Annotated in this window: 47 protein-coding genes and 1 tRNA gene (1 of these 48 cut by a window edge); 29 read left to right on the forward strand and 19 right to left on the reverse strand. The window is 64.3% G+C overall.

Annotated features, from left to right (window positions below):
* Window positions 1–16: 16 nt before the first annotated feature.
* Together M2334_RS13955 and M2334_RS13960 are read left to right on the forward strand one after the other, a co-directional pair.
* Window positions 17–1,021 carry a Rieske 2Fe-2S domain-containing protein gene (locus tag M2334_RS13955; protein WP_264595077.1) on the forward strand — a complete coding sequence of 335 codons (1,005 nt, stop codon included), beginning with the start codon at window positions 17–19 and terminating at the stop codon, window positions 1,019–1,021.
* Between the two features lie 28 nt (window positions 1,022–1,049).
* Complete coding sequence (locus M2334_RS13960) at window positions 1,050–1,778, forward strand: SDR family oxidoreductase (protein WP_264595078.1); 729 nt, start codon at window positions 1,050–1,052, stop codon at window positions 1,776–1,778.
* Window positions 1,779–1,871: 93 nt separating this feature from the next.
* Here the strand turns inward: M2334_RS13960 and M2334_RS13965 are convergent, their stop codons facing one another.
* The 3 genes from M2334_RS13965 to M2334_RS13975 all read right to left on the reverse strand — a co-directional run bounded on the left by M2334_RS13965 (window position 1,872) and on the right by M2334_RS13975 (window position 5,374).
* Window positions 1,872–2,732, reverse strand: a complete 861-nt coding sequence (locus M2334_RS13965) for an amidohydrolase family protein (RefSeq protein ID WP_264605728.1) — start codon at window positions 2,730–2,732, stop codon at window positions 1,872–1,874.
* A gap of 125 nt (window positions 2,733–2,857) precedes the next feature.
* Window positions 2,858–4,207, reverse strand: coding sequence for an MFS transporter (locus M2334_RS13970; protein ID WP_264605729.1), 1,350 nt, complete (start codon window positions 4,205–4,207; stop codon window positions 2,858–2,860).
* 90 nt (window positions 4,208–4,297) lie between these two features.
* Window positions 4,298–5,374, reverse strand: coding sequence for an alpha/beta hydrolase (locus M2334_RS13975; protein ID WP_264605730.1), 1,077 nt, complete (start codon window positions 5,372–5,374; stop codon window positions 4,298–4,300).
* Between the two features lie 243 nt (window positions 5,375–5,617).
* Here M2334_RS13975 and M2334_RS13980 point away from each other — a divergent pair, with 243 nt between their 5' ends.
* The 5 genes from M2334_RS13980 to M2334_RS14000 are packed head-to-tail and all read left to right on the forward strand — an operon-like array spanning window position 5,618 to window position 11,829.
* Window positions 5,618–7,945 (forward strand): FdhF/YdeP family oxidoreductase, encoded by a 2,328-nt coding sequence (locus M2334_RS13980; RefSeq protein ID WP_264605731.1) that lies wholly within the window; start codon window positions 5,618–5,620, stop codon window positions 7,943–7,945.
* On the forward strand, window positions 7,942–8,814 hold the full coding sequence (locus tag M2334_RS13985; protein WP_264605732.1) for a cytochrome ubiquinol oxidase subunit II: 873 nt from the start codon (window positions 7,942–7,944) through the stop codon (window positions 8,812–8,814). The genes M2334_RS13980 and M2334_RS13985 overlap by 4 nt, the downstream gene beginning before the upstream one ends.
* 11 nt (window positions 8,815–8,825) lie before the next feature.
* Window positions 8,826–10,895 carry a cbb3-type cytochrome c oxidase subunit I gene (locus M2334_RS13990; RefSeq protein WP_413716462.1) on the forward strand — a complete coding sequence of 690 codons (2,070 nt, stop codon included), beginning with the start codon at window positions 8,826–8,828 and terminating at the stop codon, window positions 10,893–10,895.
* Window positions 10,892–11,518 (forward strand): cytochrome c oxidase subunit 3, encoded by a 627-nt coding sequence (locus M2334_RS13995; RefSeq protein WP_264584319.1) that lies wholly within the window; start codon window positions 10,892–10,894, stop codon window positions 11,516–11,518. Before M2334_RS13990 ends, M2334_RS13995 begins: the two co-directional genes overlap by 4 nt.
* A complete protein-coding gene (locus M2334_RS14000; RefSeq protein ID WP_264584318.1) occupies window positions 11,515–11,829 on the forward strand; it encodes a cytochrome o ubiquinol/quinol oxidase subunit IV in 315 nt (104 codons plus the stop codon). The genes M2334_RS13995 and M2334_RS14000 overlap by 4 nt, the downstream gene beginning before the upstream one ends.
* 24 nt (window positions 11,830–11,853) lie before the next feature.
* On the opposite strand, the gene M2334_RS14005 is transcribed toward M2334_RS14000, so the two are convergent.
* The 7 genes from M2334_RS14005 to M2334_RS14035 form a co-directional block, all read right to left on the reverse strand.
* Window positions 11,854–12,795, reverse strand: coding sequence for an NAD(P)/FAD-dependent oxidoreductase (locus tag M2334_RS14005; protein ID WP_264584317.1), 942 nt, complete (start codon window positions 12,793–12,795; stop codon window positions 11,854–11,856).
* A gap of 2 nt (window positions 12,796–12,797) precedes the next feature.
* A complete protein-coding gene (locus M2334_RS14010) occupies window positions 12,798–13,427 on the reverse strand; it encodes a hemerythrin domain-containing protein (protein ID WP_264584316.1) in 630 nt (209 codons plus the stop codon).
* Between the two features lie 30 nt (window positions 13,428–13,457).
* A complete protein-coding gene (locus tag M2334_RS14015; RefSeq protein ID WP_264605734.1) occupies window positions 13,458–14,351 on the reverse strand; it encodes an NAD(P)H-hydrate dehydratase in 894 nt (297 codons plus the stop codon).
* Window positions 14,348–15,106: a histidine phosphatase family protein gene (locus M2334_RS14020; RefSeq protein WP_264605735.1), complete on the reverse strand. Its 759-nt coding sequence runs from the start codon at window positions 15,104–15,106 to the stop codon at window positions 14,348–14,350. Before M2334_RS14020 ends, M2334_RS14015 begins: the two co-directional genes overlap by 4 nt.
* A 291-nt stretch (window positions 15,107–15,397) precedes the next feature.
* The gene (locus tag M2334_RS14025; protein ID WP_264605736.1) at window positions 15,398–17,539 is read right to left on the reverse strand and encodes a putative bifunctional diguanylate cyclase/phosphodiesterase; all 2,142 of its coding nucleotides are present in this window, start codon (window positions 17,537–17,539) and stop codon (window positions 15,398–15,400) included.
* 327 nt (window positions 17,540–17,866) lie between these two features.
* The gene (locus tag M2334_RS14030) at window positions 17,867–19,855 is read right to left on the reverse strand and encodes a BCCT family transporter (protein ID WP_264595086.1); all 1,989 of its coding nucleotides are present in this window, start codon (window positions 19,853–19,855) and stop codon (window positions 17,867–17,869) included.
* Window positions 19,856–20,104: 249 nt separating this feature from the next.
* Window positions 20,105–20,178: transfer RNA gene (locus M2334_RS14035), tRNA-Gly, on the reverse strand.
* Window positions 20,179–20,357: 179 nt separating this feature from the next.
* On the opposite strand from M2334_RS14035, the gene trpD reads away from it, so the two are divergent.
* The 8 genes from trpD (at window position 20,358) to M2334_RS14075 (ending at window position 28,483) form a co-directional block, all read left to right on the forward strand.
* Window positions 20,358–21,350 (forward strand): anthranilate phosphoribosyltransferase, encoded by a 993-nt coding sequence (trpD, locus tag M2334_RS14040; RefSeq protein ID WP_264605737.1) that lies wholly within the window; start codon window positions 20,358–20,360, stop codon window positions 21,348–21,350.
* A complete protein-coding gene (gene trpC / locus M2334_RS14045; protein WP_264586607.1) occupies window positions 21,347–22,135 on the forward strand; it encodes an indole-3-glycerol phosphate synthase TrpC in 789 nt (262 codons plus the stop codon). Before trpD ends, trpC begins: the two co-directional genes overlap by 4 nt.
* Window positions 22,132–22,599 carry a cyclic pyranopterin monophosphate synthase MoaC gene (gene moaC, locus M2334_RS14050; RefSeq protein ID WP_264595088.1) on the forward strand — a complete coding sequence of 156 codons (468 nt, stop codon included), beginning with the start codon at window positions 22,132–22,134 and terminating at the stop codon, window positions 22,597–22,599. The genes trpC and moaC overlap by 4 nt, the downstream gene beginning before the upstream one ends.
* A gap of 21 nt (window positions 22,600–22,620) precedes the next feature.
* Entirely contained in the window at window positions 22,621–23,826 is a 1,206-nt protein-coding gene (gene glp, locus M2334_RS14055) for a gephyrin-like molybdotransferase Glp (RefSeq protein ID WP_264605738.1), read from the forward strand.
* 83 nt (window positions 23,827–23,909) lie between these two features.
* Window positions 23,910–25,175 carry an FAD-dependent oxidoreductase gene (locus M2334_RS14060; protein WP_264605739.1) on the forward strand — a complete coding sequence of 422 codons (1,266 nt, stop codon included), beginning with the start codon at window positions 23,910–23,912 and terminating at the stop codon, window positions 25,173–25,175.
* A gap of 3 nt (window positions 25,176–25,178) precedes the next feature.
* Window positions 25,179–25,634: a c-type cytochrome gene (locus M2334_RS14065; RefSeq protein ID WP_264605740.1), complete on the forward strand. Its 456-nt coding sequence runs from the start codon at window positions 25,179–25,181 to the stop codon at window positions 25,632–25,634.
* Window positions 25,635–25,857: 223 nt separating this feature from the next.
* Window positions 25,858–27,552 (forward strand): hybrid sensor histidine kinase/response regulator, encoded by a 1,695-nt coding sequence (locus M2334_RS14070; protein ID WP_264605741.1) that lies wholly within the window; start codon window positions 25,858–25,860, stop codon window positions 27,550–27,552.
* 1 nt (window position 27,553) lies between these two features.
* A complete protein-coding gene (locus M2334_RS14075) occupies window positions 27,554–28,483 on the forward strand; it encodes a DNA-binding response regulator (protein WP_181558759.1) in 930 nt (309 codons plus the stop codon).
* Here the strand turns inward: M2334_RS14075 and M2334_RS14080 are convergent.
* The gene (locus tag M2334_RS14080) at window positions 28,472–29,065 is read right to left on the reverse strand and encodes a RidA family protein (protein ID WP_264605742.1); all 594 of its coding nucleotides are present in this window, start codon (window positions 29,063–29,065) and stop codon (window positions 28,472–28,474) included. The two genes, M2334_RS14075 and M2334_RS14080, sit on opposite strands and share 12 nt — an antisense overlap.
* Window positions 29,066–29,307: 242 nt before the next feature.
* Between M2334_RS14080 and M2334_RS14085 the strand changes: the two genes are divergently transcribed.
* The 7 genes from M2334_RS14085 to M2334_RS14115 all read left to right on the forward strand — a co-directional run bounded on the left by M2334_RS14085 (window position 29,308) and on the right by M2334_RS14115 (window position 40,546).
* The gene (locus M2334_RS14085) at window positions 29,308–31,962 is read left to right on the forward strand and encodes a TonB-dependent receptor plug domain-containing protein (RefSeq protein ID WP_264584306.1); all 2,655 of its coding nucleotides are present in this window, start codon (window positions 29,308–29,310) and stop codon (window positions 31,960–31,962) included.
* A 47-nt stretch (window positions 31,963–32,009) separates the two neighbouring features.
* A complete protein-coding gene (locus M2334_RS14090; RefSeq protein ID WP_264578208.1) occupies window positions 32,010–32,510 on the forward strand; it encodes a Rid family hydrolase in 501 nt (166 codons plus the stop codon).
* 73 nt (window positions 32,511–32,583) lie between these two features.
* The gene (locus M2334_RS14095) at window positions 32,584–34,173 is read left to right on the forward strand and encodes a flavin monoamine oxidase family protein (protein WP_264595094.1); all 1,590 of its coding nucleotides are present in this window, start codon (window positions 32,584–32,586) and stop codon (window positions 34,171–34,173) included.
* Window positions 34,174–34,177: 4 nt separating this feature from the next.
* Window positions 34,178–34,615, forward strand: a complete 438-nt coding sequence (locus tag M2334_RS14100; protein WP_264576522.1) for a c-type cytochrome — start codon at window positions 34,178–34,180, stop codon at window positions 34,613–34,615.
* A 38-nt stretch (window positions 34,616–34,653) separates the two neighbouring features.
* Entirely contained in the window at window positions 34,654–36,243 is a 1,590-nt protein-coding gene (locus M2334_RS14105; protein ID WP_264586598.1) for a flavin monoamine oxidase family protein, read from the forward strand.
* A 38-nt stretch (window positions 36,244–36,281) separates the two neighbouring features.
* On the forward strand, window positions 36,282–37,427 hold the full coding sequence (locus tag M2334_RS14110; protein ID WP_264595096.1) for an efflux RND transporter periplasmic adaptor subunit: 1,146 nt from the start codon (window positions 36,282–36,284) through the stop codon (window positions 37,425–37,427).
* Window positions 37,424–40,546, forward strand: a complete 3,123-nt coding sequence (locus M2334_RS14115; RefSeq protein ID WP_264586597.1) for an efflux RND transporter permease subunit — start codon at window positions 37,424–37,426, stop codon at window positions 40,544–40,546. The genes M2334_RS14110 and M2334_RS14115 overlap by 4 nt, the downstream gene beginning before the upstream one ends.
* Before the next feature lie 112 nt (window positions 40,547–40,658).
* On the opposite strand, the gene M2334_RS14120 is transcribed toward M2334_RS14115, so the two are convergent.
* Window positions 40,659–40,967, reverse strand: coding sequence for a UrcA family protein (locus M2334_RS14120; RefSeq protein WP_264572066.1), 309 nt, complete (start codon window positions 40,965–40,967; stop codon window positions 40,659–40,661).
* Window positions 40,968–41,067: 100 nt separating this feature from the next.
* On the opposite strand from M2334_RS14120, the gene M2334_RS14125 reads away from it, so the two are divergent.
* The 5 genes from M2334_RS14125 to gltB all read left to right on the forward strand — a co-directional run bounded on the left by M2334_RS14125 (window position 41,068) and on the right by gltB (window position 49,770).
* A complete protein-coding gene (locus M2334_RS14125) occupies window positions 41,068–41,421 on the forward strand; it encodes a hypothetical protein (RefSeq protein ID WP_264605743.1) in 354 nt (117 codons plus the stop codon).
* Window positions 41,422–41,753: 332 nt separating this feature from the next.
* The gene (locus tag M2334_RS14130; protein ID WP_264605744.1) at window positions 41,754–42,713 is read left to right on the forward strand and encodes a complex I NDUFA9 subunit family protein; all 960 of its coding nucleotides are present in this window, start codon (window positions 41,754–41,756) and stop codon (window positions 42,711–42,713) included.
* A gap of 87 nt (window positions 42,714–42,800) precedes the next feature.
* Window positions 42,801–43,604, forward strand: coding sequence for an undecaprenyl-diphosphate phosphatase (locus M2334_RS14135; protein ID WP_264605745.1), 804 nt, complete (start codon window positions 42,801–42,803; stop codon window positions 43,602–43,604).
* Window positions 43,605–43,765: 161 nt separating this feature from the next.
* Entirely contained in the window at window positions 43,766–45,211 is a 1,446-nt protein-coding gene (locus M2334_RS14140) for an NAD(P)-dependent oxidoreductase (RefSeq protein ID WP_264605746.1), read from the forward strand.
* Window positions 45,212–45,252: 41 nt separating this feature from the next.
* Window positions 45,253–49,770: a glutamate synthase large subunit gene (gene gltB / locus M2334_RS14145; protein ID WP_264574478.1), complete on the forward strand. Its 4,518-nt coding sequence runs from the start codon at window positions 45,253–45,255 to the stop codon at window positions 49,768–49,770.
* Between the two features lie 93 nt (window positions 49,771–49,863).
* Here gltB and M2334_RS14150 read toward each other — a convergent pair whose 3' ends face one another.
* A complete protein-coding gene (locus M2334_RS14150; protein WP_264605747.1) occupies window positions 49,864–50,340 on the reverse strand; it encodes a hypothetical protein in 477 nt (158 codons plus the stop codon).
* Between the two features lie 143 nt (window positions 50,341–50,483).
* Between M2334_RS14150 and M2334_RS14155 the strand changes: the two genes are divergently transcribed.
* Window positions 50,484–51,155: a glutathione S-transferase family protein gene (locus M2334_RS14155; protein WP_181558743.1), complete on the forward strand. Its 672-nt coding sequence runs from the start codon at window positions 50,484–50,486 to the stop codon at window positions 51,153–51,155.
* Window positions 51,156–51,161: 6 nt separating this feature from the next.
* On the opposite strand, the gene M2334_RS14160 is transcribed toward M2334_RS14155, so the two are convergent.
* From M2334_RS14160 to M2334_RS14185, 6 genes are all read right to left on the reverse strand, one after another.
* Window positions 51,162–52,319 (reverse strand): sensor domain-containing diguanylate cyclase, encoded by a 1,158-nt coding sequence (locus M2334_RS14160; RefSeq protein ID WP_264605748.1) that lies wholly within the window; start codon window positions 52,317–52,319, stop codon window positions 51,162–51,164.
* Between the two features lie 102 nt (window positions 52,320–52,421).
* Window positions 52,422–53,627 carry an FAD-dependent monooxygenase gene (locus M2334_RS14165; RefSeq protein WP_264605749.1) on the reverse strand — a complete coding sequence of 402 codons (1,206 nt, stop codon included), beginning with the start codon at window positions 53,625–53,627 and terminating at the stop codon, window positions 52,422–52,424.
* 89 nt (window positions 53,628–53,716) lie between these two features.
* Window positions 53,717–54,358 carry a class I SAM-dependent methyltransferase gene (locus M2334_RS14170; RefSeq protein WP_181558740.1) on the reverse strand — a complete coding sequence of 214 codons (642 nt, stop codon included), beginning with the start codon at window positions 54,356–54,358 and terminating at the stop codon, window positions 53,717–53,719.
* 127 nt (window positions 54,359–54,485) lie between these two features.
* Complete coding sequence (locus M2334_RS14175; RefSeq protein WP_264605750.1) at window positions 54,486–54,851, reverse strand: response regulator; 366 nt, start codon at window positions 54,849–54,851, stop codon at window positions 54,486–54,488.
* Between the two features lie 100 nt (window positions 54,852–54,951).
* Window positions 54,952–55,830 (reverse strand): LysR substrate-binding domain-containing protein, encoded by an 879-nt coding sequence (locus M2334_RS14180; protein WP_181558738.1) that lies wholly within the window; start codon window positions 55,828–55,830, stop codon window positions 54,952–54,954.
* 97 nt (window positions 55,831–55,927) lie between these two features.
* Window positions 55,928–57,145, reverse strand: coding sequence for a DUF418 domain-containing protein (locus M2334_RS14185; RefSeq protein ID WP_264605751.1), 1,218 nt, complete (start codon window positions 57,143–57,145; stop codon window positions 55,928–55,930).
* A gap of 84 nt (window positions 57,146–57,229) precedes the next feature.
* Between M2334_RS14185 and M2334_RS14190 the strand changes: the two genes are divergently transcribed.
* On the forward strand, window positions 57,230–57,671 hold the 5' portion of the coding sequence (locus M2334_RS14190; protein ID WP_264605752.1) for a methyltransferase domain-containing protein. It continues 365 nt past the right edge of the window; the window shows 442 of its 807 coding nt (coding positions 1–442); the start codon lies at window positions 57,230–57,232; its stop codon lies beyond the right edge, outside the window.

Consider the following 57,671-nt stretch of genomic DNA (forward strand, 5'->3'; position numbering starts at 1 on the left):
AACCAGGAGGATTGTGATGTCTGTTACGACGGTCGATGAGCAAGCGAATGCCTCACGCCAGCGCCCTTTTGCCGGCCAGGAATATGGCCGGGTCCCTGACGGCACCTATCTCAAGAACTGGAATCCGATCATGCTGGCCTCGGAGCTGGTACAGGGAAAGATCGTCGGGAAGGATTTTCTCGGGACGCGCATCATCGTCTACCGCAACGAGCAGGGTGAGCCTGTCGTGCAGAGCGCCTACTGCCCCCATGTCGGCGCCGACCTGTCCGGCGGGGAAATCGTCGATGGCAAGGTGCGCTGCCCCTATCATCACTGGAAGTTCGCTGCCGATGGCCGATGCGCTGAAATTCCAGGCGAGACGATTATTCCCGGCGCCGCGAGGATCTACAATTATCCCGCTGCCGAGCGCTGGGGCATGATCTGGGCATTCAACGGAGAAGAGCCGCTCTATCCCCTTCCCGAGATGCCGAACCTTAGGGAAGACGAGCTGGTCTACCGTGCGTTTCACAGAGGGCAGCGAGAGATCGAAGGGTGGATTGGCTCTTCGAATCTGGTGGACTTCCAGCATCTGTCCACCGTGCACGGCATCCCCGACCCAAACCCGGTGAGCGTGGTGTTCGAGGACTATCTCATTACCGTCCGGCAGGAATCCGTGACGCGGATCGCCGATACGCAGCTGTGGGGCGCGACCTGGCTTACCGCGCATATGCAGTTTCCCAATGGCAGCGAGCGCTTGTTCATGGCCGGGAGTTCGCAGGTTGCGCCCGGCTGGTCCGACGCGTTCTTCGTCGTCGCCATGCGTCGGTCCGATGCGGAGAAGATGGGCCACCAGGCCGCGCAGGAAGAGTTGGATAACCGCATCGCCTATATGCACAAGCTATATGCGGAGGATGAGCCGATCCTCTTCAAGCTCCGTTTCCGGGGCTATGGCAAAAGCGCGCTCCTGAGGGCCGACAAATATTTCGGCCAGTTTCTCCAGTATCTCGAGAAATATCCCCGCTCCGCGCCCTTCGACGTCTGAGGGACCGATCCGTAAAAAGGGATGAGGAATGACTGAGGCTGGACGGGTTGCGCTTGTGACCGGGGCAACCCGGGGCATCGGGTTCGAGATTGCCAGAGGCCTGGCAGAGCACGGCATGCGGGTGGTGATCGGCGCCCGCGACCCTGCAAGCGGGCAGAAGGCTGCCGAGGCCCTGTGCGATCAGGGCCTGGATGCCCATTATGTGATCATCGACGTGACCGATCGCGCATCGGTTCAGGCTGCGGCTGCGGTGCTAGCAGACCGCTTCAGGCGGCTCGACGTCCTGGTCAACAATGCCGGCATTTCCCTGGACAAGCACAGCCTGCCAAGCACCGCCGACCTCGACGAAATGCGCAGGGTGTATGAAACCAATGTCTTCGGCGTGGTGGCGGTCATCCAGGCGATGCTGCCGCTCCTCCGCCAATCGGATCGTGGCCGCATCGTCAACATGTCGACGGGCCTTGGCTCCCTTGCGCTGACCCGCGGGCCGGATGGGCCGATGGCGTTCAGTCGCCTCCTCGCCTACAACAGCTCCAAGACGGCCCTCAATGCCGTGACCGTGCAATTCGCGAACGAACTTGCCGGGACGCCGATCAAGATCAACGCGGCCAATCCGGGCCTTTGCGCCACGGAACTTTCTGGCGGCAAAGGCCAATCGCCGGTGGCGGGGGCGAAAGTCGCCATCTCACTTGCTCTCCTGGACGCAGACGGGCCAACCGGCGGACTTTTTGGTGAGGGTGGTCCAGTGCCATGGTAATGGCGCGCTTCCCCTCCCCGCGAAGAGGCGAAGTGCCGCCCCGTTGACCTGGCACGCACCGGGTCGCATCGCGCATAAGAATGGCAGTGAGGCCTAAATCCGGAAGACGCGCCGCGCGGTTTCGCCAAGCACTGCTGCTCGCTCCGCCGCGCTGAGAAGGCGCGTCGCATCGATCCCATCGGCAACAATGCCGGCATAAGGCCTTGTGGTGTTACCGTAGTCAGACCCCCACATGAGGCGCGACGCCCCGAACACGTCTACTGCGGTACGAAGGAAATTCGCCGTGTCGATGCCTGCGCCCGCAAGCGCGTCGACATTCAGGCTGGTCCACTTGAAGGCGATCGTCTCGTGATCTTTCAGGGCCATGTGGTCAGGAAGCAGACCGTCCTGGCTGCCTGTGCCTCCAGTCCAACCCAAATGTTCGAGGACGACCTGACAGTCCGGGTAGCGGTCGGCCAGTTCGCACACCGTCCGGAGGGCCGCCGACCTTGGGTCCATCCGCAGGTAGGTGATGCAGAGCGGGAGCTTTTCAGCCTGTGCCATCTGCCACAATGCCTGCGCGCCCGGAGACTTCAGCCAGGGCAAATCCCCGTCCCCATCGACAAAGCCGGTCAGGCGAATAGCCGAAACGCGCTTCGTGGGCAGGAGCGCCTGAAGCACGCTGCGACTCTGCACCTGCGCAGGATTCAGGATGATCTCCGTGCGGATGCGGTCCCAATGGGCCTGCGCGACGTCGAGAAGATAGGTGTTATCGGTCTTGTAGGCGCCGCTATACTGCACCCCGATGCCGGCCCTGATGCCCATCTTTTCCCAGAGGGGGAGCATCTTCTCGGGCGTAACAGGCGCATTGAGGACGCGTGCGCGCATCACCGCTTCCGGCTCACGGGCGTTGCGCATGTCCACCGGATAGTGCGCAAAATCAGCAGAGAAGAAATGGATATGGGCATCGATCATGCCCGCCGTTGCATCGGGCTGCGACGGCTGCTGTCGCGTTCCCAGCGCCGGCCCTGCGACGAGGAGCGGCGGAACAGCTCCCAGCAGCGCCCTGCGCGAGAGGACGGCGGAGCGGCCGGGGGCGCTCATCGCACGCCCTTTGCCGTACGAGCCGACAACGCCGGCCCCGACACGATGACGTGGAACAGGATCATGGCAATGGTCGTGAGCAGAAGCGGCGAGGCGACGATCATATAGATCCACAAGCCTGGGACCTGTGCCGCGAGCATCACGCCGCCAACGGCGGGACCGATCATGGAGGTTACCCGCCCGATCCCCCCGGCCCACCCGATACCCGTCGACCGCATGGAGGTGGGATAGCTTGAGGCAACAAGGGAATTCAGGCCCGCCTGGACGGCGATGACGAAGAAGCCATAAGCGAAACCCAGGAACCAGCCCAGCGCATGAAAGCCGCTCACGAAGTAGAAGCAGGTCATTGCGGCAAATCCCAGCAGCGACATGAGCGCCAGTGACGGAGCAAGACCAACGCGCTGCATGAGCAGGGTCAGCAGAATCGGCCCAGCCATAGCGCCGAACGCAGACACTGACGACATCCGCGCGGCGGCCCCGGTCTCTACGCCCCCGAGAAGATGAAGGAAGCTCGGGAGCCAGGAGGTCAGTGTTGCCACCACGCACAGCGTGCTGCCCATGGCGACCCAGAGGAGCAACGTCATGGGTGCGCGACCGCTTCTGAACAGGCCGATCACCGGCGAGCCCTCATTACGCTCCTCGTTGGACACGAATATGGTGTCAGGCGCGAGTTGCAGGTCGGGCGCGATTTTTCCGAGGATCTGGGCGACGCGCGGATCCCGGGGATTGCGCGTCATCAGATACCGGCAGCTCTCCGGCAAACGAACATAAAGGTAGGGCACCAGCAAGAGAAGTGCGATGCCCCCGCCCCATAAGGCGGACTGCCATGAGTGAAAATGAACGAAACTTGGGCCGACAAGCCCGGCCACAGACGCGCCCAGGCCGTGCCCGATGTAAAGCCAGGTGAGCAACTTGCCGCGCCGGTTCTCCGGCATGAACTCGGTCGCCAGCGCGACAATATTCGGCATCGTTCCGCCCATGGCTGCGAAGGCGAGAAAGCGCACAAGGGTGAACATTTCGAGCGTCTGGACAGCGGTCGACAGGAGCGTCAGCAGCCCGAAGAAAGTGGCACCGACCAGGATGATATTCCGGCGGCCGATGCGATCGGCCAGGACAGGGATGGTGTAGAAGCCCAAGGCCATACCGGCTGCCTGCGCCGAGAACACATAGGCCATGGACGGAATGGGTATATCGAGGTCGCGGGCGATGACGGCCGCGAGGTTCGCAACGATATAGGCGTCATATCCTTCCAGGGCCATGAGGATGCCGCACAGGAGATAGATGGTCCAGCGGTAGCGACCCATCGTTGGGCGCTCGAGAATGCTATCAATCGACTGAACAGCCATGCAGATCCCCTCCGGCCCTCCACATATCGCAGAGCGCTCGCCAATCAGCTAACATCACAAATCGACACGGGCAATATATTCTATATAAATTTAATTATTTGGTCGTTTGCGCGACACTTCGCCCGCTGGCGTCGCGAGCTTGTGCTTCGCCAGGAAATTTTGAAGCAAATCTGCCACGGCGACATTATTGAGATCGGCAAAGGGGAGGTGCGTGTTGCCCTTGAGGCCCGCATTGGCAAGCTCGAGAATTTCCGCCTTGCCCCCATATTGATTGATGAGCTTTACGAACCGCCGGTTCAGCGGCAGCGCGAGTTGCGGACCGCGCGGTTGCGACAGATTGTCTCCCCAGACAAATTGCATGGGGATCTTTGCCAGTTTCTTGAATGTCTCGAGCGGCACGTAGACCGGGCCGTAGGGGCCTGGGGGCGAACCGTCATTCTCGCTCTCCGGTAGAACGAAGCCGACATTTTCATAGGCGACAATCGCCTTCACGCGGTCGCTCTCAATCGCCGTGAGGAGAGCCCGGAGGCCGCCCGCCGAATTCGTGATCATGACCACCGGACCGGTCCGCTCCAGTGCGGCGGCTGCGGCATGCGCCTGCAAGGCGACGTTCTCCATCGTGTCATATTCGGCATAACGGGCCCGGCTAGCCTGCTCCCACGCGCGGGCGTCCGCGGTCGGGAACTGCACGCCGGGGTGCCAATTCATATAGCTTGGGCCAAACCGCCAGGCCGTGAAGGTCTCCTGGTCAGATCCCAAGCGCGGGGCTGACTCCACCGTTTCACAGGGCAGATTCGCGCGGCCGACGCGGGGGCCATCCCAGAGATAGACCGGGAAATGCCGTCGCAGAAAGATGCTGTCGAAACCTTCCCCGCCGTCCCACCGGTTTTTCCAGGCGGCGACGCTGGAGCTATGCCAAAAGAAGAGGCCAGTAGAGCCCGCATTCGCCGGGATTTGGTACTCCACATAGCCGTGATCACAGACAGTGGACTTGACGGCTGGGTCCCCGACCCGTGTTCCTCCGGCTGCGAAGGAGCCTTGTCGCTCGATCATCAGCGGCGGCGGCCCCGCGTCCCTCGCGAGCGACGCGGATGGTCCCGTAATGACGAGTACCGTGACGAGGAGGCACCGCGCGACCTGACCGGGAAACATGTGATTGCGAGTCATCAACCTCTCCAAAGAATTGACACCTGGAAGGTGAGCTTCATGCTCCAGCACAGACGCCACTCTCTCAACCTTTATATTATAATACTCTATAAATAATGGCAAGCAAACCTGCTTGTGCGCTTTCAGCGCAGCAGCCGTGCCCCACCCATCGCTGAATACGCCGCCCTCCCGACTTTCCCCAATCAGGTCGGATCGCTCGCCGGTCCGAAGCGTTATGCTGCAAATGGCACGGGAGCGGGCACGATGGCGCATGAAGATGACCCCACGACGCAGGACGAGGACACCGTCCATTACGGCGGCCCCTCCGGCGGCTTTGGTTCGCTGAGCGGCGTCGCGCGCATCTTCGGCAAGGAGTGGGCAACGCCCATGGCGCTGGAGACATTGCGGCGCCAGAACAAGCCCGGCGGCTTCATGTGCGTCTCCTGCGCCTGGACCAAGCCGGAGCATCCCCACCCGGCCGAATTCTGCGAAAATGGCGCCAAGGCGACGCTGTGGGAGCTGACCACGCGCAGCTGCACACCGGACTTCTTCGCCAAGCACACGGTGACCGAATTACAGGCTTGGCAGGACTATGACCTTGAGCAGACCGGCCGGCTCACGCACCCTATGCGCTATGATCGGGCCAGCGATCGCTATGTGCCGGTCAGCTGGGACGAGGCCTTCGCGGGCATCGGCGCTGAACTCAAGGCGCTCGATCCCAAGTCCACCGTCTTCTACGCCTCAGGCCGCGCCAGCCTGGAAACCTCTTATCTCTATGCCCTGTTCGCGCGGCTCTATGGCCACAACAATCTGCCCGACAGCTCCAACATGTGCCACGAAACGACCTCGGTCGGCCTGAAGAAAGTGACGGGGTCGCCGGTCGGCACCTGTCAGCTGAAAGATTTCGACCATTGCGACGCGATCTTCTTCTTTGGCCAGAATACCGGCACCAACAGCCCGCGCTTTCTCCATACGCTCAAGTCTGCGGTGGAGCGCGGCTGCAAGATCGTGACCTTCAACCCCGTCCGCGAGAAGGGGTTGATCGAGTTCGTCGATCCGCAGAACCCCGTTCAGATGGTGACGCAGAAGCGGACCGAGATTTCCTGCCTCTATTATCAGGTGAAGCCGGGCGGAGACATCGCCGCGATCATGGGGATGATCAAGCATGTCATCGCGGAAGAAGACCGCCAATGGGCCGAGCAAAAGCAGCATTTGCTGGATACGGACTTCATCGCGCAGCACACGCATGGCTTCGAAGCCATGGTCGAGAAGGTGCGCGCGACCTCATGGGCTGAGATCGAACAGGAGTGCGGCCTCAGCCGCTCTCATCTCGAAACGGCCGGGCAAATCTATTGCGACGCCAAGAAAGTCATCGGCATTTATGGCATGGGCGTGACCCAGCATGTCCATGGTTCGCAGACCATCGGCATGCTGGTCAACCTGCTGCTGCTGCGCGGGCATATCGGCGTCGAAGGCGCAGGCATCTCGCCGGTTCGCGGCCATTCGAACGTCCAGGGCCAGCGGACCGTCGGCATTTCGGAGAAGCCCGAACTCGTGCCGCTGGACCGGCTGAAAGAGCTGTTCGACTTCGATCCGCCGACCGAGAAGGGCGTGAACACCGTCGAGGCCTGCGAGGGCATCATCGATGGCAGCATTCGCGCCTTCATCGGCCTGGGCGGCAATTTCGTCCGCGCCATCCCGGAGCGGGAGAAGATGGAGGCCGCGTGGACCAACATGCGGCTCACCGTCCAGATCGCCACCAAGCTCAATCGCAGCCATCTGATCAACGGCGAGGTCGCCTATCTCCTGCCCTGCCTCGGCCGCTCGGAGGAGGACATGCAGGCCGGCGGACCGCAGACCGTGACGATGGAGGATTCGCTCTCGATGATCCACGGCTCGGTCGGCAAGCGCAAGCCGGCGAGCGAGCATCTTCTCTCCGAGCTCGCCATCGTCGCCGGCATGGCCAAGGCGACGCTACCCGCCCGCCCGGCCGTCAAATGGGATGACTGGGTCGGCCATTACAGCCAGGTGCGCGACCTCATCGAGGCGACCTATCCGGACAAATTCGCCGACTTCAACCAGCGCCTGTTCACGCCGGGCGGCTTCTTCAAGGGCAATAAGGCCCGCGAGCGGATCTGGCAGACGGAGAGCGGCAAGGCCGAGTTCACGACGCCGACGAGCCTCACCGCCATGGGCGTGCCCGATAAGCCGGGCCGCTACCGGCTCATCACCATGCGCTCGAACGATCAGTTCAACACGACGATCTATGGCTTCTCGGATCGCCTGCGCGGAATCGAAGGTACGCGCGACGTGCTGCTGATGAGCCCGCGCGACATTGAGGCAGCGGGCCTTGAGGCCGGGCAGGTCGTGGGCCTCGCCAGCGATGCGGACGATGGCGTCGACCGGCAGGTGGGTGGGCTCACCGTAACCCCCTTCGACCTGCCGGAGGGCTGCGTCGGCGCTTATTATCCAGAGATGAACCCGCTCATCCCGCTCTGGTATCATGACAAAGCCTCCAAGACGCCGGCCGCCAAGGGTGTGCCGGTGCGAATCGTGGCGCAGTCGGCCACCGGAGGGGGACGGGCGAGATGAAGCGCAGTGGCGAAGGCGCGCGGGCGGTTCGCCCGGGCGCCGCGCTGCTCGGCCTGCCGCTGCTGCTCGGCGGATGCGAGGCGCTCAAGCTCGGCGTGGTCAACCATGCCGGCCCTGTGGCGGCGGACCAGTGGCATCTTTTTCTCCAGCTTGCCCTCGTGCTCATCTTCGTAGCGGGGCCGGTTTTCATCCTCGTCCCGCTGTTCGCGTGGCACTATCGGCTCTCCAACCGGGATGACGCCTATCGGCCCAATTGGGGATTTTCCTGGCCGCTCGAGCTGCTCATCTGGATCCCGCCGACCGCCATCGTGATCGGGCTCGGCGTCCTCCTGTGGAATGCGACCCACCGGCTCGATCCCTACCGCCCGCTCGCCTCCAACCAGCCGCCCCTGGAGGTGCAACTGGTGGCGCTCGACTGGAAATGGCTCTTCATCTACCCCAAGGAGGGCATTGCGACTGTCAATCGTCTGGCCATCCCTGTGGGCCGACCGATCCATCTCAGCCTGACCAGCGGGACGGTCATGCAATCGCTACTCATCCCGCAACTCGCCGGGCAGATCTACGCCATGGCCGGCATGCGCACGCAGCTGCACCTGGCCGCCAGTCGGGCCGGCGTCTTCCGTGGCCAGAACACGCAGTTTAATGGGAAGGGCTTTCAGAGCCAGAAGTTCGATGTCGTGGCGCTGCCGCCGGCCGACTATCGCCGCTGGCTGGAGCAGGTGCGCGCCGTCCGTAGGCCGCTCGACGACAAGGCGCTGGCGGCGATCACCGCCCGCTCCATCGCCCCGCAACCCGCCCTGTTCTCGTCCGTCCCGCCAGGCTTGTTCGAGCATATGATGATGGCGAGCACACAGGGGCAGGCCCGTTGAGCGCGCCGCTTATGCCGGCGCTGCTGGGGCGGTTCAGCTGGGATGCGCTGCCCTTCGTGCGTGCCTGGGAAAACCCCAACGCCAATGAACTGATCGCCGCCGGAGCCGGTGCCATGGTGGTGGCCGGCGCACTGTTCGTGGTCGTGCTGATCGCCCGCCTCGGCCGCTGGCGCTGGCTGTGGACTGAATGGCTCACCAGCCTCGATCACAAGAAGATCGGGATCATGTACATCGTGATCGCCCTGGTCATGCTGGCGCGCGCGCTGATCGAGGCCAATCTCATGCGGCTGCAACAGGCAGTCGCAATCGGCGATCCCGGGCCGGTTGCGCCCGAGCATTTTGCCGAGCTGTTCAGCACCCATGGCTCGATCATGATCTTCTTCATGGCGATGCCCTTCCTCACCGGGCTGATCAACTATCTGGTGCCGCTGCAGATCGGCGCGCGCGATGTCGCTTATCCGCTGCTCAACGCCATCGGCCTCTGGCTCACTGCGGCCGGCGCGGGGCTGATGATGGCCTCGCTGGTGATCGGCCGCTTCTCCACCGGCGGCTGGAGCGGCTATCCGCCGTTCACGGAGATCGGCTTCAATCCGGGCGTCGGGCCGGATTATTGGATCTGGGCTATTACTTTGGGCTCGATTGCCTCTACCCTGGCCGGCATCAACATCGCCGTCACCATCTATAAGATGCGCTGTCCGGGAATGACATTGATGCGGATGCCACTGTTCGCCTGGACCAGCTTGTGCACCGCCATATTGATGATCTTCGCAATGCCGCCGCTGACGGTCGCGACGGCGCTGCTGGCGCTCGACCGCTATCTCGACTTCCACTTCTTCACCAACGCCCTTGGCGGCAACATGATGCACTATGCCAACCTGTTCTGGATGTTCGGCCATCCCGAGGTGTACATCGTCATCCTGCCGGCCTTTGGCATCTATTCCGAAGTGGTCTCCACCTTCTCCTCAAAGGAGCTCTACGGCTACAACTCGCTGGTGATCGCCACGATGGCGATCGCGGTGCTTTCCTTCACCGTCTGGCTGCATCATTTCTTCACCATGGGGCAGAGCCCGAGCCTGAACGCCGTGTTCGGCATCGCGACGATGGCGATCGGCGTGCCGACGGGGGTCAAGATCTACAACTGGATCTGGACGATGTTCCGCGGCGAAGTGCGCTTCACCACGCCCATGTGCTATGCGCTCGCCTTCATGATGACCTTCGTGCTCGGAGGGCTCACCGGCATCATCCTCGCCTTCCCGCCGCTCGATTACATCGTGCACAACACGCTGTTCCTCGTGGCGCATTTCCACAATATGCTGATCCCCGGCACGCTTTACGGCCTGCTCGCCGCCTATACCTTCTGGTTCCCCAAGGCGTTCGGCTTTCGGCTCGATGAGCGGTGGGGCAAGATATCCTGCGCCTGCTGGGTGATCGGCTTCTATCTCGCCTTCATGCCGCTCTATGTTCTCGGCGCGGCAGGCATGGCGCGCCGCACCCCGGCGGTGATGGAGACCGCCTACCGGCCCTGGCTCTATGCGGCGGAAGTCGGCGCGCTGGTGCTGTTCTGCGGGTTCCTCGCGCTGCTCGTCCAGCTCTGGGTGAGCCTGCGCAAGCGCGCCGCCACCCGCGTCTTCGCTGGCGATCCCTGGGATGGGCGGGCGCTCGAATGGTCGATCGCGGCGCCGCCGCCCGCGTATAATTTTGCCCGGCTGCCGCAGGTCGACCAGCGCCACTGGTTCTTCGACGCCAAGCGCAAGGGTGCGCCTTATGCCCCGCCTGCCCGTTATGAAGACATTGAGACGCCGAAAAACAGCGCCGTCGCGCCAATCATCGGGATTGCCAGCGCGGCAGCCGGCTTTGCCCTTGTCTGGCATATGTGGTGGCTGGCGATCCTTGGCGTGCTTGCGGTCATAGCGACCGTGATCGCACGCAGCTTCGCCCGCGACACGCACCAGCTGATCCCGGCCAGCGCGGTCGAACGGACGGAGCGGGCTTGGCTCGACGCGGTGGCGCGGGCGCGGCCCATCCCCCGCGAGATGGAGACGACCCCGGCGAATGCGGGCCTGGCCGAGGTGCACCCATGACCGCCGGTGAGACGAAACATCCCGGCCTCAATCTGGGCAGCACCGACGCGCAAGCCCATGAGGCGGCGGGCTCTGCCCTTTTCGGCTTCTGGGTGTTCCTGATGAGCGACGCGGTGATCTTCGCGCTGCTCTTCGCCACTTATGGCGTCATGCTCCCTGCGACCGCCGGCGGCCCAACTCCGGCAAGCGAATATAAGATCGGCCCGACCTTCCTTGAAACGCTGGTGCTGCTCACCAGCAGCCTCACCTACGGCCTGGCCTCGATCGCGATGAAGCATGGGGCGGCGCAGGCGCGCATCCAGACCTGGCTGGGGCTGACGCTTGCCTTGGGGCTGCTCTTCCTGGGGCTGGAACTGCACGATTTTGCTGGCATGATTGCCCATGGCGCCACGCCCATGCGCAGCGGCTTCCTCTCGGCCTTTTTCGCGCTGGTGCCCCTGCACGGCCTGCATGTGCTCGCCGGTAGCCTGTGGATTGTCGTGATGATGGCGCAGTTGCGGATCATCGGCCTTGATGCGCGCGTGAAGATCAACCTCCTGAGGCTCGGCCTGTTCTGGCACTTCCTCGACATCATCTGGATCGCGATCTTCTCGACCGTCTATCTACCGGGGCTGATCCCATGAGTGAACGCCGAGACGATCCTCGCCGCGAGGCGCGCGGTTATGTGCTGGGCTACGCCGCCGCGCTCTTGCTGACCAGCGTCGCCTTTGCGCTCGTGCGCTGGCCGGTGCTTGCCAGCACCGCCACCTATGCGCTTGTGCTTGCCTTGGCACTCATCCAGATTGTCGTGCAGTTTCGCTGCTTCCTCCACATCGGCCTCAAGCGCTCGACGCGTGACGACCTCCAGCTCATCCTCTTCTCCAGCCTGATCATCGCGCTCATGGTCGGCGGCACGCTGGTGATCCTGTTCAATCTGCGGATGCGGATGATGTGAGCGGGCGGTCGTTGCGGCGCCAACCTAGCGACGGATGGGCGCCACCTTGGCCAGATCGTTCCGGATCGTGGTCGCGGCGACGCCGCCCTCCCCCATCGCGTGGCTGATCTGGTCGAGGCCGAGGACGACATCGCCAGCGGCATAAAGCCCGGGGATGTCTGTGCGCTGATGGGCGTCGACCATCAGACACCCCTCGGATGTGCGACTTGCGCCGAGCATCCCGGCAAGCTCCGAGCGGATGTCAGAACCCAGCGCCGGATACAGCGTGTCGAAGCGGCGCGTCTCGCTCTCGATGCCGAGCGCGATCTGGTCTTCCACCAAGCTGATGGACGTACATTGTCCGGCGATCCCAATGCCCGCTGCCTTCAGCCCCGCGCATTGCGCCGGTTCCAGACTATGTCCCCCTTCAGGCGCGACCAGCGTGATATCGGCGGAATAGCCGCGGAGAAACATGGCTTCATTATAGCCGCGCTCGCCCGTTCCGAGCACCGCGATCGCCTTGTCCGTGACTTCATAGCCATCGCAGATCGGACAATAGCGGAGCCGACCGGTCGCAAGCGCACGATCATGGCATAGATCGTCCATCATGGTTGGGCGGCGATTGACCACGCCGGTGGCGAGCAGGACGGTCCGCGCAGCGAGGCTTCGGCTACCCGTCTGCGCGATGAACTGGCTGCCATCGTGAGCCAAGCTGTCGACGATCCCGTCCTGCAGGCGCGCGCCGTAGAGGACTGCCTGTCGACGCATCCGTGCAAGCAAATCGACCCCGGAGACGCCCTCCGGAAACCCGGCATGATTGCGGGTGAGCGGGATCAAGGCGGCCCGACTCTGTCCGCCGTCTATGACGCAGACCGTCAGATGAAAGCGTGCGAGATAGATCGCGGCGGTCAGCCCCGCAGGGCCGCCGCCGACGATCAGGCAGTCCAGCCGTTCGGCCGAAAGGTCGGCCGGCTCCTGGACGGCCATGCTTATTTGCCGGCCTGCGCCATCAACTCGGCCTTGCGGGCCGCGAGCTCGGCGCCCAGGGCCTTGAGGTCGAGTTCGCTCTCGCGGCTTTCCGCAAACATCTCCTGCTCCTCTTCCTCGACATGGTGCTCAACATATTCGCCGAGCACCGTCACCTTGGCGTCGAACAGGCGGTCACCCGCCTTCATGGCCTGGATCTCGGCGATGAGTTGCTTGGCGCTGGCATGTTCCACTTCGGCTTCGTCGAGCAGGTCATCATCGTCGATGGCCTCGCGCGCGGCGGGATAGAAGATTTCTTCTTCAATCTGCGCATGAACCGTTAGAGCGAGGCAGATCTTGTCAGCCAGCGCCTGCTTCTCGGCATCGTCTTCGAGATCAGCATATTGGTCGAAAAAGCCCTTCACCTCCTTGTGGTCGTCCTTGAGCAATTTGATCGCGTCGGCGGGCTTTGCCGCCGCCCGCTGGGTCTTGCGCGCCGTCTTCGAGGCGGGCTTCTTCGATGCGGGTTTCGCTTTGGGCTTTGCGGCAGTCTTGGTCGTGGCCATGTCGTTTCTCCATCCTGGGGGCGCAGGCGCGCGCCCCTTCGCAGAACAACCACCGAACGACGCCGCGGACCCCGCCGCGCCGCCCATATTAACCTTTGGCAATACGATTACCGTCGTTCATCGCTCCGGTTCCAGGCTAGCGATCAGCCCGGGAATGACCGGCAGAAGATCGCGCGGGAGAAATCCGACTTCGGCAATCTGGTTGGAAACGCCGGCGCCCGCCGCGCCATGGACGAAGACACCCCAGGCCGCCGCTCGCAAAGGATCGGCGCCGCGCGCGGCAAGGCCGCCGATGAGACCGGCCAACACATCGCCCGACCCGCCCGTGGCAAGACCGATGCTGCCGCCCTCGAACAGCAAGGGCTCATCTTCCTTTGGCGATGCAATGAGGGTTTGGGCGCTCTTCAGGACGACGACCGCGTTGAAGGCGCGCGCCACATGCAGGGCTGCTGCGCGCGGGTCTTTGCGGATCACGTCGATATCCTGCCCGGTCAGAAAGCTCATTTCCCGATGGTGGGGCGTCAGGATGACCCGCCCCTCATGCGCCGCCACCAGCTTCTCGAGCTTCCGGGCACAAGTGAGGGCAGCGGCATCGAGGATGATCGTCTGGCCCGGCTTTGGCGTGCCGAGCAGCGCGGCGACAAACTGCTCGGTGCGATCCCCCGCGGACATTCCAGGGCCAAGGATGAGGGTGTCGCAGCGCGCGAGGCGTTCCTGCAGCAACCCGACCGCCTCGAGCGCGATCTCGCCATCCTCATCCGCAGGCAGGGCGATCATCGCCGCCTCGGGCACCAGGACGGCGAGCGCCATTGCGGCGGATCGCACGGTCGCCATCTGGAGCTTGCCGGCTCCCGCGCGCAGCGCCGCCTCGCCGGTGAGCCTGAGCGCGCCCGGCACGAACTCCGCGCCGCCGACCAGGAGAACCCGGCCCCGCGCGTCCTTATCGCCCAGTGCCGCGATCGGCGGCAGCGGATGGGCTTCGAGCCAGGCGCGGTCGAGGGTCGGCATCATCCGCGCCGCCCCGTGATCGCGTCAGGTTCGCTGGTGACCGGGGTCGCTTGGTTCTGCATCGGCGCTGTCACATTGTAGCGCTGGAGCTTGAGCCCGCCATCCCGGCCGGCCGACGGATCGAAGAGATAGTCGGTAATGGCGCAATTGGCCACGTCCCCTTCCCGGTCGATCGCCAAGATGCGTTGTTCATCGAGGCTCTCGATGATGTAGCGCATGCAGAGGACCACCACCTGATGCGTGAAGATCATCACCCGCTTTCCGGCATAATGAAGCGAGATGGTATCGAGGACGGAGCGCAACCGCAGGATGACATCGCACCAGCTCTCGCCCCCGGGCGGGCGGTGATAGAATTTCCCCAGCAGGCGCCGAAATTCGGCCTGATCAGGGAAGATATTCGCGACGCCGGGCGTGGTGAGGCCATCGAGAATGCCGAACTCCTTCTCGCGCAGGCGCTCGTCAAAGCAGATCGGCTCCTGCCGGTCGGTCCCGCCCGCCTCGCGGAAAAGCTCCGCGGTCTGAAAGGCGCGGAGATAGGGAGAAGATAAGAGAATCTGTGGCCGATGCTCGGCCGGCTGCTCGCAGAACCACAGACCCAGGGCGCGCGCCTGCGCCGTACCGAGGTCGCTCAGCGGCACGTCGGCATCCCGCGAGGTCAGAGCGATCCGGTCATGCGCTGCCTCGTGCGCAGCGTCGCGGGCGACATTCCCCGCGCTTTGCCCGTGGCGCACGATAATCAACTGTTCTGGCCAATGCATACTGCCTCCGCTGGTGATCGCGGAACGTTCCTGACGCTTAATTCGATCCCCATGAGCGTGAGGCGCGGACAGCGAGCACCCCGGCGGCGCCCGCGATTCAAAGCGCTCCAGTTGTTCGCTTGCGCCCCCTTGCTGTCTAAGCTGGGTGCTGCACTCAACACACCGGTCGGTTGTTGAAGCCGAACCAATGACGGCTCCGAAGGCCAAAAGATTGGGGTTTACACTATCGCTCGGTCGGCAGGAGCGGCCACGCCACCCACTTCATTCTCGTTCAGCGGCTGCAATCGAGAATCATCTTTTCTGAGTCCCGCGCCTTAGACTGCTTTCTTGGAGTAGCTGGGAGAGCGGCATCGGGCGGCCGAACAGCCAGCCTTGCAGCCAGTGGCATCCTGCGGCCCGGGCGAGGGCCGCTTGATCTTCTGTCTCTACGCCTTCTGCCGTGATCCTAAGACCCAGCGCTTGGGCCAGCGCTACAATGGCTACCAACAGATCGCGACCTGATGCACAGCCCATGGCTTCTTTCACGAAGAGCTTATCTATTTTCAACCGGTCGAATTTGAAGGATTGGAGGTAACCAATACTTGCGAAGCCAGTTCCAAAGTCGTCCAAAGCGAGCCGGATGCCCAAGGTCCGCAGATCGGCCATGATTGCCGCAGCGGCCTGTGGCCGACCCAGCAAATAGCTTTCAGTGATCTCGAGTTCGAGCCGGTCAGCTGGAAAGCCTGTGTCGGCAAGGATTGCGCTGATCTGGTCAGCAAGATGTGCATCCCAAAACTGCGCGGGCGAGAGGTTGACCGAGAGGTCGATGCCGAGAGGCTTGATGTCGATGCAGGCCCTGCGGAGCACCTGCCCTCCCAAGGAGCCGATTAGGCCAGTCATTTCGGCAAGCGGAATGAAGACATCTGGGGGAATTGGACCTTCGGTGGGATGGGTCCATCGCGCCAGGGCTTCAAGCCCAACAATGGCGCCGGATTCCGCTAGAACAATGGGCTGATAGGCCAGTTCAATTCGATTTTCCGCGATTGCAATGCGCAGGTCCTGTTCAAGACGCTTCCGCACGAGATGTTCTTCGTCCAGTTCAAGGGTGAAGTCGCTCCAGCGGTTCTTCCCCCTGGCTTTGGCATTGTACATTGCAACGTCTGCACGGCGCATCAGCTCGTCGATATCGACGAGAGCATCTGAAGAAGACGTCACGACGCCAACGGATATTCCGATGAGAATATTGGCGCCGGCAACCGGAACTGTCGTCTGAAAGGAAGCGATGATGCGTTCGGCGAGCGAACATCCCGGGCCATCGACATCAAGCTGGCACAATATTGCAAACTCGTCGCCGCCCGTGCGAGCAATCAGCGAATGCGCCGGCGCTGCCGCCGCGAGCCGGGATGCCACCTCCCGCAGCAGGGCGTCTCCTGCGCCATGGCCATAAAGATCGTTCACGCCTTTGAAGCCATCCAGGTCCATGTAAAGCAGAACGAAATGATTACCGGTCGCAATCGCCTCGTTGAGCCGACCGAGGAGGACGCGGCGATTAGGAAGCTCCGTTAAAGGATCGTGGTTCGCCAAATGCTGAGTTCTGGCTTGGCTGGCTGTCAATGCTGCAATGGACTGCCCCCCCTGCCGCAGGATAAAAAGCGCAGCGATAACCGCGACGACCATGATGCCGGCAAACCCAGGGATGACCTCGCGACGAAATTGTGTGCCAGGGGTCTCGAACGCGACCTCAACGGATGCGATCTGGTTACCATCCATATCTCGCAGGACTAGCGCGGCGCTCGACGGGGCTGGCCGTGCCAGGTTTAGCGCTAGGGCGGGGAGATGGTGCTTGGCACGGATACTGGCGAGATGGCTCGCATCAAAACGCTCGGCTATGACGAGCAGGTGCCTCTCACCCGCAGGCGCCGACACTTTGTTGGTCAAGGGAACAACGGCAGCAACCGAGTAGACGAAAACCTGACGTTTCTCGCGGGCAAAGCCGCTGACGATTGGCGTGCCACGATCATCCATAGCACGCACTTTTGCCATCGCCGTCTGAATTGACGGACCCAGTATCTCGGCAAGTTTAGATGAGGATCGGTTCCCGTTGCTGAAGGCGTAGCGGGTCCCCCCGTCAGGACCGATGACAAAGACATGGTCATAATTCTGGGTTTTACCGAGGTAAGCCGTGATGTTGTCGTCGATCCACGCCGCGCTGAAGTCGTACGAAATGTGGCGCACTGCGTCGTCCCATTTCGCGTAGTCCTGAAGATCATGCTCCACCATGGAGACGCTTGTCGCGAGGGCAGCTTCCAGCGTCCGCGTCTCGCGTACTGCCTCAAGCCGATCCTGCGCGGAGGTCGTGACTAAAATGAGCCCTAGAATGCTTCCAAAGCACAACCCGAGAAGCAATAGCACAGGCCAGAGATAGCGAGCAGGCACGCGTTGAATGAGTGACATAGGCCTTTGCTGATGTGACTGTTTTCAGCACCTTTGGGCCGCAGGTCGTACCAAGACGTTAATAAAGATTCTCCATTCACCGCATTTCGGATGGAGGGATAGCTGACGGCTTTTTCGCTCAGAATGAGCCCGTGTCTCAGCAGAACCTCGCTGACAAATTTCCGTCGGAGAAAGCGTGCGGACGAACGAACACGCTCCCTTGAAGTCTCCCTCACGCGAGCTTGCAATCGGATGAAATGTTCTCTGAGGCCAAATGCCGTTTGCGTCTTACGACTACATTTCAGACGAGCTCTACCCTTTACCTTCTGCTGACTGCCGCTGATCGCATCACGACATCCGCCGGCTGTGACGGAAGCGGGAATAGCGATTAAGCAGATCGTTGATCAGTTGCTCGTCGGTATAGCCGGTCACGTCATGAGGCTGCCCGCCGTCGGAAGAGTGCGCCACGGCGCGATAATGTAGGCGCTCTCGCTCCTGGGTCTTTCGCGGCTCGGCCCAAACAAAACTCGCCACACGAAATCCGCGCGCACGGACGGTGTAATCGAAATCGCCTCGCTCGCCATGCGGGATGGTGAGCCCCACATGATCGGCATCCTGCATGAGGCGCGCGGAAATGCCGCTGTCTCGCATCTGCGCCGCCACGGCCGCGAGGGCCGGCTGGGCTATGTCGGCTAGAAAAGTAAGGACTTCGTCTCGATCGTGAAACCGGGTGATGGTTGCGAGGCGCTGCTGCCATGTGAGGGCGTTTTCTGCGCCCGTGGCCGCGCCCGCAGCAGACAGGTCCATCGCTTCCTGGCTCTCGGTTTGAAGGGCTCGCAACAGGCCATAGCAAATGAACACCATGACCACAGCGAAGGGCAACGCGCTGGCGATCGCCGCGGTTTGAAGCGCCTGAAGCCCACCGGCGACCAGCAGCACCGCCGCGACACCGCCGGCGCAGACCGCCCAGAAAACACGCTGCCAGACGGGAGGGTCTTTCGCCGCGCCGGACGTGATCATATCCATGACCAACGCACCGGAATCCGCTGACGTTACGAAGAACGTGATGATGAGAAGCGTCGCGATGCCTGAAACAATGGTGGAAAGCGGGAGCTGCTCAAGCGTCTCGAACAAGGCGACCGGGAGGTTGTTGGCGACCGTATCGGCGATGTGGGCTGCGCCGCTCAGATCGAGCGCGATCGCTGTGTTCCCGAATACCGTCATCCAAAGGAAGGTGAACAGCGCCGGGACGAGCAGAACGCCGCCGACGAACTGGCGGATTGTCCGCCCGCGCGAGATGCGCGCGATGAACATGCCGACAAATGGCGACCATGCGATCCACCAGCCCCAGTAGAACAGCGTCCAGCTACCCAACCACGGATTGGGCTCATAGGCGTACAGACGGAAGGTGCGCTGCACGACCTCGCTAAGATAAGTCCCCACATTCTGGACGAAGGCCTGAAGCAGAAACACCGTCGACCCCGTCACGAGCACGAAGACCAGCAAAAGGGCGGCCAGGATGATGTTCAGTTCCGACAGGCGCTTCACGCCTCGGTCCAGTCCCATGACAACCGACAGCGTCGCCAACCCCGTGATGGCGGCAATCAAGACGAGCTGGATGACCGTGTTGCTCGGCAGACCGAACAGATAGCTAAAGCCGGCATTCACCTGCAGCACGCCCAGACCGAGCGAAGTCGCGACCCCGAACATGGTGCCCAGCACGGCGAAGATGTCGACAGCGTGGCCGATAGGACCATAGATCCGCTCCCCGATCAGCGGGTAGAGCGCCGAGCGGATGGTGAGCGGCAGACCGCGACGAAAGGCGAAATAGGCAAGCGCCAGGCCGACGACGATGTAGATCGCCCAGGCGTGGAGCCCCCAGTGGAAGAAGGTAAGGACCATCGCCTGACGGGCGGATTCGATCGTGCGACCTTCGCCGACCGGCGGCAAGGCGTAATGCTGGATAGGCTCGGCTACGCCGAAGAAAATCAGCCCAATCCCCATCCCGGCGCTGAACAGCATCGCGAACCATGAAGGATAGCTGTAGTCCGGTTCACTGTCGTCGGACCCAAGTTTGACGTCGCCATAGCGGCTGAACATCAAAAACAGGGCAAACACGAGAAAGCCGGCCACCGATGCGATGTAGAACCAGCCGAAGTCCGCCACGATGAGCGCCTGCGCAGCGGCGAATAGCCGGCCGGCAACGTTAGGAGCGATTGCTCCGAACAACACAAAGGCGAGAATGAGACCGGCCGAGACGAAGAACACGGTAGGATTGATCTCAACCCGGCGCTTTGTCGTGCCTTCCGGCGCATCATCAAACGATGGCTCGCTCACCTCTTCCCCCCATGCAGCCGGAACTCTGTTCAGGAAAGGGAACGAGGCGAAGCGCGGTCGGTTGCATATGGCTCATTCTAACGCCAGCAGTCCGTGCCAGCAGCGTGACCTTAGCGCGCGGTATCTTCTGCACCTGTCCGCTCACAAAGGGAATCAAGAGCGAAGAATGCCGCCCGATCATGAATGATCGCCCAGATCACCGCACGTGCGCAGCCGGCTTGCAACATCGCGATACGAATGAAAAAGGGCTGGAGCGGGTAGCGGGGATCGAACCCGCATCACAAGCTTGGAAGGCTAGTGCTCTACCATTGAGCTATACCCGCTCATCGACCGTTCGCCGACCCTCACCGGCACTCGGCCGGGACGACCGCTCAGTGGCGATGCGCTGGAGCCATTGCCACGACAGGCACGGCAGCGTCAACAGCTTCGCATCGCGATCCTTTGGCGGCAGAGCATTGATCGACCCTCGACTTTGCGCGCCGCAGATTGCAAAGGATCGGCAATGAACAGCTTGCCCGATCCTGCCAGCCCTCTCTCGCCGGAGGACGCCGCCCGCGCCTTCGCCGCCATTCTGGATGGCACGGTGGAGGACGAAGCAATCGCCGCCTTTCTGGTCACACTGGCCGAGCGCGGCGAGGCGGCCACCGAGATTGCCGCCGCCGCCCGGGAGATGCGGGCGCGCCTCAATCCCGTGCAGGCGCCGGCGGGGACCATCGACGTGTGCGGCACCGGTGGCGATGGCCATCATACGCTCAACATCTCGACTGCCGTCAGCCTTGTCGTCGCCGCCTGTGGCGCGCCGGTGGCCAAGCACGGCAATCGCGCTGCGTCTTCCAAGGCCGGCGCCGCCGACACGCTCGAGGCGTTGGGACTGGACCTCGACCGCGCAGCAGACACCGCCGAGCGCACGCTGGCGGACCTCGGCATCTGCTTCCTTTTTGCGCAAAAGCATCATCCCTCGCTCGCGCGGATTGCGCCGATCCGCAAGGCGCTGGGCCGGCGGACCATCTTCAACCTGATGGGCCCGCTCGCCAATCCGGCCGGCGTCACCCGCCAGCTCATCGGCATTGCGCGCCCGGCCTATGTGCCGATCTATGCACAGGCGCTGGCGGAGCTGGGCACCGAACGGGCGATGGTGATTTCCGGCGATGAGGGGCTGGACGAACTCTCCCTCGCCGGCGGCAATGACGTGGCCGATGTGACGAGCGACGGCATCATTGCGATGCGACGGATCAGCGCGGCCGATGCCGGGCTGCCGACACACCCTATCGACGCAATCAAGGGCGGCGACCCGGCCTACAATGCCGCGAAACTGCGGGCGCTGCTGCTGGGCGAGGCCGGCCCGTATCGCGATGCCGTGCTCTTCAATGCCGCTGCCGCGCTGATCGTCGCCGGCAAGGCCGAAACGCTGACCGAAGGGGTCGAGGAAGCCACCGAAGCCCTCGACCGCGGCCTTGCCAACACCCTGCTCGACTGCTGGATCGCCTACGCATGAACAAGCTCGATGAAATCTGCGCCACCAAGCGGGACGAGGTCGCCGCCCGCAAGCAGGCGACGTCACTCGCCGACCTGCAGGCGATGGCTGCCTCCCAGACCCCACCGCGGGGCTTCCGTCGCGCGCTCGACGCCAGGGTGGCCGCGGGCGGCTATGGCCTCATCGCCGAGGTCAAGAAGGCCTCGCCATCCAAGGGGCTGATCCGCGCCGACTTCGATCCGCCGGCCCATGCCCGCGCCTATCAGGCGGGCGGCGCGGCCTGCCTCTCGGTGCTGACCGACGCGCCCTATTTTCAGGGCCATGAGGATTATCTCATCGCGGCGCGCGCCGCCGTCTCGTTGCCGGTAATCCGCAAGGACTTCATGGTCGATCCCTGGCAGGTGCTGGAGAGCCGGGCGATCGGCGCCGATGCCGTGCTGATCATCGTCTCGGCCCTCTCCGATGCGCAGATGCAGGAGATCGAGGATGCCGCGCTCGGCCTCGGCATGGATGCGCTGGTGGAGGTGCATGATGCCGCCGAGCTGGAGCGGGCGCTGACCCTGCGCTCGCGGCTGATTGGCGTGAACAACCGCAACCTCAAGGATTTCTCGGTCGATTTCGCCCGCACCTATGAGCTGGTCGGCAGCGCGCCGGAGGGCTGCACCTTCGTCGCCGAGTCCGGTCTTGGCTCGAAGGCGGACCTCGATGCGATGGCGGAGCATGGCGTGCGCTGCTTCCTGGTCGGCGAATCGCTCATGCGGCAGGATGATGTCGAGGCAGCGACCCGCGCGCTGATCGGCGCATGAGCGGCCTCAGCCATACCGACGAGGCCGGCGCCGCGCGCATGGTGGATGTAACAGCCAAGGCCGACACCAGCCGCACCGCCAGCGCGACCGGTAAGATCGATATGAATGAAGCAGCTCGCGCCGCGATTGCGGACGGCACTGCCGCCAAGGGCGATGTGTTCGCCGCCGCGCGCATCGCCGGCATCATGGCCGCCAAGCGCACCAGCGACATCATTCCGCTCTGTCATCCCCTGCCGCTCACCGGCCTGACGCTCGACCTTGCGCTGGATGCGGGCGGCGCCATCGCCACGGCGACCGTGCGCACATCCGGCAAAACCGGCGTGGAGATGGAAGCGCTGACCGCCGTCTCCGCCGCCTTGCTGACACTCTACGACATGCTCAAGGCCGTGGATAAGCACATGGTCATTCGCGACATCCACGTCACGGCCAAGGCGGGCGGCAAGTCCGGCGACTGGACCGCCTGAGATCATGGCGGGGGCGCGCCCATGATCTCTGTCGATGACGCACAGCAGCGACTGCTCGCCCTCGCCACCCCGCTCGCGCCCGAGGCGGTTTCATTGGCTGAGGCGAACGGCCGATGGCTGGCCGCACCGCTGACCGCAGTCCGCGACCAGCCCTGGACGGCCCTCTCCGCCATGGATGGCTACGCGATCCGTCATGCCGATCTTCCCGGTCCCTGGCGCCTGGTGGGCGAAAGCGCGGCGGGCAGCGTTCCTCCGGCTCAGGCCATCGGCGCGGGCGAAGCAATGCGGATCTTCACCGGCGCACCGCTGCCCCCCGGCGCGGATACCGTGGTGGTGCAGGAAGATATCGCTGCCGATGGCCTGTCCATTCGCCTGACCGGCGACGGACCGGGCGGTGCGGGGCGGCATGTCCGCCCGCGTGCCAGCGATTTTGCGCAGGGCGATACGTTGCTGCCGGCCAGCCTGCGGATCGGCCCGGCGCAAATCGGCCTGGCGGCGCTCGCGGGCCACGAAACGCTGACGGTGCATCGCCAGCCGAGGGTCGCGATCCTCTCCACCGGCGACGAGCTCGTCCCGCCCGGCGCGCCCTGCCCGCCCGGCAAGCTCCCGGCCTCCAACGGCGCGATGTTGCGCGCCATGATTGGCGGCGCGGGCGGCGTGGTGACCATCGAGCGGATCGTGCGGGACGATCTGAATGCGCTGACCGCCGCGCTGCGCGATGCGGCTACCGCCGATGTCATCGTCACCTCCGGCGGAGCGTCCGTGGGCGATCACGATCTGGTGCGCCCGGCGCTGGAGGCGGCAGGCGGCAGCATCGATTTCTGGCGGATCGCCATGCAGCCCGGCAAGCCGCTGATCGTGGCACGCATCGGGCGGCAGATCATGCTCGGCCTGCCCGGCAATCCGGTCTCGGCAATGGTCACCGGCGCGCTGTTCCTGCTGCCGCTCATTCGGCGTCTTGCCGGCGGAACGGATGTGCTGCCCAAGAGCCGCACGGTTCGGCTCGGCGCTGACCTCCCCCCGGGCGGCAAGCGCAGGCTGTTCATGCGCGCGATGGTCGACGGCGTGGGCATGGCCACGCCGCTGGCTTTCCAGGATAGCGGCGCGATGCATGCCGCTGCCCAGGCCAATGCGCTGATCGTCCGGCCGGAAGGCGCGCCAGCCGCGCGCGCTGGGGAAGAAACAGAGCTGCTCGACTGGGCCGCGCTCGGCCTCGGCGGGGACTGAGCCTTTCCAGCACTCAATACGTATTCTGGGCAATTGCTGCCCTCCCCTCGCGCCCTACAGTCTGCGTCTCAAATGGGGGTCGCATGGCAGAATTTCCGCAAGAGGGGCAGCTGGGCGTCGAACGCCGGGCCATGCTCACAGGAACGATCGGCGCCGCAGCCATGCTGGGGCTGCAGGCCTGCGCCCCGGCCTCCGGTTCCCGTCCCGCGACCCTGCGAGCGCCGAGCCGCCGGACGGCGCTCGTCCCCATTCGCATCAGCCGCGACCAATTGATCGACGTGAAATGCTGCATCCGCCCGCTGCGCGCCGCCGGGCCGAATCTGGATGTGGAGACGGTGGGCGATGCCCTCGTCATCCATAATTATGGCCATGGCGGCAGCGGCTGGTCGCTCTCCTGGGGATCGGCCGACATCGCGGTCGGCAAGGCGCTCTCCGTGCTGCCGCGCGAGATTGCCGTGGTGGGATGCGGGATTATCGGCCTGACCACGGCCGTGATGGCGCAGCGCGCCGGCCTCAAGGTCACGCTCTATGCGCGCGAATCCATCCAGCAAACCCGCTCGTTCCGCGCCAGCGGATCGTTCACCCCGGATAGCCGCATCGCCTTGGCGGAGCCCGCCGGTCCCGCCTTTGGCGAGCTGTGGGAACGCATGGCCCGCTTCTCGTGGAAGGCCTTTCGCACCTATCTCGGTCTGCCGGGCCATCCGGTGGAGTTCGGCGATTCCTACCAGCTTTCGGATACACCGATCACCCGGCGGGAGTGGCCAGCCGACCCTGCAATCACGCAGAGCTTCGCGACGAGTGGGCGGCCACAGCAGAATTCCGAGTTCGGCCATTATAGCGAGCGCATTCGGGACATCGTGCCGCAGGCGCAGCCGCTGAGCGCAGAGGATAACCCCTTCCCGCAACCCCATGTGCGGCGCAGCTCGCAGATGATCTTCAACTTCGCCAGCTATGCCCATGTCATGCTCGGCGAGTTCTTCGAGCGCGGCGGGCAGTTCGTGATGCGCGACTTCGCTCGCCCGGCGGACTATGCGGCACTGCCCCAGAAGGTCGTGATCAACTGCACCGGCTATGCCGCCCGCGACCTGTGGCAGGACAAGACCATCATCCCGGTGCGCGGCCAGACCGGCTGGCTCGTGCCGCAGCCCGACGCCTTCTACAGCGTGCGCTATCGCAATGTTTCGCTCACCTCCAAGCGCGACGGGATCGTCGTGATGAACAATAACCCAGATATGGGCGAGATGCTGGGCGTGGGCGACAGCATGGAACTGCCCAATGTCGCCGATATCGAGAAAGGTCTGGAGATCATGGCGCCCGTCTTCGCGCCCGGCTTCCAGGCACAGGGCTGACCGATGCTGCTGCGCACTGCCCCGCTCCTGGCCGCTGCCCTGACCGCCCTCGCCGCGATCGCTGCGACACCCCCTTCGGCCAGCACGCGAGACGGCGTCTATACGGCCGCGCAGGCCGAAGCTGGCGCCCGCCTCTATGCCACGCGCTGCGCCATGTGCCACGGCCGGGCGCTGGAAGGCACGTTCGAGATTCCCGGCCTTGGCGATCGCTTCATGGCCCATTGGAGCAATGCCCCGCTCTCCAATCTGCATGAATATGTCGGCCGGGCCATGCCGCAATTCGCGCCCGGCTCGCTGACGCCGGACGACACGACCAACATCATCGCCTTTCTGCTGCAGGCCAATGGCCTGCCGGCCGGAAGCGCTGCGTTGCCCAGCGAGGCCGGCGCTCTCGCGCGGATCACCGTGCAGCCCGCAGATCTCAAGCTCACCGCCAGGGCTGTGCCCAGAACACAATAGGCACAGCCCTTTTTCCTTATGACGCACTGCAGCAAATTTGCCACAGATTCCGGGAAAATGCCTCGCGCGCGTGCGAGGCTTTGAGTTTGTCCTTTTTGCAATGCACCATTCATCAAATGAACCGTGCGCGCGTGAACCAAGGTCGATCGCCGTTGGAGTCGGATTGTCCCGGCTTCAGGACGCTGCGTCGCCACCGCCCGCATCACCGGCAGATCGGCTGACCATGACGCGGCAGGATCTTCATCGCAGGGACACCGCTCCCATCGAGAAGATCGATGCTGCCGGCGTTCTGGAGACGCCGCCGCCCCGGCTCGCCCACCTCGTCAAGCTCGGGCTTCTCGGGCTGGCCTTTGGGGGGATTTTCGTCGGCCTGCACATGGTGTCCGACAATGAAGATCGGTTGCTGCTGGAAACGCTCACCATCCTCGATCTTCTGGCGCTCAGCTTCCTTCTGCTGCTCGGCATTCGCCGCTGGCGGGAAGCGGCGGCCTACACGATCCGCGCCCAGCATCTGGTCAGCGAACTGGAGACGGCACGGCAGAGTGCGATCAGCGCGAACCTCGCCAAAAGCCGCTACCTTGCCAGCGTCAGCCACGAGATCCGCTCGCCGCTCAATGCCATCTATGGCTATGCCCAGCTGTTCGAGCGGGGCGATGGCGTCAACGCGCAGGAGGCAGCGCGGGTCATCCTGCGCTGCTCGGAGCATCTGACCAATCTGGTCGAGGGTTTGCTGGATATCTCCCAGCTCGAATTCGGGATGCTGCGCGTGCGCACCGAAGAGGTGCGCCTCAACAGCTTCCTCGACCATATCGTCTCGATGATGCGCCCCGCCGCTCATGCCAAGGGCCTCACCTTCACGCTGGAAAAGACCGGCCGCCTGCCGGAGATCGCCCGTTTCGACCAGAACCGGCTGCGCCAGGTGCTGATCAACCTGCTCTCCAACGCGATCAAGTTCACCCAACACGGCAGCGTGACGCTCAAAGTGGGTTATGCCGGGCAGATCGCCACCTTTGAGGTGAAGGACACCGGCCCCGGCATCGCGCCGGAAGACCGGCAGCGCATCTTCGAGCCATTCGAGCGCGGCGAGGGGCGGGAGTCCGGCGCCGGCCTCGGCCTCGCCATCTCGCGCACGCTGGTCGAGATTCTCGGCGGCCAGCTCGATCTGGTCAGCACGCCGGAAGGCGGCAGTTGTTTCCGCATCGTGATGATGCTGAGCGAGGTCGCCGGCAAGGCCCTCTCCTCGGCACCCATGCGCAAGCTCACCGGCTATGAGGGCAAGCCACGCCATGTCCTGCTGGTCGAGGACGATGCCGACCAACGCCAGTTCCTCGAGCAGTTGCTGCGCGGGCTCGGCTTTCAGGTCGAGGCGCGGCCAGATGGCGAACAGGCGCTGCTTGCCGCGCGCGAGACGCCGCCGGACCTCGCCATTCTGGACATCAGCCTGCCGGGGCTATCCGGCTGGGAGATCGGCTGCGAACTGCGCGCGATGTTCGGCGACCGGCTGCAAATCCTCATGCTCTCGGCCAATAGCGAGGAGCTGCACCGCCCGGAGCATGACAGTCCGCAGCACGATCGTTTTCTCGTCAAGCCTGTGGAATTTGAATCGCTTGTCGGCGCGATTGGCGATTTGCTGCAACTGACGTGGCGCTGGCAGGACGATGCGCCGGATGCCGGCAGTGCCGGGCCGGATACACCGTCCGCCCTGCAACCAGCGCCGGTTGCGCTCGACGACACCGCCCGCAAGCACATCGCCCGGATGCAGGAATGCCTGCGGATCGGGCACATTCGCGGGATCGAAACCGAGATCAAGCAGCTGGAGCGCGCCTCGCCCGCCGCCGAGCCGCTTGTTCGCCAGCTTTACCAGCACCTCGACCGATACGACCTGACCGCCATGGCGCGCCTCTTACAGGATTACTGACATGATTGGCATTCCCGGACATTCGGACACCGTCCTGATCGTCGATGACGAGCCGGACACGCTGCGGATGCTGACCGCCGCGCTGGAGACAGCCGAGATTTCCGTACTGGTCGCGACCTCAGGCCATGTGGCGCTGGCCCAGTTGGGCAACATCATGCCCGACCTCATCCTGATGGATGCGGTGATGCCCGGCATGGACGGGTTCGAGACCACGCAGAAGATCAAGGCCAATCCCCAGCTCGCCAGCATCCCGATCATCTTCATGACCGGCTTGACGGAAAGCGAGCATGTGGTCGAAGCTTTCGAGGTCGGCGGCGTGGATTATGTCCGCAAGCCGGTGGACCTGCAGGAGCTGCTGGCCCGCGTGCGCGTGCATATGGCCCAGGGGCGTGCCGTCCATGCCAGCGTCGCCAGTCTCGATGCGACCGACCGGCTGATCCTGGCCACCGATGCGCGCGGCAGCCTTTTGTGGTGCACCCCGCGTGCGGAACAGGCCATCTCGCGCGTCTCGCCCGGCTGGCTGCGCAGTGAATCCGCGCTGCCGGAAGAAATCCGCAATCAGATCGAGAAGCTGCTGACCAAGGACGAGGGCGTCGCCGGTAATGCCGTGCGCGTGCGACAGACCAAGGGCCAGGGCGAGCTGGAGATGCAGGTCATTGCCCATTATCGGGAGGATGAAGTGCTGATCCGCCTTAATGAGCTCAATCCCGAGCAGGATCTCGACCGCCTGCAGGAGCGCCTGCCGCTCACCCGGCGCGAGGCCGAGGTGCTGCTATGGGTGAGCTATGGCAAGCCCAACCGGGTGATCAGCGATGTGCTGGAGATCAGCCCGCGCACCGTCACCAAGCATCTGGAACGGATTTTCGACAAGCTGGGTGTGGAGACCCGCTCAGCCGCGGCGGCTGTCGCGATCCGCATGTTAGGCCAGTAGCGACTTCTTGCGCAGGGCGGGGGGAAGCCGCGGCGGCCGCATGTACGAGGCCTCCGGCGACGCGCCGCTGGACTTGCGCACCGCGATGGCCTCGATCTCGATCAGGTAGAGCGGGCCGACAAGCGCGGCGACCTGGAAAGTGGAGCGCGCAACGGTGTTGGGATTAGCCTGCGTGCCGAAGAACTGACGGAACCCCTCGTTAACGCCGGCGAAGTCCATCTTGCCGGTGCGCGGGTCCGCCGCGACGAACAGCGACAGCTTCACCAGATCGGACATCTTATAGCCCTGCGCCTCGAGCAGGCTCTTGATCTTGTTGAGGGTGCTGATCGTCTGGGCCTTGGTGTCGCCCATCTCCTCCAGCGTCTTGACCTCGCTCATCGGCTTGGCGGGATCGACCGGGGACGGCAGTTGGCCGGAGAGGTAGAAGGTCTCCATCCCCTCGCCGACGCGTACGCCATCCAGAATGATCGCGTTGGGATTACCCTTGATCCGCGTGACCTCTGCCTGAGCGGGCACCGCAGTCAGCAGTAGCGCGGCGGCACCTGCCAGAACGGTCTTGGCCAACATGGCCTTGAGAGACATGCGACCCAGGTCGCGGCGAGCCGAATAAGCGCGTCTAATCATAGTGATGTTAGCTACGAATACCCCCCCTCCGCCACCATACGACAAAATGCGTATGTCCGAATCCCGACCAGTCCGATCAGCTAGCCAGGCGCAAAAGAGCATATCACAGGGCGACGCGGGACGCTCGGCGCAACAACCATAACCCGCCGAAAAGACAGACAAAAAGGAGAGCGCACCACGAGAACAAGGGGGACGTCTTCATGATCACGCGCAGAAATATTGCTGCCCTATTGCTCCTTACGAGCGCAGCCATTCCCGCCGCAGCCGTGGCGCAAACGGCCGAAACGCCGCAGGAGCCGCCGGCCGATGGCGGCGAGATCATCGTCACCGGCACCCGTTCCACCGGCATGATGGCCGCAGAGAGCGCCGCGCCGATCCAGCTGCTGAGCTCCTCCGCACTTGAAAAGGTGGGTCAGCCCAACCTCAACCAGGCGCTCACCCAGCTCGTGCCGAGCTTCCAGGCGCAGACGCAGGGCACCGACATGGCGAGCTTCTCGCTTTCGGCCCGCCTGCGCGGCCTCAGCCCCAACCACACGCTGGTGCTGGTCAACGGCAAGCGCCGCCACGGCAACTCCATCCTGCAGGTCATCAACGGCGCCTTCGGCGGTTCCGCCGCGCCGAGCATCGACCTGATTCCGCCGGACATCGTTCAGCGCATCGAGGTGCTGCAGGACGGCGCCGCCGCGCAATATGGTTCGGACGCCATTGCCGGCGTCATCAACATCATCCTCAAGTCGGACACTTATGGCGGCGCGGTGAAGTTCAACGCCGGCCAATATTATGACGGCGAAGGCACGACCTACAGCGCGAGCGGCAATTTCGGCATGCCGATCGGCGAGAGCGGCTTCCTTGACCTGTCGCTCTTCCATCGTCGCAATGACTGGACAACGGTCGGCGACGGTCAGTTCTCGGTGCGGAACTATGACGGCACCACCGTCACCAACGTATCAGCAGCCTTCAAGCCGCTGCTCGACGCCTGCAATGCCAAAAATTGCACCGCCGGGATCAACGGCGGCCAGCCGGCATCCCAGCTGACGCTCGGCTTCTACAATTTCGGCTATGATTTCGGTGGCGTCGAGCTCTACTCGTTCGGCAATATCTCCTATCGTCATGGTGACGCCCTGCAGGGCTATCGCCATCCGACCCGCCTGTGCCGCACCACCGCCGGCACCGCGACCACCACGGACCCGACCAACTGCTTCGGCACCAGCGCCCAGACCGGCCTCGTGCCGCATATCGAGGTGAAGCAGGACGAATTCCAGTTCACCACCGGCCTGCGCGGCGAGATCAGCGGCTGGGACTGGGATCTGGCCGGCAGCTATTCGGAAGATGTCGCGAAGGTCTACACCACCAATTCGGCCAACGCGTCGCTGTTTGTCGCGACCGGCCAGTCGCCGTCCGACTTCTATGACGGCAGCTTCAAGTTCACCCAGTTCGTCGGCACCCTCGATCTTCGCAAGGAGTTCGACGTGGGCTTCGAGGATCCGCTGAATTTCGCCATCGGCGCGGAATATCGCAAGGAAACCTACGCCATTGGCGCTGGCGACGCGCTGTCGCGCTATGTCGAGGGTGGCCAGTCCTTCCCCGGCTATGCTCTCAGCGATGCCGGCACACTCTCGCGCAACGCCAAGGCGGCTTATATCGACGTCGCCGTCAACCCGGTGCCCGACTGGACCGTGGATGTCGCCGGCCGCTACGAGCATTACAGCGACTTCGGCGACACGACGATCGGCAAGATCACGACGCGCTACGACTTCTCGCCGGCCTTCGCGATCCGCGGGACGGCCAGCACGGGCTTCCGCGCACCCTCACTGCAGGAATCCGGCTACTCGGCCACGAACGTCGGGCCGACCTCTGCCACGCTGCAACTTGCGCCCAGTTCGCCGGGATCGGCCAGCGCCGGGTTCGGCGCGCTCAGTCCGGAAAAGTCGGTCAACTTCTCTGCCGGTATCGTGCTCCGCCCGATCTCGCGCCTGACGATTACGCTGGATGGCTATCTCATCAAGATCAAGGACCGCATCGTGTCCTCGGGCAGCATCACCGGCCAGCAGTTCGTCAACCTGACGTCGCCGCCGCAACGTGTCGGTATCGACACGCCGGCCGCGCTGATCAATGGCCTGACGCCCTATGACCTGGTGATCAACGCCATCAATGCCAGCGGCAAGCAGCTCGATCCGACCGTGCGGACGAACGGTTCGCTGGCGATCCAGACCTTCACCAACGGCATCGATACCCGGACGATGGGCCTGGAACTCGCCGCGCGTTATCCGGTCGATCTGCCCTTCGGTAACATCGATTTCTCGATCGGCGGCAACTACAACCTCACCAAGGTCACGAAGAACAAGCTGGGCACCCTGTTCGGCCCAACCTCCGAGCAGATCATCGAGAAGGCCAGCCCGGCCTTCAAGGGCAACTTCAGCGCCCTGTTCACCAGCGGCAAGTTCACCGCCAATGCCCGCGTGAATTACTACAGCAAGACCAATCAGTTCGTGCAGCCCAACAGCACATCGGCCAACGGCAATGCGAGCCGTGGCATCGCTGCCCTGCCCGCGCCGATCCTGCTGTCGAACAACCAGCGTTACTACAATGCCGAGGTGGCGCCGGCCGCGATCGTCGATCTGGAGTTCAGCTACGAGATCACCAAGTTCGCCAACCTGGCGATCGGTGCCAACAACCTGTTCGACAAGATGCCGGAAGTGCCGGCACTCGTTGGAAACTACGATCCCGCGACGTGGCCGACGACCGGTGTCTCGCCCTACATCAACAACGGCGGCACGTTCAACGCGCCCTACACCTTCGGTCCTTACGGGTCGAACGGCGGATATTACTACGCCCGCCTGACGCTCAAGTTCTGATCGAACAAGACGAGCCACTTTACATCAACAGTATCTGGACGAGGAGAATGACATTGAAGAAGACCGGCATCACCGCCGCCATGTTGTCAGGAGCGCTGCTTGCAGCGCTCCCCTCGGCCGCCGGCGCGCAGACCGTCGAGCGCACCTATGGCGCGCCGAACTCCCCCATCGCCTCGCTGGCCTTCGTGCCGGCGGGCGCGAACATGATGTTCGTCTCCGGCACCACACCCTCGCCGGTCGATCCGGCCAAGCCGGAAGAATTGGGCGATACCAAAGCGCAGACGCTCAGCATCCTCACCAAGATGAAGGCATCGCTGGAAGCCAAGGGCTTTTCCATGGGCGACATCGTCAAGATGACGGTGTTCCTGGTCGGCACCCCGGAGACGGGGGGCCGCATGGACTCAGCCGGGATGAATGAGGTGTTCCGCACCTTCTTCGGCACGGCGGAACAACCCAACAAGCCCACCCGCTCGACAATCCAGGTCGCCGCGCTGGGCCGCCCGACCATGTATGTGGAGATCGAGGCCATCGCGGCGAAAATGCCGTGAGGGTCGAGGGAGGCGCATCGGGGGATCGCGCCTCCCTTTTCCACCGGGCACCGGCATCAAAGGACAAGCAAGGATGACGACATCACTGCGGCCGACCCGGCGGGATATGCTGGCGATGATCGGCAAGGTCGGCGGCACGGTCGCGCTCTATCAGGCGATGACAGCGCTGGGCCATGCGGCGGAATCGCAATTCACCGGCCCGCCCCAGCTCACCGGCGCGCCCAAGGGCAAGAAGGTGCTGATCCTCGGCGCCGGCCTTGCGGGTCTCGTTGCTGCCTATGAGTTGCAGCGCGCGGGCTATGCCGTCGAAATACTCGAATATCAGGATCGCCCCGGCGGCCGGAATTACTCGGTGCGTGGTGGCGACAAGGTCGTGGAAGTCGGCGGCGTCTCGCAGACCTGCGCCTTCCAGCCCGGCAATTACCTCAATCCCGGCCCGTGGCGCATTCCGCACCATCACCGCTCGCTCCTGCACTATTGCAAGACGCTGGGCGTGGCGATGGAGCCGTTCATCCAGCTCGATCACAATGCGTTCGTCCACAACAGCAAGGCGTTCGGCGGGAAGCCGCAGCGCTACAAGGAGCTTGCGGTCGATTTCAAAGGCCATGTCTCCGACCTGCTCGGCAAGGCGCTCAATGCGGGCGCGCTGAATGAGGCGGTGACCAAGGAAGATCAGGAAAAGCTGCTCGAATCCCTGCGCGACTTTGGCCTGCTCGATGGCGACCTCAATTTCACCAGCAGCCTGCGCGTCTCCGGACAGCGCGGCTATGATCGCGCGCCCGGCGGCGGCGTCAACGGCGCGCCCACACCCTCGAAGATCAACAGCCTGTCCGACGTGCTCTCGTCCGACATCTGGGCGCATATGAGCTTCTTCTTCAACAATGTGATGCAGACGACCATGTTCCAGCCCAAGGGCGGCATGGACATGATCGGCAAGGCCTTCGCCCGCGCTGTCGGCCCGGTGGTCCAGCTCAACACCAAGGTCACCCGCATCACGCAGGACGACAAGGGCGTCACCGCTTATTGGCAGGATATTCCCAGCGGCAAGACCGGCCAGAGCAGCGCCGACTGGTGCGTGAACACCATCCCCCTCCCCGTGCTCAGCCAGCTCGACATGCAGGTCGGTGCGCCACTCAAGGCCGCGATGCGCGCCGTGCCCTATAGCGGGCAGGTGAAGATCGGTCTGGAGATGCGCCGCCGCTTCTGGGAAGAAGACGACGCCATCTATGGCGGCCACAGCTTCACCGATCAGATCATCGGGTTGATCTCCTACCCCAATGACAGGATGTTCGGCAACGGCCCAGCCGTGCTGCTCGGCGCCTTCGCCCGCGATGCCGGCGGGTTCCAGCTTGCCGGCATGACGCCCGCCCAGCGCATCGAGATGGCACTGGCGCAGGGCTCGGTGTTCCACCCGGCCGCCTATCGCAAGGAGTTCATGAACGGCACGTCGGTGGCCTGGAGCCGCCTGCCCTGGATCCTGGGCTGCACCTCGCGCTGGTCGGACGACGCCCGCGCCGCGCATTACCAGAACCTTGTCGCGATGGATGGCCGCATCGTCCTCGCGGGCGAACATGCCTCTTATTACGGCGGCTGGATGGAGGGTTCGCTCCTCTCCGCGCTCGACGCCATCACCCGTATCCACCAGCGCGCCACCGGAGCCTGACGCCATGACCCTCAAAACCGCCGCCGCGCTCGCTCTGGCGGGCGCTCTCCTCGCCGCCACGGTGGCTGTCCGCGCGCAGGATGCGCCAGGCGGCGGGCCGACCAGCGTGGACATCTCCAATGAGGGCAAGGAGGTCTATGAGATGATCTGCCAGGCCTGCCACATGGCGGATGGCAAGGGCGGGGCCGGCGCCGGCGCGGCGATCCCGGCCATCGCGGGCAACGCCAACCTGGCGGACAAGGACTTCATCGCCACGATCCTGGTCAAGGGGCGCGGCGGCATGCCCTGGTTCACGGACATGCTCACGCCCGAGCAGATGGCCGCCGTCGCGACCTACGCGCGCAGCCACTTCAATAACTATCCCGATCCCGTCACGGCCGCCGACGTCAAGCGCGTCATCGCCGCGAACGGATCGTCGACGCGCGATTGCAGCACGTGCTGAGCCGTGGGGACGGCCCGGCACTTTTGGGGGACATGAGCATGACCGAATTTACGGCTCCGACACGGCGTGACCTGCTGGCGATGATTGGCAAGGCGGGCGGCGCCATGGCCATGTATCAGGCCATGACCGCCTTTGGCCATGCCGCCGAAACCCAGTTCACCGGCCCGCCCAAGCTCTCCGGCGCGCCCAAGGGAGCCAAGGTGCTGGTGCTCGGCGCAGGCCTTGCCGGCATGCTCGCGGCCTATGAGCTGCGCAAGGCCGGCTATGCCGTGCAGATCCTCGAATATCAAAACCGGCCCGGCGGGCGGAACTACTCGATCCGCGGTGGCGACAAGGTGGTCGAGGTCGGCGGCACGACGCAGACCTGCGAATTCCAGCCGGGCAATTACCTCAACCCCGGCCCGTGGCGCATCCCGCACCATCATCGCACCCTGCTCCATTACACCAAGGCCTTCGGTGTCGAGCTGGAGCCGTTCATCCAGCTCAATCACAATGCCTGGGTCCACAACAGCAAGGCGTTCGGCGGCAAGCCCCAGCGCTACAAGGAGCTGGCCGTTGATTATAAGGGCCATGTCTCCGAGCTGCTCGGCAAGGCGCTGAATGCCGGCGCGCTCGATCAGAAGGTCACCAAGGAGGACAAGGAGAAGCTGGTCGAGGCCTTGCGGGAATGGGGTCTGCTCGATGGCGACCTGAATTACACCAGCGGCCTGCGTACCTCTGGCCAGCGCGGCTATGATCGCGCGCCCGGCGGCGGCGTCAACGGCGCGCCGACGCCTTCCAAGATCAACGATCTGGGCGATGTGCTGGATTCCGGCGTGTGGCAGCAGATGAGCTTCTTCTTCACCAATGTGATGCAGACGACGATGTTCCAGCCCAAGGGCGGCATGGACATGATCGGCAAGGGCTTTGCCAAGCAGGTCGGCGACCTGATCACCTACAATGCCAAGGTGACGAAGATCGCGCAGGGCGAGAAAGGCGTCACCGTCTCCTGGCAGGACCTGACCTCCAGCGCGATGCATGAGGCGAAGGCAGATTATTGCGTCTGCACAATTCCGCTGGGCGTGCTCAACCAGCTCGAGCTGCAGGCGAGCGCTCCCCTCAAGGCCGCCATCGCCGCCGTGCCCTACTCCAACTCGGTGAAGATGGGCCTGGAGATGCGCAGCCGCTTCTGGGAGGAGAAGGACGCGATCTATGGTGGCCACAGCTTCACCGACCAGCAGATTTCGCTGATCTCTTACCCCAACTTCGACTTCTTCGCGGACAAGCCGGCGGTGCTGCTCGGGGCCTTTGCAGGCGGCGCCGGCGGCTATGCGCTGGCCGGCATGACGCCGCAGCAGCGCATCGAAACCGCGCTGGCGCAAGGATCGGTGTTCCACCCGGAAGACTATCGCAAGCAGTTTATGAACGGAGTCTCCTTCGCCTGGAGCCGCACGCCGTGGATCATGGGATGCTGCGCCACCTGGTCGGAGGCGGCGCGCGCGCAGCACTACCAGAATCTGGTCGCCATGGATGGCCGCATCGTCCTCGCGGGCGAGCATGCGTCTTATTATGGCTGCTGGATGGAGGGCGCTCTGCTCTCCTCGCTGGATGCCATTGAGCGACTGCACAAAAAAGCAGTGGCTGGCTGATCGAAACTGGGGCAAAGTAGACAAAATCTACTATCGATATGGATGACGCCGTGGACCTTCTAAACCGGCTGCCGGGCGCCGCCGGGCATCCTCTCTCCTCGTGGCGGCAGGGCACCCTGCTGATCGGGCTCGCGCTTCTCGCGGCATGCGGCAAGGGCGAAACCGAGCAGAAGCGGCAGCCGCCCCTGGTATCGGCGACAAAACCTGCCACCCACGTCTTCCGGGACGAGATTCAGGCCGTCGGCACCGCGCGCGCCAATGAGCAGGTGACGCTTGCCGCCAATGTGACCGAGCGGATCGAGCGGCTGATGTTCGATGATGGCATGTTCGTCCGGTCCGGCCAGTTGCTGGCGGTGCTTTCCAACGCGCAGGAGCAGGCAGCATTGGCCGGCGCCCGGGCAAGCGCCACCGAGGCCGCCTCGCAGCTCGACCGCGTCAACAGCCTGTATGAGCAGGGCTTCGCCACGCGCGCCCTGCTCGATCAGCAGCGCGCCGCCCTGAGCGAGGCCCGGGCCAGTCAGGATGGCATCAAGGCCCAGCTTGGCGACCGGCTGATCCGCGCGCCTTTCTCGGGCTATCTTTCGCTCCGCACCATCTCCGAGGGCGCCATCGTCAACAGCGGCACGCCACTGGTGACGATCAGCGACCTGTCGCGCATCAAGCTGGATTTCACCGTGCCGGAAACGCAGCTCGGTGCCTTGCGCATCGGCCAGCCGATCCGGGCCTCCTCCTCGGCCTATCCCGATGATGTGCTGCAGGGCACGATCAGCACCATCGATCCGGTCATCGATCCGGCAAGCCGCGCCGTCATGGTCCGTGCGACGCTCCCCAATCCCGGCGCGCGGATCAAGCCCGGCATGTTGCTGACCGTCCGCATCGAGACCGGACAGCGCACCGCGCTCGCCGTGCCCGAGACTGCGGTGCTGAGCCAGGGTGACCGGCGCTATGTCTACACACTCGACAAGGACCGCAAGGCCAAGCGGATGGACGTGCGCACCGGGCTGCGAGACAATGGGCTGATGGAAGTGAGCGGCCTGCCGCAGGATGCGCTGGTCGTCTCCGAAGGCGTGGTGAAGGTCGCGGAAGGCCGGCCCGTGCGTCTGGCCGAAGTCGAAAGCAGCAATAGCGCGCAGACTGAAGAGATCGCGCCCAAGGGCACCGCCACGCCGGAAGCGCGGCCATGATCCTTTCGGATATTTCGGTGCGGCGGCCAGTGGTCGCCGCCGTGATGTCCCTCCTGCTCGCGATCATCGGCTTCGTCGGCTTCATGAACCTGTCCGTGCGCGAATATCCGGACACCGACCCGCCCATCGTCTCGGTCGAAACGCGCTATACCGGCGCCAATGCCAGCGTGATCGAGAACCGCATCACCCAGCCGCTGGAGCAGCGGCTTGCTGGCATCGAGGGGATCGAGACGATCAGCTCGACCTCGCGCGACGGCACCTCCAGCATCGTGATCGAATTCCGCGCCGGACGCGATGTCGATGCGGCCGCCAACGATGTGCGCGACCGGGTCGCCGGCGGAGCGGCGGACCGTCCGGACGACGCCCTGCCGCCGGAAGTGCGCAAGGTCGATTCCGATTCCCAGCCGATCATCTTCTTTGCCGTGATGGCGCCGGGCTGGGACCGCACCAAGCTCGGCGATTTCGTCTCGCGGGTCGTGGTTGACCGACTCTCGACCATCGATGGCGTGGCGCAGATCGTCGAACTCGGCATGGCCAAGCCCGCCATGCGCGTGTGGCTCAATGCCGATCGGCTGGCGGCCTTTCGGCTGACCCCCGGCGATGTCGAGGCCGCGCTGCGCCGGCAGAATGTCGAGCTGCCCGCCGGGCGGATCGAGGCGGAGGCGCAAAACCTATCGCTCCGCGTCCAGCGCGACTTCACGACCCCGCAGGACTTTGCCCAGCTTGTCATCGGACGGGGCAGCGATGGCTATCAGGTGCGCCTGGGCGATGTCGCGCGCATCGAGGAAGGGCCGGAAAATCCCTATTCCATCTTCCGCTACAACGGCGAAACAGGCGTTGGCCTCGGCATCGTTCGCCAGTCAGGCGCCAACACGCTGGCGGTGGCGCAAGCCGCCAAGGCGGCTGTTGCGGATCTGAGCAAGAACCTGCCCGAGGGCGTCGAGATCCGCATGGGTGGCGACAGCACCATGTTCATCGACGAGGCCATTCGCGGCGTGTGGCACACCATCTTCGAGGCGGCGCTGCTCGTCACCATCGTGGTATTCTTCTTCCTCGGCAGCCTCCGCGCGACATTGGTGCCGATGATCACCGTGCCGATCTGCCTGCTGACGACCTTCGGCGTGCTGTGGCTGGCCGGCTATTCGATCAACCTGCTCACCTTGCTGGCGCTGGTGCTGGCAATCGGCCTTGTGGTCGATGACGCCATCGTCGTCCTCGAGAATGTCTATCATCGTATTGAGGAAGGCGAAGACCCGCTCTTTGCCGCCTTTTACGGCGCGCGGCAGGTCGGCTTTGCCGTCGTCGCCTCCACCATGGTGGTATGCGCCGTGTTCGTGCCGGTGATGTTCCTCTCCGGCCAGGCCGGCTCGCTGTTCCGCGAACTGGCGGTGGCGATGATCGCCGCGGTCGGCGTCTCGGGCTTCCTCGCCCTCACGCTGACGCCGATGATGTGCTCCAAGCTGCTCAAGGGCAGCCAGCGCGGCCGCCTGACGGCCAAGATCGACCGGTTGATGGAGCGGACGGAAAACGGCTATCGCAACGCGCTCGGCTCGGTGCTCCGCCGCCCCCTGCCGGTGATCGTCGCGTCCGTACTGCTGATCGCCGGCAGCGCGGTGCTGTTCCGCAGCCTGGATTCCGAACTCGCCCCGGCGGAAGACACCGGCGTGATCCAGGTCCGCCTCAACAGCCCGGAAGGGACGGGCTTTGCGCAGGCCGACAAATATCTGCACCAGGCCGAAACGCTGGTCCTGCCCATGGTCGCCGAGGATGGCCCGGTGCGCGGGATGAATGCGCGCATCGGCGGTTTCGGCGGCGGCACCGACGATTTCAACAGCAGCAGCCTCTCGGTGTTCATGAAGCATTGGGACGAGCGCAAGGAAAGCTCGCAGAGCGTCGCGCAGGAGGTCAACAAGCGGCTGGCAGGCCTGCCATCCGTGCGCGGCAACGCCACCGTCACCAACCGCCTTTCGCGCGGCGGCCAGCCGATCAGCTTCGTGATTGCCGGCACCAGCTATGAGGATCTGGCCGTCGCGCGGGACCGCATATTGGATGCGGCGCGCGACAACCCCGGCATCGTCAATCTCGATGCCGACTATGTCGAGAACAAGCCGCAACTGCTGATCGAGATCGATCATCAGCGGGCCGGTGACCTCGGCATTTCCGTCAATGACATCAGCCAGGCGCTGCAGACGATGATGGGGTCGCGCCGCACGTCGACCTATGTGCGCGACGGCGAGGAATATTATGTCGTCCTGCAGGCGGAATCCTTCAATCGCGACGATGAGGCATCGCTGGCGAAAGTCTATGTCCGCGCCGCCGGCGGCGCACTGGTTCCGCTCTCCAACCTGCTGATCGTCAAGCAGGCGGCGACGGCACGCGAGCTGGGCCGCTTCAACAAGATGCGCGCCATTACGCTCAGTGGCGGCCTGGCCGAGGGCTATTCTCTCGGGCGCGCACTCGACTTTCTCAATGAGCAGGCGCGCCAGTCGCCGGAAGTGACCGCCGTGGGCTATAAGGGTGAGAGCCGCAGCTTCATGCAGACCGGCACCTCGATCTGGATCGCGTTCGGCTTTACCGTGGTGGTGATCTACCTGCTGCTCTCCGCCCAGTTCGAAAGCTTCGTCCACCCGCTGGTGATCATTTCCGCTGTGCCGCTGGGCGCCGCGGGCGGCATTATTGGCTTGGCGGTGACGGGGACCAGCATCAACCTGTTTAGTCAGATCGGCATGATCATGCTGGTCGGCCTCGCGGTGAAGAACGGCATTCTGATCGTCGAATATGCCAACCAGTTGCGCGACGAAGGCCGGGATTTTCTGGTGGCGATCAGCGACGCGTCCGTCCGCCGCCTCCGCCCGATCCTGATGACCTCCATCGCCACGGTCGCAGGCGCCATTCCGCTGGCAATCGGCGGGGGTGCCGGCGCGCATGCCCGCTCGTCCATCGGCTGGGTGATCGTGTTCGGCGTCAGCATCGCGACGGCCATCACCCTATTCGTAGTGCCTTTGCTCTACAGCCGCTTTGCGCGGGGCACATCCTCGCCCCAGACCGTCACCCGCCGCCTGCGTGCGCTGATGGGCAAGAACGGGAAGCCCGATGGAACGGCCCAGCCGGCGGAATGATCCGGCCCCGCTAACCGGCCACGCCAGCCAGCTGGGCGACGCCCCAAACGCAAACGGCGCGCCACTCGATGACCGAGGGCGCGCCGCTCAACGACGATGAGATCGTGATGGATCAGTCCATGGTCGCCATGCGCGCATTGCTGTTGGACAGCTGCGCGATGCGGGTCTCGCTGACCTGCTTCATCGACTTGCGGCACTTGAAGTCCGGCGCCAGATCGGCATTCACGCGGTTGCCCGGGTTGCAGGCAGCGGCGATTTCACGAGCGACGCGACCGCGAAACTGGTCGACGCTCTCGGCGTCGGCGAAGTTCACGCCGTCCGTGGAGACGCGCACTTCGACATTTTCACGGGGCTTGGCGAATCCGGCGCTCGAACCGACGAGCAGACCAGCCGCGACGAGGGCGGCGGCAACGATTTTCATGTCTGTTACTCCTGCAAACTCAATTGTTCTTTTCGGTAACTCTTGATGAAGTCAGGCTCGTGACGCTCACAAGGAGCGGTCCTGAACCTGTCCAGCGTTCTTGAGTGCGCTTGCCGTCCAGATAGGTCTGCGGGCGTTCACGGACAAGGCAAAATCGTCGCTGCGCCGCAGAAATCAGCCATTTTTTGATGTTGCACGGCAGGAAAGCTATGCGCCCCTTGCAATGTCGCAGTACGCCAGGAGACAAGTTTTCGCGTGGCGCTCAGCTCGCGGAAGTCACGCCGGCGGCGTTGTTCGATGGATTGCGCAAAATCGCGGCCACGTTCCAACCACGCGCGGTGCGATCATCCGCCATCAAGTCAAATTTCGGAATATTGTGGCTTACGTTCAAAAGTTTACGCCCGTAATCGACCGATACTTGGATCACCCTGCAAAATCGGTCGCGTTGCCTTGACCATAGCCGTGCCCACCGGCGGTCTCGACGATGCCGGCCCGGACTAGACAGCGGACAGCCGAGATCACCGGTGCGTTGTGCATTTATGTGCAACTTTTTCTTACGCTGCATGGGCGAAATAAGCCGGCGAAATTATTTTTGCGGGCCACGCCATATTCGACCCCATATGGCGTCATTCGCCCGGATGATGCGCTCGTCGCTCGCGATTTGCGCCGCCGTTTGTCGAGTCGCGCATCCACCCGGTTGTTTTGGATGACGGCCTGATGCAAGGGAGAGGAGAACCGCAAACGCGGACAGACAGGCCCTCGGGGCAAGGACGACGGAACAGAGTCATGATAGCGACGGACAAGCCGATTGTGTTGTTTGGGGGTGGTGGTTTCGTCGGCCGCCACGTGGCGCAGGAGCTGCTGGCGAAGGGCTATCGCCTGCGCATCGCCCAGCGCGATCCGCGTCAGGCCTTTGCGGTGCGCACGCTGGGCGGCATGGGCCAGATCCAGTTCGCGGCCGTGGACATCACCCGCGCCGATCAGGTCACTGCAGCCCTCACGGGCGCATCGGCGGCGGTCAACTTCGTCGGCCTGCTGACCGGCGATATGCACGCCGCGCATGTGGTGGGCGCACAGACCATATCCGAGGCTGCGGCGGCCGCGCGCCTTGAGGCGCTGGTTCACGTCTCCGCCATTGGCGCGGACGCTGCCAGTGCGTCTGCCTATGGGCGGACCAAGGCCGAGGGCGAAGCGGCGGTCCGCAGCGCCTTCCCGCGCGCGACCATCGTGCGGCCCTCGATCGTGTTCGGTCAGGACGACCAGTTCACCAACCGCTTTGCCCGCCTGATCGCCTCGGGATCGACCCTGCCTGGCCAGATCGTCCCGGTGATCCGTGGCGAGACGCGCTTTCAGCCGGTGCACGTGGTCGATGTCGCCCGCGCCATCGCGCAGGCCGTGACGCAGCCCGAGGATCATGCCGGTCAGACCTATGAGCTGGGCGGCCCGGACACGCTCTCCCTGCGCCAGATCAACAACTGGATCGCGGCCGAGATCGGTCGCCCGTGCAGCTTCCTGCCCATCCCAGACGGTGTGGCCAAGGCACTGGCCATGCTGACCGGCTGGGCACCGGGCGCGCCGATCACGCGCGACCAGTTCGAGATGCTGCTGAGCGACAATGTCGTTGCGCCGGGCGCGGCGGGCTTCGAGCAGTTCGGCATCACCCCAGCCCCGATGGCGGCGATTGCGCCGGCATGGCTTGAGCAATATCGCAAGCAGGGGCGGTTCGGCGTCACGGCACGGGCCTGACGACCATCCGTTGGGGGCACTGGCGCTCGTGGCGCGCCCCTGCCCGCCCGCGCCAGACACCCGCCTCGATTCAAGGATTGCGCCCGCATGGATAGCAACGTCTTCACCGCCATTCTGCTGGGCATATTGGAAGGGCTGACCGAGTTTCTGCCCGTCTCCTCGACAGGCCACCTCATTCTGGCGAGCGAGTTGCTGGGCTTTACCGGCGAATCGTCGGTGACGTTCAAGATCGCCATCCAGTTCGGTGCCATTCTCGCTGTGATGGCTGTCTACTGGCAGCGCTTCTGGGGCGTGGGCACGGGCCTGCTCAAGGGCCGACCGGACGATATCGCCTTCACCCGCAACGTGTTCCTCGGCTTTGCGCCGGCGCTGGTCATCGGCGTTCTCGCTTATGAAGCGGTGCGCGCCGCCATCCAGACCCCGATGATCGTGGCGGTCGCCCTCATCATCGGCGGCATTCTGATGCTGGTGCTGGAGCGGATGGTGAAGACCGTGCGGGTCAAGTCGGTAGAAACCATGCCGTTTACCACCGCGCTCGGCATCGGACTGGTGCAGTGCATCGCGATGATACCGGGCGTAAGCCGGTCCGGCGCGACCATTTTGGGGGCGCTAACCATGGGCGTCGACCGCAAGACGGCAGCGGAATACAGCTTCTTCCTCGCCGTCCCCACGATGCTTGCAGCGACCGTCTATGCGCTGTGGAAAGATCGCGCGCTGCTCAACGCCGACGATCTGGGGATGATCGCCATCGGTTTCGGCATGGCATTCCTCACTGCGCTGTTCGTCGTGAAGGGCTTTGTCGCCGTCGTGACCCGCTACGGTTTCAAGCCTTTTGCCTGGTACCGAATCATAGCCGGGTCGATTGCGCTGATCGCCCTTTTGATGCGGTAGGACCGGATCGGACCTATAAGGGGTTTAGATAACCTGTCCAAACCCTAAAAAATGGCCGTGCGCCACATTATAGGTCAGCAACACTGACCTTAATGTTGAGAAACGCGTGACTTCCGCGATTGTCGTCCCTATGTGCGGCGCCGAAAGGAAGGACCCCGCCCATGGCCGAGAATCCGATGCTCAAATTCGTCATTCGCCCGCAATCCTATCCGGAGAAGCGGTCCGCGAACGAACGCGCGCATGACTTCCATGAGATTTCGGACGGGTTCGAAACGCCCAAGGCCGAGGATCAGGCCGCGCGCTGCTCGCAGTGCGGCGTGCCCTATTGCTCGGTCCACTGCCCGCTGCACAACCACATCCCGGACTGGCTGCGCCTGACCGCGGAAGGTCGGCTGCGCGAGGCCTATGAGCTCTCCAACATGACCTCCACCATGCCCGAGATCTGCGGCCGCATCTGCCCGCAGGACCGGCTGTGCGAGGGCAACTGCGTCATCGAGTTTTCCGGCCATGGCGCCGTCACCATCGGCTCGGTCGAGAAGTTCATCACCGATACCGCCTGGGAAGAAGGCTGGGTCGAGCCGGTGCAGGTCGGCAAGGCGACCGGCTTCTCGGTCGGGATCATCGGCGCTGGCCCCGGTGGCCTCACCACGGCGGAATATCTGCGCGCGGCGGGGCATGAGGTGCATGTCTACGATCGTCACGATCGCGCCGGCGGCCTGCTGACCTATGGCATCCCCGGCTTCAAGCTGGAGAAAGAGGTCGTCATGCGCCGCGTCAAGCGGCTGGAGGATGCCGGCATCCAGTTCCACATGGGCTTCGAGGTCGGCAAGGACGCCTCGCTAGCCGAGCTGCGCGAGCGGCATGACGCGATCCTGATCGCAACCGGCGTCTACAAGGCGCGCGACATCAAGGCGCCCGGCGTCGGGACCACCGGCGTGGTCAAGGCGCTCGATTTCCTCACCGCCTCTAACAAGGCCGGCTTTGGCGATCATGTCCCCGCGCATGAGGACGGCTCGCTGCTCGCTACCGGCAAGGATGTCGTGGTGATCGGCGGCGGCGATACCGCCATGGACTGCGTGCGCACCTCGATCCGCCAGGGCGCCAAGTCAGTGCGCTGTCTCTACCGCCGCGACCGGGAGAACATGCCGGGCTCGCAGCGCGAGGTGCAGAATGCCGAGGAGGAAGGCGTCGAGTTCGTCTGGCTCTCCGCCCCCGTCGCCTTCGAGGGCACGGAGAAGGTCACCGGCGTGAAGATGACGCGCATGCGCCTCGGCCAGCCCGACGCTTCCGGCCGCCGCGCGCCGGAGCCGGAGCCGGGCAGCGAGACCAGCATTCCCGCCGATCTCGTCATCAAGGCGCTGGGCTATGACCCCGAGGATCTGCCGGTGCTATTCGGCGAGCCGGGCCTCGCCGTCACCCGCTGGGGCACGCTGCGCGTCGACCATCGCAACATGATGACCAGCGTCGATGGCGTGTTCGCCGCCGGCGACATCGTGCGCGGCGCCAGCCTCGTCGTCTGGGCAATCCGCGATGGCCGCGACGTGGCCGACCATATGCACAGCTATATGCGTGCACGGACGCCCAAGAAGCAGGCGGTCGCCGCATGACCGAGATCAATCGCAACTCCGCAGTTGAAAGAACAACCACCATGGTTCCTGAAACCGAACGCGACCGGATCGCCCGTGAGGGCATGTATCGCCCTGAATTTGAGGGGGACGCCTGTGGCGTCGGCCTCGTCGCGGCGACCGATGGCAAGGCCTCGCGCCGTGTGGTCGAGAGCGCCATCGATGCGCTCAAGGCCGTGTGGCACCGCGGTGCTGTCGATGCCGATGGCAAGACCGGCGACGGTGCCGGCATCCACGTCGATCTGCCGGTGCGCTTCTTCGACGATGCCATTTCCGCCTCCGGCCACAAGCCGCTGCCCAACCGCCTTGCCGTTGGCATGATCTTCCTGCCGCGCACGGACCTGGGCGCGCAGGAGACCTGCCGCACGCTGGTCGAGGCCGAGATCATCCAGGCGGGCTACCGCATCTACGGCTGGCGGCAGGTGCCGGTCGATGTCTCCGTCATCGGTGAGAAGGCCCAGCGCACCCGCCCCGAGATCGAGCAGATCCTCATCTCCGGCCCGATGCCCGAGGAGCAGGACGTCGCCGAGTTCGAGCGCGATCTCTATCTCGTGCGTCGCCGCATCGAGAAGAAGGTGATCGAGGCGCAGATCAACGATTTCTACGTCTGCTCACTCTCCTGCCAGTCGATCATCTACAAGGGCCTGTTCCTCGCGGAATCGCTCTCGGTCTTCTATCCGGACCTGACCGACGAGCGCTTCGAGAGCCGCGTGGCGATCTTCCACCAGCGTTACTCCACCAACACCTTCCCGCAGTGGTGGCTTGCCCAGCCCTTCCGCTCGCTGGCCCATAATGGCGAGATCAACACGATCCGCGGCAACAAGAACTGGATGAAGAGCCACGAGATCAAGATGGCGGCGCTCGCCTTTGGCGAGCAGTCCGGCGACATCAAGCCGGTGATCCCGGCGGGTGCATCCGACACCGCCGCGCTCGACGCCGTGTTCGAGACGCTGTGCCGCGCCGGCCGCGATGCGCCGACCGCGAAGATCATGCTCGTGCCCGAGGCGTGGCAGCACAATGACGATGTGCCGCAGGCCCACCAGAACATGTACAACTATCTCGCCTCCGTGATGGAGCCGTGGGATGGCCCGGCCGCGCTCGCCATGACCGATGGCCGCTGGGCCGTGGCCGGCATGGACCGCAACGCATTGCGTCCGCTGCGCTACACACTCACCTCCGACAATCTGCTGATCGTCGGCTCGGAGACGGGCATGGTCGTGGTGCCGGAGACCACCGTGGTCAAGAAGGGTCGCCTCGGCCCCGGCCAGATGATCGCCGTCGATCTCGATGCCGGCCAGGTCTATGACGACCGCGCCATCAAGGACCGGATTGCCGGCGAGCGTCCCTATGCGGATTATGTGAAGGGCTTCCGCACGGCGGACGACCTCCCCGCCGCAGCCAGTGACGCGCGCCCGCAGTGGGACCGCGCCGAGCTGGCACGCCGTCAGGTCGCCGCCAACCTCACCATGGAGGACATGGAGCTGATCCTCAGCCCCATGGCCGAGGATGGCAAGGAAGCGGTCGGCTCGATGGGCGATGATGCCCCGCTCGCGGTGATCACCGAGAAGCCGCGCACGATCAGCCACTTCTTCCGCCAGAACTTCAGCCAGGTCACCAACCCGCCCATCGACTCGCTGCGTGAGCGGCATGTGATGAGCCTGAAGACGCGCTATTCGAACCTCGCCAACATTCTGGAGGAAGACCGCCAGAACAGCGAGGTGATGATCCTGGAATCGCCGGTGCTGCTGTGCGACGACTGGTCGCGGCTGAAGCGCTATTTCGGCAAGACGGTGGCGGAAATCGACTGCACCTTCCCCGCCGATGGTCCGCCGGATGCCCTGCGCGCCGCCATCAACCGCATTCGCGACGAGGCGGAAATCGCCGTACGCGCCGGCCAGACCGAACTGTTCCTCTCCGATGAAGCCATCGGGCCGGATCGCGTCGGCATCGCCATGATCCTCGCGGCGGCGGCGGTTCACACCCATCTCGTCCGCAAGGGCCTGCGCTCCTATGCGTCGATCAACGTGCGCACCGCCGAATGTCTGGACACGCATTATTTCGCGGTCCTCATCGGCGTGGGCGCCACGGCGGTGAACGCCTATCTCGCAGAAGCCTGCATCGCTGACCGCCATGCGCGCGGCCTGCTGGGCGACCGCAGCCTGGAGGCGTGCCTCGAGAACTTCCGCACGGCGATCAACGAGGGCCTGCTCAAGATCATGAGCAAGATGGGCATCGCGGTGATCTCCAGCTATCGCGGCGGTTACAACTTCGAGGCGGTGGGTCTTTCGCGCGCCATCGTGAACGATCTGTTCCCGAACATGCCCTCGAAGATCTCCGGCGAGGGCTATGCCTCGCTGCAGTATAACGCGCTCGTCCGACATGAGGCGGCCTTCAGCAAGGCCGTCGCGACGCTGCCGATCGGCGGTTTCTACCGTCACCGCGCGGGCGGCGATGCCCATGCCTATTCGGCGCAGCTCATGCACCTGTTGCAAACCTCCGTGAACACGGACAGCTACTCGACCTACCTGCAGTTCTCGCGGGGCGTCTCGGAGCTGCCGCCGGTCTATCTGCGCGATCTGCTGGAGTTCAACTATCCCGATCAGGCGGTGCCGATCGACGAGGTCGAGGCGATCACCGAAATCCGCAAGCGCTTCGTCACCCCCGGCATGTCGTTGGGCGCGCTCTCACCCGAGGCGCATGAGACGCTGGCCATCGCCATGAACCGGATCGGCGCCAAGGCCGTTTCCGGCGAGGGCGGCGAGGATCGCTCGCGCTTCCAGCCCTATGAGAATGGCGACAACGCCAATTCGAGCATCAAGCAGATCGCCTCGGGCCGTTTTGGCGTTCACGCCGAATATCTGGGCGCCTGCGAAGAGATCGAGATCAAGGTCGCGCAGGGCGCCAAGCCCGGCGAAGGCGGCCAGTTGCCCGGCTTCAAGGTGACCGAGTTCATCGCCAAGCTGCGCCACTCGACGCCCGGCGTGACGCTGATCTCGCCGCCGCCGCATCACGACATCTACTCGATCGAGGACCTGGCCCAGCTCATCTACGACCTCAAGCAGATCAACCCGCGCGCGCGGGTCTGCGTGAAGCTGGTGAGCCAGGCGGGCATCGGCACGGTCGCGGCGGGTGTCGCCAAGGCGCATGCCGACGTCATCCTCGTGTCCGGCAATGTCGGGGGCACCGGTGCCTCGCCGCAGACCAGCATCAAGTTTGCCGGTCTGCCGTGGGAAATGGGCCTGGCCGAGACCAATCAGGTGCTCACGCTCAACGGCCTGCGCCACAAGGTGAAGCTGCGCACGGATGGCGGCCTCAAGACCGGCCGCGACATCGTGATCGCCGCGATCCTGGGCGCCGAGGAATTCGGCATCGGGACGCTAAGCCTCGTCGCCATGGGCTGCATCATGGTCCGCCAGTGCCACTCGAACACCTGCCCGGTGGGCGTGTGCGTGCAGGACGAGCGCCTGCGCGCCAAGTTCACCGGCACGCCGGAGAAGGTCATTAACCTGATGACCTTCATCGCCGAGGAAGTGCGCGAGATCCTGGCGCGTCTGGGCTATCGCAGCCTGGATGAGGTCATCGGCCGTACAGAACTGCTCAAGCAGGTCAGCCGTGGCGCCGAGCATCTGGACGATCTGGACCTCAACCCGATCCTCGCGAAGGTGGACGCGGACGACGACAAGCGCCGCTTCAACCTGCCGACCTGGCGCAACGAAGTGCCGGACAGCCTCGATGCGCAGATGATCGCGGACGCGCAGGCGGTGTTCGAGCGTGGCGAGAAGATGCAGCTCACCTACACGGTGCGCAACACGCACCGCGCCGTGGGCACGCGCTTCTCGGCGCTGATCACCAAGAAGTTCGGCATGTCCACCCTGCAGGATGGGCACGTCCATGTCCGTCTGCGCGGCACGGCCGGCCAGTCGCTGGGCGCCTTCCTGTGCAAGGGCATCACGCTGGAAGTATTCGGCGATGCCAATGACTATGTCGGCAAGGGCCTCTCGGGCGGCATCATCGCCGTGCGGCCGATGGTCTCCAGCCCGCTGGCGAGCCAGGAGAACACGATCATCGGCAACACGGTGCTCTATGGCTCCACCGCCGGGAAGCTGTTCGCAGCCGGTCAGGCCGGCGAGCGTTTCGCGGTCCGCAACTCCGGCGCGCAGGTCGTCGTCGAAGGCTGCGGCGCCAATGGCTGCGAATATATGACCGGCGGCACTGCCGTGATCCTCGGCAAGGTCGGCGCCAATTTCGGCGCGGGCATGACCGGCGGCATGGCCTTCATCTATGATGAGAGCCGCACCTTCCCGGCCCATGCCAATGCCGAGAGCATCGTCTGGCAGCGGCTGGACAGCGCCCATTGGGAAGGCGTGCTGAAGGATCTGGTCGAGGAGCATGTCGCGCGCACGGACAGCGACTGGGCCAAGTCCATCCTGCACAGCTGGGAGCGCAACCGCGATCACTTCTGGCAAGTCTGCCCGAAGGAAATGCTCAGCCGCCTCAAGCAGCCGCTGTCGGACAAGCAAGAGGTCGTCGCGGCGGAATGAAGACGAGACCCCCGGTGGTGACGCCGGGGGTTTTTTCTTGGCGGATGATGGCGAGTGAGAAGCGCGGCAACGCGCCTCAGCGGTGGGTTCTGATCATTCCTGCAGAAGCGGCGCGGCGATGACAGGCGCGGCGGCCAGACGCGCGGCGACCTTCGCCGGAACCGGCTCCTGCACGCGCAAGGGCGCTGAGGGCGGCGAGACAGAAACGCGGGCCGCCGGGGCTGGTCGCGTCGGCTGCTGCAAGTCGACCGCCTCATAAGGCGGCAGCGGCGCATAGTCCGCCGGCATCGGTTCCAGATAATCCCGGTGGCGGTTCAGGCCCGCATCGCATCCTTCACAATGGTAGCTGGACGGGCCGTCACGCATCGCTGCGCTTGAATAGGCGCGATCCTCGAAGGACGAGGACGTTTCCTCGGCGCCGGCCTCGCTCCAATACGCAGCCAGTTCGTCTGCACCGGTAGGGCGGCCTGCCCCATTTGCCGTGACGAAATTGCCGAGCACCACGCCGCCGGTTCCGCCCGCCAACAAGACGGCGCCGATAAACCCCCATGTGCGTACGCTGGTGTTCATGGTCCTGTCCCTATCAGATCTCGCCTTCTCGGGCACTCCGCTGTCGGGGATGCTGTCACTGGAACAAGTCCCCTCGCCGCCATTGGTTCCAGCAGCGCAAGTTTCAGCTATGATCGGCCTCGCTGGCGATTTAAGAGCCGCGCATGTGGCATCTCTATCAGTTTCCGCTCTGTCCCTTCTCGCGCAAGGTCCGCTTTCTCATGGCGGAAAAGGGCATCGTGTACGAAACGGTGCGCGAATCGCCCTGGGAAGGTCGGGATGAATTCCTCGATCTGAACCCCGCCGGCACCACACCGGTGATCGTGGCCGATGACGGCCATGCGACACTGGCGGACAGTCAGGCGATCTGCGAATATTTCGAAGAGACGGTGGACAAGTTCCCGCTGATCGCGGGCTCGGCGCTGGATCGCGCGGAAGTGCGCCGCCTGGTCGCCTGGCTGGACCAGATCGTCTATCGCGATGTCGTGGCGCCGCTGCTCAACGAGCGGATGATCAAGCGGGTCGTCTCCCGCACCTCACCCGATGCCGGGGCGCTGCGCGAGGCGATGCGGCGGGCCAACACGCATATGGATTATCTCGATTATCTGCTCGACCATCGCAGCTGGCTGGCCGGCGGAACGATGAGTCTGGCAGACATCGCCGCCGCCGCGCATATCTCCGTCGCGGATTATCTCGGCGGCATCGACTGGGAAGGCCATGGCCAGACCAAGCGCTGGTATGCCGGCATCAAGTCACGCCCCTCCTTCCGCCCGCTGCTCGCCGAGCGGATGGAGATCGTGACGCCGCCTAAATATTACGATCAGCCGGATTTCTGACCGCGCTCAGTGCTCGGTTTCAGCCGCGATATAGACGCGGTTGCGGCCATGTTCCTTGGCCAGATACAGGGCGCGATCCGCAGCCTTGAGCGCATCGCGCGGTTCGGTGTAGCCGAAGACATCCGCCACGCCGCCTGAGAAGGTTACGCGGTCCATGCGTTCGCCGGTCTTGCGGTCAACGAGATTGCGCTGCGCCATGTCGATGCGCGCGTCATCGACCACCTTGGCGGCCTCCGCGACGGTCAGCCCCCGGAAGAGCATGACGAATTCCTCGCCGCCGTGACGCGCGACATGACATTTATCGCCGGAGATCTTCGCGAGCAGGCCGGCAACGAACTTCAGCACCCGGTCGCCGGCATCATGGCCATGCGTATCGTTGATGACCTTGAAATGATCGATATCGCAGAAGGCGACGCACAGGGATTCGCCGTCTTCGCGCGCTTTGACGGCTTCCTCACGCAGCGTGTTTTCGAATGCGCGGCGGTTCGGCAGGCCAGTCAGGTGATCCTGCTCGGCCGCCTTGCGGGCGCTCTCCAGGTTCTTCTGCAGCAGCCGCGTCTGCGTCTGCCCCTCACGCATCTTGCTTTCGACTTCGCGCGTCTTCTCGATCATGCTGCGGGTGAGCAGAATGAGATTGCCCAGCGCTTCCCCCGCATCCGACTGCTCCAGCGAGGCCGCCTGCTTCTGCAAGGCGACGCCGAAATCCTTGGCGGACGTGCTGGATTGATCGACAATGCCGGTGATCTGATCAAGATTGGCCTCGACCTTCTTGAGCATGTCGGCCAGCGTATCAGGGGTCAGTTCCTCGGCCCGCTGGTCGACGATGATCTGCTCGACCGCGCCATTGGTAAGCTTCCCCCGCTCCATCAGGATCGCGCGGACCGCCTTTTCCACGGCGATGTCGTTGCCGGTGATATAATCCAGCGCCAGCCCGAAGTTGAGCGGCGTCAGATCGAGATCATGGGCGAAGAGAAAGCTGCCGACTTCTTCGTAGATCATCTTGCGCCGCTCGCTCTCGCGGCGAAGATGCGCATTGCCTTCCTCGCGCCGAGCCCCCTCGACGACGTGCGCGCTTTCGGACGCACCTTCCGTGATGCCCAGAATGCGGCCCAACCGGGCCAGCTTCCCACCAAAACTCTCAGACGGCACTTGCGCGGCAGACATGCCTGATCTCCTCCAACGCGGCCCTTCTAGCCGGCTGTGGTAAACAAAGCTTTGAAGGTGACGGGCTGAATTGCGACTGAAATGCAAAAAGCTGTCAGGCGGTCAGACCAGATCGCCCAGCAGCAATTTGGGCCGGCTGCCGCTTTCGCCCCGCGCTTCCGCCATGAACCGATCCTTGAGCGGCCCGAGCTTCTGCACGGCGGACAAGCCCAGCCGACGGATCGCCGAGACCGGTCGGCCGGGCACATCGAACAGGCGGACGAGGCCGTCCATCATGATCGTCACGCTCAACGCATCCAGCGCCCGCCAGCGCTGGTAGCGGGCGAGCAGTTGCGCATCGCCCGGCTCCATGCCCGTGCGCATGCCCTCCACCACGACCTGCGTGAGCGCCGCGACGTCACGATAGCCAAGGTTGACCCCCTGGCCGGCGATCGGATGGATGCCGTGGGCAGCGTCACCCACCAGCGCCAGCCGCTCATCGATAATGCGGGCAGCGCGGTGATAGCCGAGCGGGTAGCTCTGCATGGGTGCGGCAAGGCTGATGCGGCCGAGGAAATTCCCCATCCGCTTTTCCGCCTCCGCCAGCCAGGCGTGCTCGCCGAGCTTGAGATAGGCCGCCGCGTGCTTTGTCGGCACCGTCCAGACGATGGCCGAGCGATTGCCCGGCAGCATCGGCAGCAGCGCGAACGGCCCGCCCGGGTAGAAGATTTCATAGGCGGTGTTGCCGTGCGGATCGTCATGTTCAATGGCCGTGACCAGCGCGGTGTGGGGATAATCCCATTTCGCCACTGTGATGCCGGCAGCCGCACGTGTCGGGCTGCCCCGGCCTTCCGCGCCGACGAGCAGGCTGGCACCGATCTCGGCGCCGCTTTCCAGCCGCACGCGCACGCCATGCGCATCCCGCACCGTCTCCACCGCCCGGTCAGGCTGGAAGCGCACGATGTTGGCCGCGTCCGCCGTGGCCTCGATCGCGGCCCGCAGCTCGCGATTCTCGACCATGAAGCCCATGGCGCCATCATCGGGATCGGGCGCGAAATCGAGCGCGCCGCCGCTCAGCCCTTCGCTCACCCAGATCCGGTCGATGGGGCAGGTCTTGCCGGCGAGGCGCGGCGCGATGCCGATGGCCTCGAACTGGCGCCAGCTTGCCGAGGAAATCGCGGAGGTACGTCCATCGAAACTTTGCGCCGGTACGCGCGCGGGCGCCGCCGGATCCACAATGGCGCTGCGCACGCCATGGCGTTCGAGTGCGACGGCCAGCGTCAGCCCGACAAGACCGCCGCCCAGAATGATGACATCATAGCGTTGCATCGGTCCATTCTAGCGAGGCCGGAGGGCGAAGGCGACTGCCCATTGGAGAAAAGCCCGCTCATCCCAGACCAGGTTGGCCCCCGCTCACATCAGAAGGCGAGTTGCGCGCTGTCCATGGCCGCAATGTCTGCGGCGCGGCGATAACGGAACACCGTGGCCGGCGGCACGTTGCGCACGATGGTGCCGATCCGCTCCACGCCAAGATCGAGCGCATCGGCGACCGACTCGGCCAGCGGCGGGCGCGGCGAATAAGTGAACTGTATGAACGCGCCGCCGGGCCGCAGCAGCCGGAAGGCCTCGCTGACGATCGCGCTCTGCAGGGTCTTGCTCATCGCCAGCAGCGGCAGGCCGCTGATCACGCACTGATAGGCACCCTCGCCGCCCGTGCATTGGCCGAGCACAGCCTGAGCCGGCGCCTCGATGATCGAAACGCCCGCAAAATCGCGCCGCAGGTTGCGCGCAAAACCGGGATTGATCTCGACCACTTCCAGATGCGTGCGCGGCAGGCCGGTCGCCAAAATCTGCCGGGTGAGCGCGCCCGTGCCGCCGCCGAACTCCATGACGAGGCCGCCTTGCGGGTCGATCTGCGAGGCCATCAGCCGGCCAAGATGCGGGCTGCTCGGCACGATGGAGGCCGTCTGGCGCGGTTTGCGCAGCCAGGCGTGAAGGAATTTCAGATAATCCCCGGCGCTTGACCGACGATCGGTCAGTGCGGAACTCTTGCTCGCCATCGCCCCTCGCTCGCTTGTCACGGAACCGTCTCACTAGTGCGCCGTGGGGGCGCTGGGAAGAGGCAAGATGGGGGTGATCGATCGGCTTTGTGCGCCGCTCGTCCTGAAAAGCACAGGGACCGGCTGGTCAGTGCGTCACATGCCGCACGGCCGCGAGGAGGCGCTCCGGATCGAACGGCTTGACCAGCCAGCCCGTCGCGCCGACTTCCCGGGCGCGGGCGCGCTTTTCCTCGCTATATTCAGTGGTCAGCACCAGCACCGGCCGGTCGACATGGCGCCGGCCCTGCGCCCGCAACGTCTCGATGAAGCCAAAGCCATCAAGTCGGGGCATGTTGATGTCCGTGATGACCAGATCGGCCTCATTGGCCTCCAGCCAGTCGAGCGCGGCCTGGCCATCCTCGGCCTCGATCACCTCATAGCCGCCACCGGTCAGCGTCATGCGCAGCAACGCCCGCATGCTGCGACTGTCATCGACTGTCAGAACCTTCGGCATGTGCGTGTGCGACCTTCTGCCCGTTCGAGCGAAGGCACGCCATAAGGGTGGCAGCGTTTACAAATCGTCGACAGCGCAGACCGGTGACGGCCCGGCCCGGTCAGATCTCGGCGTTGATCACCCAGTCGTGGAACATGCGCACCGCGCGCTTTTCCATGGCTTTCGGGCGGCAGACGAAGAAATAGCGATAGGGGCTTTCGACATGATAATCGAACAGCCGCACGATCCGGGGGTCGTGCGCTTCCTTGAAATGGCGCCCATGCATCGCGGCGATGCCGAGTCCCTGCGCCGCCGCCTCCAGCATCAGCGCACCCGAATCATAATAGTCGATGGACGCCGGCGTTAGATTGGGCAGGCCGACCGCTTCCTTCCACACGTCGAACGTCGCGGACATGTCGCGGTGCACCAGCAGGGTCTGGCGGGCGATGTCCTCAGGGCGCGTGACCGGCCGGGGGCCTTCCAGCAAGGTTTTTGATCCGATGAGATAGACAAGGTCACGATCCAGCTCGCGGCCGTACAGGGAAGGATCGACATCTCGCGCCAGCACGATGGCGGCGTCCAGCCCTTCGCCCAGGCGCGCGATGGCATTGGGGCTGGTATCCACGTCCAGATGGAGATCCGGATGCTGCTTGTGTAGCTCGCCCAGCCGCGGGAACAGGCGTTGGCTGGCGAAAAGCGGCAACATGCCCAGCCGAACCCGCATCGTCCGCGCACCACCGGTGGCGCTCTCGATGGCCGCGCCCAGCGCATCGAGTGCAGGCGCGATTTCCTTGATCAGGGCATGGCCGTTCTGATTGAGTTCGAGCTGCTGGTGTTTGCGCTCGAAGAGGTTGTAGCCGAGAAATCGCTCGAGCGCCTGAATGCGGCGGCTGAGCGCGGGGGCTGACAGAGCCAGTTCCTCGGCCGCGGCCTTTACCGAGCCGGTGCGCGCGACCTGCACAAAAGCCTCAAGGGCGGTGAGAGGGGGAAGCCTGCGCATCGATGTTTAACGGGACCCAAGTTTATGCTGCATTGCACAACTATGCCGCAAGCGTTCAGCCGACGCCAGCGCGTTTTGAGCCTTTGTTATCTCAACGCTATCCGCGACGCGCCGCCAGCCGCCAGAGCCGTTCGACAGGCCCCTGCCCCATCGATCGCCGCCAAAGGACCGACCAGGCGAGCATTACGGTCCACATCGCCAGCACGACCAGCAAAAGCTGCGTCCGTGTCAGCGCCCCGAACAGCCCTCCGCCATAGCCGTAGAACAGGCCGGTCATCAGCAGGCTGGTGAGCAGATAATTGGAGAGCGCCAGCCGGCCAATCGTTGCAATGGCCCGAACCAGCGGCGCCTGCGGATATTGCGCCGCCAACCCCATCGCCAGCGCGGCCAGAGCGACGGCCAGGGGCAGACGCAGCGGCACCGACCAGCCGAACAAGGCTGCCTGCGCCGCGAGCGGATCGCCCGACAGCAGCACCCAGATGCCAAGGCCCGCCATCGGCACCAGCCCGACCAGCATCGCTCGGTGCCATGTCGCGCGATATTGGGGGACCGGCCACTGGCCCGCCATGAAGCCGCCCTTGAGCATCGCCATGCCAAGCGCGATGAAGGCCAGACATTCGGGCCAGGAATAGAGGATCTGATTCAGCGCCGCCTGCGGCGCGGCGCCGATCCGCTCGGCAAAAATGCCGGCATAGCCACCAGTATAGAGCGCGATCTCATTGGCAACCGCCCGGCTCGCGCCCATACCGGCCGAGTCCGCATAGGCCTGCCAATGCTCGACGATGGTTGGTGCGGCTCCCGGTGCCAGCGCTGCCGCGCGGAGCGAGAAGGCGGGCCACACCGCCACCAGATTGATCACCCACTGGAACAGCAGCAGCGCCAGCGCGAGCTTGATCAGGCCAAGCGTCTCGAACCGGATGAACAGGGTGGCGATCAGGCCGCACAGCGCCAGTTGGACGAGGATATCGCCCGACCAGAGCAGCAGATAATGCGCAACGCCGATGGGCAGCAGCCACAGCATCCGCCGGCGATGCGCCTGCAGCCCGTCCCGTCCGTTCATCTCCGCCGACTCGATCACCAGCAGGATGGACGCACCCAGCAGCATCGCGAAAATCGCGCGCATCTTGCCATCGATCAGCAGGAAGGTCGCTAACCAGGTCGCCAGATCCGCCGGCCCTTGCGTCCCCACCGTGAACGGGTTGAACCCCGCCGCAGAGGGCAGCCCGAAGGTTACGATATTGCCGAGCAGGATGCCCATCACGGCGCACCCCCTCAGAAAATCCAGTCCCTCGATCCGAAAGCCCTCATCGGCCATGCGCTGTGCTGTCCCGGTTGCGGGCCGGGCGCATGAGCGGGCCGGCGCCTTGTTCGATTGGTCGTTGCTCTATCGCCTTTTGGCGTGACGTCCACCCCAAGCTGGTGCATTCGCGCGGCGATGGTCAGCGACTGCAAGACACGCATCGGCGCCGCATTCGGCGCGGCGGCGCCCCGCTATGAGGGCGATGCAGGCGTGCACCGCCATGTCGCCATGCGCCTGCTCGACTTTGCGACGGGCGGCACCGATGCCGGCGCCCGCGATCCGGCAACCGTGCTGGAGATCGGCTGCGGCACCGGCCTGCTGACGCGGCTGATTGCGCAGCGCTGGCCCAATGCGGCGCTCACCGCCACCGACATCGCGCCCGGCATGATCGCGGCGATGCGTGAGGCCGGCAGCCCGGCGCGGCTGCTGCTGATGGATGGAGAACGCCCGGATCTGGGCACCGAGCGCTTCGACCTCATTCTCTCCAGCCTCGCCTTCCAGTGGTTCGAGGATTTGCCGGCAGCCCTCGCCCGCCTGCACG

Source organism: Sphingobium sp. B11D3D (assembly GCF_025961755.1).
Taxonomy (GTDB): domain Bacteria; phylum Pseudomonadota; class Alphaproteobacteria; order Sphingomonadales; family Sphingomonadaceae; genus Sphingobium.

What these genes read in the sequence shown, in the direction of transcription:
- glp (WP_264605738.1), top strand. Translation starts at nt 22,621, where the DNA reads ATGATCTCTGTCGATGACGCACAGCAGCGACTGCTCGCCCTCGCCACC.
- M2334_RS14005 (WP_264584317.1), bottom strand. Translation starts at nt 12,795, where the DNA reads ATGGCCGTCCAGGAGCCGGCCGACCTTTCGGCCGAACGGCTGGACTGC.
- trpD (WP_264605737.1), top strand. Translation starts at nt 20,358, where the DNA reads ATGAACAGCTTGCCCGATCCTGCCAGCCCTCTCTCGCCGGAGGACGCC.
- gltB (WP_264574478.1), top strand. Translation starts at nt 45,253, where the DNA reads ATGGTTCCTGAAACCGAACGCGACCGGATCGCCCGTGAGGGCATGTAT.
- M2334_RS13965 (WP_264605728.1), bottom strand. Translation starts at nt 2,732, where the DNA reads ATGATCGATGCCCATATCCATTTCTTCTCTGCTGATTTTGCGCACTAT.
- M2334_RS14135 (WP_264605745.1), top strand. Translation starts at nt 42,801, where the DNA reads ATGGATAGCAACGTCTTCACCGCCATTCTGCTGGGCATATTGGAAGGG.
- M2334_RS14160 (WP_264605748.1), bottom strand. Translation starts at nt 52,319, where the DNA reads ATGTCTGCCGCGCAAGTGCCGTCTGAGAGTTTTGGTGGGAAGCTGGCC.
- M2334_RS14010 (WP_264584316.1), bottom strand. Translation starts at nt 13,427, where the DNA reads ATGGGCGGCGCGGCGGGGTCCGCGGCGTCGTTCGGTGGTTGTTCTGCG.
- M2334_RS14175 (WP_264605750.1), bottom strand. Translation starts at nt 54,851, where the DNA reads ATGCCGAAGGTTCTGACAGTCGATGACAGTCGCAGCATGCGGGCGTTG.
- M2334_RS14105 (WP_264586598.1), top strand. Translation starts at nt 34,654, where the DNA reads ATGACCGAATTTACGGCTCCGACACGGCGTGACCTGCTGGCGATGATT.
- M2334_RS13985 (WP_264605732.1), top strand. Translation starts at nt 7,942, where the DNA reads ATGAAGCGCAGTGGCGAAGGCGCGCGGGCGGTTCGCCCGGGCGCCGCG.
- M2334_RS14070 (WP_264605741.1), top strand. Translation starts at nt 25,858, where the DNA reads ATGACGCGGCAGGATCTTCATCGCAGGGACACCGCTCCCATCGAGAAG.
- M2334_RS13980 (WP_264605731.1), top strand. Translation starts at nt 5,618, where the DNA reads ATGGCGCATGAAGATGACCCCACGACGCAGGACGAGGACACCGTCCAT.
- M2334_RS14060 (WP_264605739.1), top strand. Translation starts at nt 23,910, where the DNA reads ATGGCAGAATTTCCGCAAGAGGGGCAGCTGGGCGTCGAACGCCGGGCC.
- M2334_RS14025 (WP_264605736.1), bottom strand. Translation starts at nt 17,539, where the DNA reads ATGTCACTCATTCAACGCGTGCCTGCTCGCTATCTCTGGCCTGTGCTA.
- M2334_RS13975 (WP_264605730.1), bottom strand. Translation starts at nt 5,374, where the DNA reads ATGACTCGCAATCACATGTTTCCCGGTCAGGTCGCGCGGTGCCTCCTC.
- M2334_RS14170 (WP_181558740.1), bottom strand. Translation starts at nt 54,358, where the DNA reads ATGGCGAGCAAGAGTTCCGCACTGACCGATCGTCGGTCAAGCGCCGGG.
- trpC (WP_264586607.1), top strand. Translation starts at nt 21,347, where the DNA reads ATGAACAAGCTCGATGAAATCTGCGCCACCAAGCGGGACGAGGTCGCC.
- M2334_RS14075 (WP_181558759.1), top strand. Translation starts at nt 27,554, where the DNA reads ATGATTGGCATTCCCGGACATTCGGACACCGTCCTGATCGTCGATGAC.
- M2334_RS14110 (WP_264595096.1), top strand. Translation starts at nt 36,282, where the DNA reads ATGGATGACGCCGTGGACCTTCTAAACCGGCTGCCGGGCGCCGCCGGG.
- M2334_RS14090 (WP_264578208.1), top strand. Translation starts at nt 32,010, where the DNA reads ATGACATTGAAGAAGACCGGCATCACCGCCGCCATGTTGTCAGGAGCG.
- M2334_RS14140 (WP_264605746.1), top strand. Translation starts at nt 43,766, where the DNA reads ATGGCCGAGAATCCGATGCTCAAATTCGTCATTCGCCCGCAATCCTAT.
- M2334_RS14150 (WP_264605747.1), bottom strand. Translation starts at nt 50,340, where the DNA reads ATGAACACCAGCGTACGCACATGGGGGTTTATCGGCGCCGTCTTGTTG.
- M2334_RS14115 (WP_264586597.1), top strand. Translation starts at nt 37,424, where the DNA reads ATGATCCTTTCGGATATTTCGGTGCGGCGGCCAGTGGTCGCCGCCGTG.
- moaC (WP_264595088.1), top strand. Translation starts at nt 22,132, where the DNA reads ATGAGCGGCCTCAGCCATACCGACGAGGCCGGCGCCGCGCGCATGGTG.
- M2334_RS13955 (WP_264595077.1), top strand. Translation starts at nt 17, where the DNA reads ATGTCTGTTACGACGGTCGATGAGCAAGCGAATGCCTCACGCCAGCGC.
- M2334_RS14155 (WP_181558743.1), top strand. Translation starts at nt 50,484, where the DNA reads ATGTGGCATCTCTATCAGTTTCCGCTCTGTCCCTTCTCGCGCAAGGTC.
- M2334_RS14130 (WP_264605744.1), top strand. Translation starts at nt 41,754, where the DNA reads ATGATAGCGACGGACAAGCCGATTGTGTTGTTTGGGGGTGGTGGTTTC.
- M2334_RS14000 (WP_264584318.1), top strand. Translation starts at nt 11,515, where the DNA reads ATGAGTGAACGCCGAGACGATCCTCGCCGCGAGGCGCGCGGTTATGTG.
- M2334_RS14095 (WP_264595094.1), top strand. Translation starts at nt 32,584, where the DNA reads ATGACGACATCACTGCGGCCGACCCGGCGGGATATGCTGGCGATGATC.
- M2334_RS13960 (WP_264595078.1), top strand. Translation starts at nt 1,050, where the DNA reads ATGACTGAGGCTGGACGGGTTGCGCTTGTGACCGGGGCAACCCGGGGC.
- M2334_RS14015 (WP_264605734.1), bottom strand. Translation starts at nt 14,351, where the DNA reads ATGATGCCGACCCTCGACCGCGCCTGGCTCGAAGCCCATCCGCTGCCG.
- M2334_RS13995 (WP_264584319.1), top strand. Translation starts at nt 10,892, where the DNA reads ATGACCGCCGGTGAGACGAAACATCCCGGCCTCAATCTGGGCAGCACC.
- M2334_RS14065 (WP_264605740.1), top strand. Translation starts at nt 25,179, where the DNA reads ATGCTGCTGCGCACTGCCCCGCTCCTGGCCGCTGCCCTGACCGCCCTC.
- M2334_RS14120 (WP_264572066.1), bottom strand. Translation starts at nt 40,967, where the DNA reads ATGAAAATCGTTGCCGCCGCCCTCGTCGCGGCTGGTCTGCTCGTCGGT.
- M2334_RS14080 (WP_264605742.1), bottom strand. Translation starts at nt 29,065, where the DNA reads ATGTCTCTCAAGGCCATGTTGGCCAAGACCGTTCTGGCAGGTGCCGCC.
- M2334_RS13990 (WP_413716462.1), top strand. Translation starts at nt 8,826, where the DNA reads ATGCCGGCGCTGCTGGGGCGGTTCAGCTGGGATGCGCTGCCCTTCGTG.
- M2334_RS13970 (WP_264605729.1), bottom strand. Translation starts at nt 4,207, where the DNA reads ATGGCTGTTCAGTCGATTGATAGCATTCTCGAGCGCCCAACGATGGGT.
- M2334_RS14180 (WP_181558738.1), bottom strand. Translation starts at nt 55,830, where the DNA reads ATGCGCAGGCTTCCCCCTCTCACCGCCCTTGAGGCTTTTGTGCAGGTC.
- M2334_RS14020 (WP_264605735.1), bottom strand. Translation starts at nt 15,106, where the DNA reads ATGCATTGGCCAGAACAGTTGATTATCGTGCGCCACGGGCAAAGCGCG.
- M2334_RS14185 (WP_264605751.1), bottom strand. Translation starts at nt 57,145, where the DNA reads ATGGCCGATGAGGGCTTTCGGATCGAGGGACTGGATTTTCTGAGGGGG.
- M2334_RS14100 (WP_264576522.1), top strand. Translation starts at nt 34,178, where the DNA reads ATGACCCTCAAAACCGCCGCCGCGCTCGCTCTGGCGGGCGCTCTCCTC.
- M2334_RS14085 (WP_264584306.1), top strand. Translation starts at nt 29,308, where the DNA reads ATGATCACGCGCAGAAATATTGCTGCCCTATTGCTCCTTACGAGCGCA.
- M2334_RS14165 (WP_264605749.1), bottom strand. Translation starts at nt 53,627, where the DNA reads ATGCAACGCTATGATGTCATCATTCTGGGCGGCGGTCTTGTCGGGCTG.